The organism is Enhygromyxa salina (assembly GCF_000737335.2).
Classification (GTDB): Bacteria; Myxococcota_A; Polyangia; order Nannocystales; family Nannocystaceae; genus Plesiocystis; species Plesiocystis salina_C.
Genome location: NZ_JMCC02000044.1, coordinates 1 through 57671, shown reverse-complemented (window position 1 = coordinate 57671; position 57671 = coordinate 1). Strand labels below are relative to the sequence as shown.

51 protein-coding genes (1 of these 51 running past the window's edge) are annotated in these 57671 nt (G+C 68.9%); 16 read left to right on the top strand and 35 right to left on the bottom strand.

Features of this window, described 5'->3' with window-relative positions; translation table 11 throughout:
• Positions 1-2472: the 5' portion of a TIGR03960 family B12-binding radical SAM protein gene (locus tag DB30_RS18030; protein ID WP_052550574.1), read on the bottom strand. 510 nt of this gene lie to the left of the window's left edge; only the first 2472 of its 2982 coding nucleotides appear in the window; its start codon is at positions 2470-2472; its stop codon lies beyond the left edge, outside the window.
• 358 nt (positions 2473-2830) lie between these two features.
• Here DB30_RS18030 and DB30_RS18025 point away from each other — a divergent pair, with 358 nt between their 5' ends.
• Both DB30_RS18025 and lipA read left to right on the top strand, forming a co-directional pair.
• Positions 2831-3805 (top strand): DnaJ C-terminal domain-containing protein, encoded by a 975-nt coding sequence (locus DB30_RS18025; protein WP_052550572.1) that lies wholly within the window; start codon positions 2831-2833, stop codon positions 3803-3805.
• A gap of 43 nt (positions 3806-3848) precedes the next feature.
• Complete coding sequence (gene lipA, locus DB30_RS18020; RefSeq protein WP_240480264.1) at positions 3849-4814, top strand: lipoyl synthase; 966 nt, start codon at positions 3849-3851, stop codon at positions 4812-4814.
• Positions 4815-5693: 879 nt separating this feature from the next.
• Here the strand turns inward: lipA and DB30_RS18015 are convergent.
• Positions 5694-6701: a hypothetical protein gene (locus DB30_RS18015; RefSeq protein ID WP_052550570.1), complete on the bottom strand. Its 1008-nt coding sequence runs from the start codon at positions 6699-6701 to the stop codon at positions 5694-5696.
• A gap of 166 nt (positions 6702-6867) precedes the next feature.
• Here DB30_RS18015 and DB30_RS18010 point away from each other — a divergent pair, with 166 nt between their 5' ends.
• Positions 6868-9915: a tetratricopeptide repeat protein gene (locus DB30_RS18010; RefSeq protein ID WP_052550568.1), complete on the top strand. Its 3048-nt coding sequence runs from the start codon at positions 6868-6870 to the stop codon at positions 9913-9915.
• Positions 9916-10250: 335 nt separating this feature from the next.
• Here the strand turns inward: DB30_RS18010 and DB30_RS18005 are convergent, their stop codons facing one another.
• The 7 genes from DB30_RS18005 to DB30_RS17975 form a co-directional block, all read right to left on the bottom strand.
• Entirely contained in the window at positions 10251-11381 is a 1131-nt protein-coding gene (locus DB30_RS18005; protein ID WP_052550565.1) for an alpha/beta hydrolase, read from the bottom strand.
• 124 nt (positions 11382-11505) lie between these two features.
• Positions 11506-11778 (bottom strand): hypothetical protein, encoded by a 273-nt coding sequence (locus DB30_RS18000; RefSeq protein ID WP_052550563.1) that lies wholly within the window; start codon positions 11776-11778, stop codon positions 11506-11508.
• A gap of 100 nt (positions 11779-11878) precedes the next feature.
• Entirely contained in the window at positions 11879-12769 is an 891-nt protein-coding gene (locus tag DB30_RS17995) for a hypothetical protein (protein WP_052550561.1), read from the bottom strand.
• Positions 12766-13086, bottom strand: coding sequence for a tetratricopeptide repeat protein (locus tag DB30_RS17990; RefSeq protein WP_052550559.1), 321 nt, complete (start codon positions 13084-13086; stop codon positions 12766-12768). The genes DB30_RS17995 and DB30_RS17990 overlap by 4 nt, the downstream gene beginning before the upstream one ends.
• A gap of 32 nt (positions 13087-13118) precedes the next feature.
• On the bottom strand, positions 13119-13679 hold the full coding sequence (locus DB30_RS17985) for a hypothetical protein (RefSeq protein WP_052550556.1): 561 nt from the start codon (positions 13677-13679) through the stop codon (positions 13119-13121).
• Positions 13680-13761: 82 nt separating this feature from the next.
• Positions 13762-14634, bottom strand: coding sequence for an aminotransferase class IV (locus tag DB30_RS17980; protein ID WP_052550554.1), 873 nt, complete (start codon positions 14632-14634; stop codon positions 13762-13764).
• A gap of 29 nt (positions 14635-14663) precedes the next feature.
• A complete protein-coding gene (locus DB30_RS17975; RefSeq protein WP_052550553.1) occupies positions 14664-15392 on the bottom strand; it encodes a polyprenol monophosphomannose synthase in 729 nt (242 codons plus the stop codon).
• A gap of 198 nt (positions 15393-15590) precedes the next feature.
• Here DB30_RS17975 and DB30_RS17970 point away from each other — a divergent pair, with 198 nt between their 5' ends.
• Both DB30_RS17970 and DB30_RS17965 read left to right on the top strand, forming a co-directional pair.
• Positions 15591-16202, top strand: a complete 612-nt coding sequence (locus DB30_RS17970; protein ID WP_146659427.1) for a PilZ domain-containing protein — start codon at positions 15591-15593, stop codon at positions 16200-16202.
• Positions 16203-16215: 13 nt separating this feature from the next.
• Positions 16216-17727, top strand: coding sequence for a hypothetical protein (locus tag DB30_RS17965; RefSeq protein WP_052550548.1), 1512 nt, complete (start codon positions 16216-16218; stop codon positions 17725-17727).
• On the opposite strand, the gene DB30_RS17960 is transcribed toward DB30_RS17965, so the two are convergent.
• Positions 17696-18142, bottom strand: coding sequence for a hypothetical protein (locus DB30_RS17960; RefSeq protein WP_052550544.1), 447 nt, complete (start codon positions 18140-18142; stop codon positions 17696-17698). The genes DB30_RS17965 and DB30_RS17960 overlap by 32 nt on opposite strands.
• Positions 18143-18160: 18 nt before the next feature.
• Here DB30_RS17960 and DB30_RS17955 point away from each other — a divergent pair, with 18 nt between their 5' ends.
• The 5 genes from DB30_RS17955 to DB30_RS17935 all read left to right on the top strand — a co-directional run bounded on the left by DB30_RS17955 (position 18161) and on the right by DB30_RS17935 (position 21985).
• The gene (locus tag DB30_RS17955; protein ID WP_165703828.1) at positions 18161-18679 is read left to right on the top strand and encodes a DciA family protein; all 519 of its coding nucleotides are present in this window, start codon (positions 18161-18163) and stop codon (positions 18677-18679) included.
• Between the two features lie 196 nt (positions 18680-18875).
• Complete coding sequence (locus DB30_RS17950; RefSeq protein ID WP_146659423.1) at positions 18876-19349, top strand: FixH family protein; 474 nt, start codon at positions 18876-18878, stop codon at positions 19347-19349.
• Positions 19350-19598: 249 nt separating this feature from the next.
• Positions 19599-20063, top strand: coding sequence for a FixH family protein (locus DB30_RS17945; RefSeq protein ID WP_052550529.1), 465 nt, complete (start codon positions 19599-19601; stop codon positions 20061-20063).
• A gap of 108 nt (positions 20064-20171) precedes the next feature.
• Positions 20172-21017, top strand: coding sequence for a CDP-alcohol phosphatidyltransferase family protein (locus DB30_RS17940; RefSeq protein WP_052550526.1), 846 nt, complete (start codon positions 20172-20174; stop codon positions 21015-21017).
• The gene (locus DB30_RS17935) at positions 21014-21985 is read left to right on the top strand and encodes a hypothetical protein (protein ID WP_052550524.1); all 972 of its coding nucleotides are present in this window, start codon (positions 21014-21016) and stop codon (positions 21983-21985) included. The genes DB30_RS17940 and DB30_RS17935 overlap by 4 nt, the downstream gene beginning before the upstream one ends.
• 713 nt (positions 21986-22698) lie before the next feature.
• Here the strand turns inward: DB30_RS17935 and DB30_RS17930 are convergent.
• Positions 22699-23829: an NAD-dependent epimerase/dehydratase family protein gene (locus DB30_RS17930; protein ID WP_165703827.1), complete on the bottom strand. Its 1131-nt coding sequence runs from the start codon at positions 23827-23829 to the stop codon at positions 22699-22701.
• Here DB30_RS17930 and DB30_RS17925 point away from each other — a divergent pair.
• Positions 23828-25204 (top strand): NTP/NDP exchange transporter, encoded by a 1377-nt coding sequence (locus DB30_RS17925; RefSeq protein ID WP_052550521.1) that lies wholly within the window; start codon positions 23828-23830, stop codon positions 25202-25204. The two genes, DB30_RS17930 and DB30_RS17925, sit on opposite strands and share 2 nt — an antisense overlap.
• Here DB30_RS17925 and DB30_RS17920 read toward each other — a convergent pair.
• The 15 genes from DB30_RS17920 to DB30_RS17850 form a co-directional block, all read right to left on the bottom strand.
• A complete protein-coding gene (locus tag DB30_RS17920) occupies positions 25189-27606 on the bottom strand; it encodes a TonB-dependent receptor (protein ID WP_052550520.1) in 2418 nt (805 codons plus the stop codon). The two genes, DB30_RS17925 and DB30_RS17920, sit on opposite strands and share 16 nt — an antisense overlap.
• Positions 27603-28712, bottom strand: a complete 1110-nt coding sequence (locus DB30_RS17915; RefSeq protein ID WP_052550518.1) for a hypothetical protein — start codon at positions 28710-28712, stop codon at positions 27603-27605. Before DB30_RS17915 ends, DB30_RS17920 begins: the two co-directional genes overlap by 4 nt.
• Complete coding sequence (locus DB30_RS17910; RefSeq protein WP_052550516.1) at positions 28709-30289, bottom strand: TIM44-like domain-containing protein; 1581 nt, start codon at positions 30287-30289, stop codon at positions 28709-28711. The genes DB30_RS17915 and DB30_RS17910 overlap by 4 nt, the downstream gene beginning before the upstream one ends.
• A complete protein-coding gene (locus tag DB30_RS17905) occupies positions 30286-30906 on the bottom strand; it encodes a hypothetical protein (protein WP_052550514.1) in 621 nt (206 codons plus the stop codon). The genes DB30_RS17910 and DB30_RS17905 overlap by 4 nt, the downstream gene beginning before the upstream one ends.
• Before the next feature lie 154 nt (positions 30907-31060).
• The gene (gene trpA / locus DB30_RS17900) at positions 31061-31882 is read right to left on the bottom strand and encodes a tryptophan synthase subunit alpha (RefSeq protein WP_052550511.1); all 822 of its coding nucleotides are present in this window, start codon (positions 31880-31882) and stop codon (positions 31061-31063) included.
• Positions 31879-33150, bottom strand: a complete 1272-nt coding sequence (gene trpB, locus DB30_RS17895; RefSeq protein ID WP_052550624.1) for a tryptophan synthase subunit beta — start codon at positions 33148-33150, stop codon at positions 31879-31881. Before trpB ends, trpA begins: the two co-directional genes overlap by 4 nt.
• A gap of 119 nt (positions 33151-33269) precedes the next feature.
• Positions 33270-34016 carry a hypothetical protein gene (locus tag DB30_RS17890; protein WP_052550510.1) on the bottom strand — a complete coding sequence of 249 codons (747 nt, stop codon included), beginning with the start codon at positions 34014-34016 and terminating at the stop codon, positions 33270-33272.
• Positions 34013-34909 (bottom strand): HipA domain-containing protein, encoded by an 897-nt coding sequence (locus DB30_RS17885; RefSeq protein WP_052550507.1) that lies wholly within the window; start codon positions 34907-34909, stop codon positions 34013-34015. Before DB30_RS17885 ends, DB30_RS17890 begins: the two co-directional genes overlap by 4 nt.
• A 43-nt stretch (positions 34910-34952) precedes the next feature.
• Positions 34953-35606, bottom strand: a complete 654-nt coding sequence (locus DB30_RS17880) for a phosphoribosylanthranilate isomerase (RefSeq protein ID WP_052550505.1) — start codon at positions 35604-35606, stop codon at positions 34953-34955.
• An 11-nt stretch (positions 35607-35617) separates the two neighbouring features.
• Positions 35618-36409 carry an indole-3-glycerol phosphate synthase TrpC gene (trpC, locus tag DB30_RS17875; RefSeq protein WP_052550503.1) on the bottom strand — a complete coding sequence of 264 codons (792 nt, stop codon included), beginning with the start codon at positions 36407-36409 and terminating at the stop codon, positions 35618-35620.
• 301 nt (positions 36410-36710) lie between these two features.
• The gene (trpD, locus tag DB30_RS17870) at positions 36711-37766 is read right to left on the bottom strand and encodes an anthranilate phosphoribosyltransferase (RefSeq protein WP_052550499.1); all 1056 of its coding nucleotides are present in this window, start codon (positions 37764-37766) and stop codon (positions 36711-36713) included.
• Positions 37767-37785: 19 nt separating this feature from the next.
• On the bottom strand, positions 37786-38445 hold the full coding sequence (locus DB30_RS17865) for an anthranilate synthase component II (protein WP_146659417.1): 660 nt from the start codon (positions 38443-38445) through the stop codon (positions 37786-37788).
• Positions 38442-40031, bottom strand: coding sequence for an anthranilate synthase component I family protein (locus DB30_RS17860; RefSeq protein WP_052550496.1), 1590 nt, complete (start codon positions 40029-40031; stop codon positions 38442-38444). Before DB30_RS17860 ends, DB30_RS17865 begins: the two co-directional genes overlap by 4 nt.
• Positions 40031-40555, bottom strand: coding sequence for an SRPBCC family protein (locus DB30_RS17855; protein ID WP_165703826.1), 525 nt, complete (start codon positions 40553-40555; stop codon positions 40031-40033). The genes DB30_RS17860 and DB30_RS17855 overlap by 1 nt, the downstream gene beginning before the upstream one ends.
• 234 nt (positions 40556-40789) lie before the next feature.
• Entirely contained in the window at positions 40790-41650 is an 861-nt protein-coding gene (locus tag DB30_RS17850; protein ID WP_240480263.1) for a GGDEF domain-containing protein, read from the bottom strand.
• Positions 41651-41922: 272 nt separating this feature from the next.
• Between DB30_RS17850 and DB30_RS17845 the strand changes: the two genes are divergently transcribed.
• From DB30_RS17845 to DB30_RS17835, 3 genes are read left to right on the top strand one after another with little or no spacing between them, the layout of a single operon-like run.
• A complete protein-coding gene (locus DB30_RS17845; RefSeq protein ID WP_052550492.1) occupies positions 41923-43191 on the top strand; it encodes a serine hydroxymethyltransferase in 1269 nt (422 codons plus the stop codon).
• A 59-nt stretch (positions 43192-43250) separates the two neighbouring features.
• Positions 43251-44933 (top strand): hypothetical protein, encoded by a 1683-nt coding sequence (locus tag DB30_RS17840; RefSeq protein WP_146659412.1) that lies wholly within the window; start codon positions 43251-43253, stop codon positions 44931-44933.
• 9 nt (positions 44934-44942) lie between these two features.
• Entirely contained in the window at positions 44943-46913 is a 1971-nt protein-coding gene (locus tag DB30_RS17835) for a protein kinase family protein (RefSeq protein ID WP_052550488.1), read from the top strand.
• A gap of 29 nt (positions 46914-46942) precedes the next feature.
• Here DB30_RS17835 and DB30_RS17830 read toward each other — a convergent pair whose 3' ends face one another.
• The 3 genes from DB30_RS17830 to DB30_RS17820 form a co-directional block, all read right to left on the bottom strand.
• Positions 46943-47122, bottom strand: a complete 180-nt coding sequence (locus DB30_RS17830; RefSeq protein ID WP_052550487.1) for a hypothetical protein — start codon at positions 47120-47122, stop codon at positions 46943-46945.
• A gap of 94 nt (positions 47123-47216) precedes the next feature.
• On the bottom strand, positions 47217-47933 hold the full coding sequence (locus DB30_RS17825) for a hypothetical protein (protein WP_146659409.1): 717 nt from the start codon (positions 47931-47933) through the stop codon (positions 47217-47219).
• A 433-nt stretch (positions 47934-48366) separates the two neighbouring features.
• Positions 48367-48954 (bottom strand): TetR/AcrR family transcriptional regulator, encoded by a 588-nt coding sequence (locus DB30_RS17820; protein ID WP_052550483.1) that lies wholly within the window; start codon positions 48952-48954, stop codon positions 48367-48369.
• A 50-nt stretch (positions 48955-49004) separates the two neighbouring features.
• On the opposite strand from DB30_RS17820, the gene DB30_RS17815 reads away from it, so the two are divergent.
• Positions 49005-50936 carry a DUF2723 domain-containing protein gene (locus DB30_RS17815; protein WP_052550481.1) on the top strand — a complete coding sequence of 644 codons (1932 nt, stop codon included), beginning with the start codon at positions 49005-49007 and terminating at the stop codon, positions 50934-50936.
• Positions 50937-51031: 95 nt separating this feature from the next.
• Complete coding sequence (locus DB30_RS17810; RefSeq protein WP_052550479.1) at positions 51032-51886, top strand: 3'(2'),5'-bisphosphate nucleotidase CysQ family protein; 855 nt, start codon at positions 51032-51034, stop codon at positions 51884-51886.
• Between the two features lie 33 nt (positions 51887-51919).
• Here the strand turns inward: DB30_RS17810 and DB30_RS17805 are convergent, their stop codons facing one another.
• From DB30_RS17805 to DB30_RS17780, 6 genes are all read right to left on the bottom strand, one after another.
• Positions 51920-53623 carry a TldD/PmbA family protein gene (locus DB30_RS17805; RefSeq protein WP_240480261.1) on the bottom strand — a complete coding sequence of 568 codons (1704 nt, stop codon included), beginning with the start codon at positions 53621-53623 and terminating at the stop codon, positions 51920-51922.
• A gap of 42 nt (positions 53624-53665) precedes the next feature.
• The gene (locus tag DB30_RS17800) at positions 53666-55168 is read right to left on the bottom strand and encodes a TldD/PmbA family protein (protein ID WP_240480260.1); all 1503 of its coding nucleotides are present in this window, start codon (positions 55166-55168) and stop codon (positions 53666-53668) included.
• Between the two features lie 88 nt (positions 55169-55256).
• Complete coding sequence (locus DB30_RS17795; RefSeq protein ID WP_052550473.1) at positions 55257-55502, bottom strand: type B 50S ribosomal protein L31; 246 nt, start codon at positions 55500-55502, stop codon at positions 55257-55259.
• An 11-nt stretch (positions 55503-55513) separates the two neighbouring features.
• Entirely contained in the window at positions 55514-55819 is a 306-nt protein-coding gene (rpsN, locus tag DB30_RS17790) for a 30S ribosomal protein S14 (protein ID WP_052550471.1), read from the bottom strand.
• Positions 55820-56042: 223 nt separating this feature from the next.
• Positions 56043-57161 carry a pseudouridine synthase gene (locus DB30_RS17785; protein ID WP_052550469.1) on the bottom strand — a complete coding sequence of 373 codons (1119 nt, stop codon included), beginning with the start codon at positions 57159-57161 and terminating at the stop codon, positions 56043-56045.
• 90 nt (positions 57162-57251) lie between these two features.
• The coding region (locus DB30_RS17780) for a hypothetical protein (RefSeq protein WP_052550467.1) at positions 57252-57671 on the bottom strand (420 nt) is incomplete at its 5' end.

The window sequence follows — 57671 nt, the reverse complement described above, 5'->3', positions numbered from 1 at the left end:
GCGCAGGCGCTCGAGCAGGTCAGCCGCGATCGCGGCCCGCTCGGCCGCGTCGAGCAAGCCGAGCATGTCCTCGGCCGATCGCTCGAGCAGCAGGTCACAGTCGAGCACGTCTTCGTCGGCGCCCATGCCCAGCGCCAGCGCCGGGCCAAAGCTCATGCGTGGCAACGGCGAGAACCCGCGCGAGAACCCGATCTCGAGCCCGGCGCGCCGAAACATGCGGGGAATGATGCGAACCAAGTCGAGCTGGCTGAGGAAGCGAATGGTCCCGCGCTTGGCGAAGAACAGCCGGACCTTGCTGTAGGGCGCCTCGGCGTTGTGCTTGAAGGCGCTGTCGTCAGCGAGGTTGCTGGCGGCCATGCCCCGGCGCAGGCGATCGAGCGGGATCAGCTGTTCGCCGCCCGCTTGGGCCTGCTGTTGGGCCTGTTGCTGGGCGAGCTCGGCCGCCTCGGCCGCGGCCTCTTGCTTGGCGATCTCGACCTCGCGCTCGGTCGCCATGGTCGAGAGCCCACGCAGCGCGACGATCCGCTCCTCTCGCATCTCGCCCAGATCACAGGCCACGCCGCAGTCGTAGCAGACCAGTCGCTTTTGCTCGGCCTGGGCCGCGTCGAGCGTGGTGTGGTGAACCTTGGCGCCGGCCGGCTTGCCGCACGGCGGCGACACGCGGCTGGCCAAGGCCTTGCGGTACTCCCCTTCCAAGAAGCCGGGCTCGAGCTGCATGTCGAGGTGCGACCACGGCAGCGGCACGCCGACCGGCAGCGTGCGGGTGTAGATCTCGGGCCGGATCGCGTGGGTCTCGAGCGCGTCGAGCCAGGTCTCGAACGAGAAGTACTCCTTCCATCCGTCGAAGCGCGCGCCGTTTTGGTAGGCGGTCTCGAGCACGTCGCCAAGCCGCCGATCCCCGCGGGCGAACAGGCACTCGAGCCAGCTCTCGCGCACGTTGTGGGTCTTGATCGCCAGCTTGTTGCGGGTTGCCATGTCGCGCAGCAGCCGGACCTTGGTCTCGAGGTCCTCCATGCTGTCCATCGCGGCCCACTGAAACGGGGTGTGGGGCTTGGGCACGTGCTGCGAGACGCTGAGCGTGATCGCGGGGGGCCGGGCCAGCTCGAGCTCGCGGGCGACGTTGCGGACCATGCGACCGGTCTCGATGATCCCGGCGAGGTCCTCGTCGGTCTCGGTCGGCAAGCCCATGATGAAGTACATCTTCATGCGCTCGTAGCCGCGCTCGAACATCCGCTTGGCCGAAGCCAGGATGTCTTCGTCGCTGACGTTCTTGTTGATCACGTCGCGCATGCGCTGGGTGCCCGCCTCGGGCGCGAAGGTCAGGCCGTCGATCCCAACCTTCTTGATCTCGTCCATCATCGACTCGTTGAGGCCGTAGGCGCGCAGCGACGCGATGCCCAGCGAGACCCGGCGCTTGGCCAGCTCGGGGACCAGGGCCTTGATCAGCGGATCGATGCACGACACGTCGGCGGTGCTGAGGGCCGTGAGGCTGGCCTCGTTGAAGCCGGCGGCGTCGGTGCCCTCGAGCACGGCGGCGACGATATCCTCGGGCTTTCGCTCGCGGACCGGGCGGTAGATCATGCCGGCCTGGCAAAACCGGCAGCCCTCGGTGCAGCCCCGGGTGATCTCGACGCTGGCGCGGTCGAAGATCGCCTCGGCGTAGGGGATCGGGAAGCGCGTGGGGAATTTGAAGTCGTCGAGGTTGCGGACGAACACGCGCTGGATGTCGAGTGGCGCGTTGGCGGCCTCCCCCTCCGGCGAGCGGCCAACGACGACCTGCAGCTCGGTCCGCGGCTCGACGGCGACCTCGAAGAACATCGGCACGTACATGCCAGGCAGCTGCGCGGCGGCGGCGAGGATCTCGAGCCGCGGCCGGCCTTCGTGGCGCATCTGACCGATCAGGCGCAGCAGCTGGGGCAGCAACTCTTCGGCCTCACCGACCAAGAACAGATCGATGAAGTCGGCGAGCGGCTCGGGGTGCGTGGCCGTGGGGCCGCCAGCGATCACGATTGGATCCGCGTCGGATCGATCGCGCGAGCGCAGCGGGACCTGGCCAAGCTCGAGGTTGAGCAGCACGTTGGAGTAGCTCAGCTCGTACTGCAACGAGACGCCGACCACGTCGAACTCGCGCAGGGGGGTGTAGGTCTCGAGCGAGACCAGCGGCAGCTCGCGCTCGCGCAGCTCGGCCTCCATGTCGCGCCACGGTGAGAACGCCCGCTCACAGCACAGGTCGTCGGCCGCGTTGACGAGGTCGTAGATGATCCGGGTGCCGAGGTGACTCATGCCGATCTCGTAGAGATCGGGGAACGCGAGCACGAACCGACAAGCCAGCTCGGCGTGCGACTTGACGATCGCCTGCTCCTCGCCGCCAAGGTAGCGCCCCGGCTTCTTCATGCGCGCGAGGAAGGCTGCGTACGGATGCGCGGCAAGCGCGTCATCCCGAAGATCCTCGAGGTTCACCGAAGTCGCCATCGCGCGCTTGTTACCACCTTTTTTCATTACCCCCACATGGACCTACGACTTCGCCGACTGCAGCCGCTCGCGCGTCTGGTCGCTTCGCTCCTCGGGGCTGGCTGTTCGCATCCGCATGATTGGCCCCCTGGGAGGGGGCTCGGGTGGCTTCGGCGCACGCCTACGTCCGCTTCACCGACCGCAGCCGCTGGCTCGGTCCTCGGGCCTCCACGGCGCTTCGCTCCTCACGGGGGCTGCGCCGACCACGGCCGGTCGGCTCCGCGTGCGCACTGGAATTGCCTCGCTCGCTATGGGGGTTGCGTCTTTGGCGGTGCCCCTTAAGCTCGCTCGCGGCCTTGGCCGGAGCAGAGCAGCCACGATGAAGGACCTCTACCAATCGCTTGGCGTCGACCGGTCCGCGTCGCAAGACGAGATCAAGAAGACCTACCGGTCGCTGACCCGCCAGTTTCACCCCGACAAGAACCCGGGGGACAAGGCCGCCGAGGAGCGCTTCAAGGACGTCTCGCAGGCCTACGAGGTGCTGGGCGACGAGAACAAGCGCAAGCTGTACGACGAGTTTGGCGAGATGTCGCTGACGCAAGGCTTCGATCCCGAGCGGGCGCGGGCCTACCAGCGGGCCCGGTCGGGGGGCTTTGGCGGGCGTCCAGGTGGGTTCGGCGGGCAGCAGAGCCCCTTCTCGGACTTTGGCGACGCGCGCGAGACCAGCTTCGACGACCTGCTCTCGCGCCTGTTCGGCGGCGGGCGCATCGATGGCGGCGACATGTTTGGGCGCGGGGGTCGGCCCGGTCCCCAGGCGCGTCGCGGGGCCGACATCCAGGGCGAGATCAGCGTCACGATCATGGACTCGCTGCTGGGGGTCACGGTGCCGCTGCGGGTCGAAGAGCGCGGGGGCAACGTGCGGACCCTCGACGTCCGGGTGCCCGAGGGCGTGACCGACGGCGGCAAGCTGCGCCTGCGCGAACAGGGCGGTCCGGGAACTCCACCCGGCGACATCATCCTCACGGTCCGCGTGCTGCCGGGTCGCAACCTCGAGCGCGACGGCACCAACCTGCGCATGAAGCTGCCGGTGACCGCGCTCGAGGCCTACCGCGGCGGGCCGATCGACGTGCCGACGCCATGGGGATCGGTGACGATGCGGCTGCCGCCCGGCACTCAAAACGGCCAGACCCTGCGGCTGCGCGAGCGTGGCGTGCGGATCCGCGGTGAGGCGCGCGGCGACCTGCTGGTGACGATCGACATTCAAATGCCCGAGGGCGGCGACGAAGAGCTGCTCGCCGTGCTCGAGCGGCTGCAGGGCGAGACCACCCTGCGCCGCGAAGACGCGCTGGCGTGACCCCGCGCGCTGTCTTGGGCCCACACACCTGCTAAGTACGACCGTGGCCACCCACCTGCCGATCGTCCGTGATGCGCCCGAGGAGCCCGCCGCCCCCGCGTCGCCGCGGCGTCGGCACCCGCCCTGGCTCAAGGTCCCGATGCCCGCGGGCGAGGCCTACACGCAGCTGCGGCGGCGCGTGGGCGAGCTCGAATTGCACACGGTCTGCCAGAGCGCCGGCTGCCCAAACATTGGCGAGTGCTGGAACAACAAGGCGCTGACGATCATGATCCTCGGCGACATCTGCACGCGATCGTGCCGGTTTTGTGATGTCGCCACCGGCCGCCCGCTGGCCGTCGACGAGGGCGAGCCCGAGCGCGTGGCCACGATCCTCGCCGAGCTCGATCTCAACCACACGGTGATCACCTCGGTCGACCGCGATGACCTGCGAGACGGCGGCGCGAGGATCTGGGCGGCGACGCTCGAGGCCTGCCACCGCCGCGCGCCGGACATGACGATCGAGGTGCTGGTCCCCGACTTCAAGGGCGCCCTCGCCGACGTCGACACCGTGCTCGACGCGGCGCCCGACGTGTTCGCCCACAACCTCGAGACCGTGCCCCGGCTCAGCCGCGAGGTCCGGGTCCAGGCCCGCTACGATCGCAGCTACGCGGTGCTCCGCCACGCCCGCGGGCGCGGGGCCCTGACCAAGACCGGCTTGATGCTGGGGCTAGGCGAGACGCTGGATGAAGTTCGCGAGGTCATCACCGAGCTCGGCGAGCTGGGCCTGACGATCCTGACGCTCGGGCAGTACCTGCAGCCCAGCAAGAAGCACCTGCAGATCAGCCGCTACGTGCACCCAGACGAATTCGCCGAGCTCGCCACGTTTGCGCGGGCGCGGGGCATCGCGCACGTGGAGTCGGGGCCACTGGTCCGCAGCTCGTACCACGCAGAAGGTCAGGCGGAGCTGATCCAGCGGATGCAGGCGCTGGCGGACTACGGGCGGATCGGCTTCGCCAGCTTGCGGGGCTGAGCGCTCACAGCTGGCGAAGGGCGAACATCACACGGGTTTCGCATGAGCGCGTGATCCGTGTTGCTGAGTCTGCGCCGCCGAGGGCCTGGTGTGCGTGTCCTGCAGCCCCAAGCCCTGCGACATGGCGACCCAAGTGTTCGCCATCGGGGGGCCCCATGATGACAAACGCGAGACGACCTGGGTCGAAACGGGACACGCGCAGCTCGATCGCTTGGCGATCAGCGTGCTCGGAGCGTGCGGGGCAGATGTCGGCATTGTCGACTCGCTCGCCGGCCGGAGCGTGGGCGAGTTTCGCGGTGGTCGCTCGACACAGAGGGCGGGTGCGGGGCAAAAAACGGCATGGTCGAGTCACTCGTCGGGCGGCTGGCGAGCGCGAGTCAGCCGGGTCGGGTGCGGTCGACGACGGGCGGGGGGCGGAATTCGACGTGGTCGACCTGCTCGATCACCGCAGCGAGGGCAGTCTTGCCGGTGGTCGAGCGGCTTTAGCGCTGGGCTAGGGGCGCTCTCGGGGGGGGTCGCGTTGGTCCCGCGTTGGGTTGGGGGTGATCTTCGGGGGGTCGCGTCGCTCCCGCGTTGGGTTGGGGGTGATCTTCGGGGGGTCGCGTCGCTCCCGCGTCGGGTCCTGGGGGGCTGGAGGGGTGGTCGACCTGCTCGCTGCGAGGCTCTAGGGGTCCGCGCGTGCTGGTCGAGTGGCCCGCCACGAGGCTCGAGGGCGGCTCGGGGACTGGTCGACCGGCTCCGATCGAGGACCCATGCATTGGCACGATCCGTCCCTACGTCTCCACTGCCACGCGCTGCGCTTCAACCGGAGAACCAAACGAGTCGCCCAGGCTGACCCGCGCGCGCGGGCCCACCTGGGCGATCGGGCCGAGCACCTGCCTATTCGGTCTCGGGGACCTCGACGGTCACGTCCCACTTGTTGGAGATCGTGTCTTCCTCGACCTCGATCCGGGGATCCTCGGAGAACACGAAGATCTTGTCGCCGTACTCCTCGATCTCCTTGGGCTCGCCCCACTTCTTCTTGAACAGCGCGAAGATCTCGTCCTTGGCGGCCGGATGCGGCTCGAAGTCGATGCCAAACCAGAACCGCTCGAGCTTGCCCTCGTCGGTCCAGCTCAGGTGCACGCTCGTCCAATACTTGCCCCACTCGGTCGGGGGGTACTCGAGATCGATGCTGGCGGTTGGCTTGCCCATCAGCGCCTTGGCGTCTTCGCCCGCGAGCTTGGCGATGTCTTCTTGGCTCTTGGCGGCGTCCTCGGCCGACTCCTTCTTGACCCACTTGGGGTACTTGGCGTCGAGATCGGCGGGCGTCAGGCCAAGCAGCGGCGCGTCCTTCTCGAACGCGAGCTCCTTGCCTTCACCGATCAGCTGGGTGACCGGCCAGTAGTAGGTGAACTCGACGTGGGCCTCGCCCTCGGTGAACGAGTCGGAGATCGACACGCGCAGGTTGTCGGCGGGGTTGAACCACCACTGGACCTTGGCGTCGAGATCGGTGCCCTCTTGCGGCGCGCCCCACTTCTCGGTGGCGAACTTGATCGCGTCGGCCTTGGCCAGGTTGAAGTAGACGCGGCTGAGCTTGGTGGTCTCGTCGTCGAAGTCGGTGTTGAACCAGATGTCGGGGTAGGACTCGGTCTTGATCGTGCCGTCCTCGGGCAGATCGGCCATCGCGGCCTTGGCCTCGGCCTGGGTCATGCCGAGCTTCAGCGCGCCGAAGGGGGCCGGCAGCGTGACCTTGTCGCCGGTGAACAGCGTGGCCGGCTCGAGCTTCTCGATCTTGGGCTTGACCTCTTCGGCCGGCTTGTCGGGCTCGGTCTTTCCACAGGCAGAGATCGAGAGGAGCAGCGGCAGGGCCAGGGCGACGGAGAGGGATCGCTTGATTGCGTACATGATGGTGTTCCGGGGGGTGGTGTGGTGATCGGGGGGCGTGCACGGTGCTGGCACTCGAATGCCCGATCAGGCAGACGCCGCATGTTGGTGTGATTCCCGCGCCTGCGCAACCGGCTCCTTCGGCGTCGCGGGACAGGCAGCCACAGACGACCTACCATCGCCATGAGTGTCCGAATTTCGCCGGCGAAAGGCTCACGAGCGGCTCCGGGACGCACGATCTCGACTCGCGCGGCGCGACTATGCTGCCGCGAGCGAGGCCTTCGCCGCGGGGCTGCGCCTCGACCCCAGCGATCGCGCGAGCTGGGAGCAGTGGGCAGAGTGCCTCGAGCAGCGCGGCAAGTTGATCGAGGCCGGGCGCGTGCTCGTCGAGGCGCTTGGGCATCACCCTGACGATCCTGGCTTGCAGCTGGCCCTGGTCCACGCGCAGATCGAGACCGGGCAGTTCGCCGCCGCCGAGCGCCTGCTCGCGCCGCTGCGATCGCGGTGGCCGGATCAACGACTGCCGCTGGCCTACCTCGCGCGGGTGCTGCGTGACATCCGGGCCTATCCGCGGTTGCAGGCGCTGCTCGAGCAGGCGTTGAGCGGAGGCTTCGCGGGCGACGCCGAGCTCGACACGCTGCACGACGCCTGCGTGAGCTGGCAGCAGGCGCGAGCTGAGCCACGGCCGGCGCTCGCGAGCATGCGCGAGCTGCTGCTCACGAACTACCAGGTGGTGCTGCTGGGGACCGGGCACGACGACGGGCTGACGATCCCTTGGTACTCGACCTACCTGTGCTCGAACTACGACGTGGTCGCCACCTGTGCCCGGCTGTTGGGGTTTGCGCGGACCTTTGACTGGTGCTGGTCGGCGGTCGCGGCCGTCGATCCGGCGGCGCGCGTGCTCGCGCTGCTGCTGGCTGAAGCCCTGGAGATCGACGCGATCGAGCTGCCAGACCCAACGCTCAACACCCCCAGCGCGAGCGCCTACCCGGATCCCGCCCAGACCCTGGCGGTCGCGTCGTTCGTCGAGCCGGGCTGGGGCCAGGCCGCGCACGGGGGCTGGGCGCTGCGCTGCGCGGAGCGGGGCAACATGTTCGCGTTCGGGGCGCTGAACTACAGCGCCCACACCGATCCCCTGCCTCCGATCTTGGGCCTGGCCGCAGGCGAGCGCGTGTGCCTGCCGTGGTGGCGCTTGGGTGAGGCGCGGATCGGTTTTGGCCGGCTGGGGTTGATCGACGATCTGCCGCCCGAGATCGACAGCCGCGCGCCCGCGCGCGTCGCCGATGACTACCGCCGACCGCTCGCCGAGTTCGACCTGGGCCCTAATTTTGGGATTCAGCTGCGCTACGTCCACGAGCAGCGGGCGCTGCTGCACCCCGGGCTGCGCCAGCGCAGCGAGCTCGCCCGGATCTTGCCCAACACGGCCCCTCGAGCCGGGCCCAAGCACGAGATCCCCGACGCGCTCGCGCGTGACACCGCCGAGTTTCTGCGCGCGCTCGGAGCTCTCGAGCGCGCGCCCGAGCGGATCGGCGAGGCCGAATTTCTCACGCTCGAGCGCCGCTTCGTCAGCGCACCCGAGATCCGCTCGCGGCTGTCGGACCTGCTCTACCGCGTGGCCCCTGCCCGGTTCTCGAAGCTGCTGCACCAGCTGGTGGCCCGGCCCGCGGCGCAGGTGCCCTGGCGCGAGCGCGACGGCCTGCTGCACCTGTACGGCTGCAACCCGTGGACGAAGGTGGGCGCGGGCAGCGATGCCGATGCCGCTTTGGCGTCGGACCCCTCGCCCGCGACCACGCAGCTCGAGCGCTGGCTCGAGCTCGGCGCGATGACCAACCGCAGCGAGATCGTGCAGTCGAAGTACGGGCTGCACCACCTCGCCGAGGCCACGAACTTCGCCGAGATCCTCGCCCGGCTGCTCGCCGACGAGCCGGCGATCGTGCTGGGCACCGTTCGCTGGCTGCACGACAACCCGCACCTGCACGCCCACGTGCCCGCCCTGTTGCCGCTGCTCGACCACCCCCACGCCGACGTGGTGTTCGAGGCGCTGCAGTGCACCCGCGTCGCCAAGCTGGCCCTGCCCGCGACCGCCCTCGAGCCGATCTTGGCAGGCCACCGCCACCCGCACCCACGCATGCGCAGCGCGGCGGTCGAACACTTGGAGCTGTGGCCGATCACGGCGGCGCATCCACGCCTGCGCGAACACCTGCTCGATGACGATCCAAGCGTGGTCTGGGCGGCGGCGCGGGCGTTGCTTCGTGGGGGAGAGTCGCTCGCCGAGCGGGTCGCGGGCGCCCAGATCGTCGCCGCGCGGATCCTCGAGCTCGGGACCCCCGACACGTCCGAGCCCACCAAGCAGAGCACCAAGCAGATCCGCCAGCTGCTTCGGACCCTGGCCAGCGCCAACGACTACGCGCTGATCGAGCCGCTGTTGCAGGCCAGCGAGTCACCCTCGCTCATGAAGATCATCGCGGCCGCGCTGACGCCCACGTTGATCGAGCTCGACGATCCTCGCCTGCTGCCCCACCTGCGATCTTTTCATGACGCGTTTGGCTTGGACCCCCCGCTTGGCTTCGCCAGCTTGTTGCTGCGCCACGGGGATCCCAAGCTCGATCGGGACGCCGTGCACGGAGCCCAAGGCGCGACCGATCCACGGGCCTGCTACGAGGCCAAGGCCGGCCTGGCCCGCTGGGGTGACGCCCTCGCCCGCGCCGAGCTCGAGGCCGCGCTGGGCTACGCCTCGCCCACGCGGGAGGCCGCGTTCGAGGCGTGGTTTTGCGTGCTGCACGAAGCCGACTTCGCCCTGCTCGACGCCGCCCTGCGCGAGCGCAGCCCGGAGCTGTCGGACCGACTGTGGACCGTGCTGTGTGCCAACGTCGCTGGCGCGCACCCGGCCCCACGCGCGTGGATCGACGGCCTGGCCGCGTACCTGCGCGATGTATGGACGCGCGAACAAGCGTGGGCCGCGTTCATCGAGCAGCAGCTGCGCGATCAGATCCCCAGCAAGTTCGTCGTGGGTGCCCAGTCCGCCACGTTCACGGTGCTCGCCAAGCTGCTGCCCAAGCACCTCGCCGAGCTGTTGGATCGCTGCCTCGACCCTGCCGGCATCCCGGATCGGCTGAGCGTCGACGCGCTCGAGTGGCTGGGCGTGCACGAACCCGAGCAGGCCCGCGCGTGGGCCAACAAGCTGCTCGGCTCCCCCCACTGGGGTGTGCGCCAGTGCGCGCGACGACTGCTGTGAGCGAGCCGCGAGCCAAGCCCGCGCTCGCGCTTATACTCCGGTGATGTTCAGCGACGACGATCTCCTCGAAGCCTGGCGGGCGGGTGATCGGCGGTCTGGCCAAGAGCTGTTCGAGCGCCACTACGACGCCGTGGATCGGTTCTTTCGCAACAAGGTCAGCGACGGCGCGGCCGACCTGGCCCAGCGGACCTTCCTCGGCTGCCTCGAGAGCGTCGAAGCCGACCGCTACGACAACCGCGGCAACTTTCGGGGGGTCTTGTCGAACTCCATGCGCAGAGCGGTGGCGGGCAGAGGCATCATCGGACATCCATGGCCCGCGTCGCTTGCCTTCGCGGCTAAATACTCGCGCCCGCAGAGGCGACGAAGTTCACGATGCAGCTCGCCAGCGCCGGGTCGCCGAGCACGTCGTTGTGTTGACCGGTTCCGCAGGTCCCGTCGACCGAGGTGATCACGCTCAACTCGGGGACCGCCGCCGCGAGCTCGGCTCCAAAATTTGTCGCCTCGGCCACGTCGACCCAGTCGTCGCCCGGCGAGTGGATGATCAACGCTGCGCCGACGGGCGCGAGGCCGAGATCGGCCAGGTGGGCCGCCAAGTAGCGTGGTGAACCAACGTCCCAGCACGGCAGCGCGTAGTCTGGATCGGTGCACGCGTCGGGTGAGCTCGGCGGGGCGCCGAAGGCCTTGCGGGTGGCACACGAGAACTGGCCAGCCCAGTAATTCGCGTCGTAGCTGTCCCACGCGGCGATGTCGTAGATGCCCTCGAAGCCGATCGCAGCGATCGCCGGCGGGCAGCCCCCAGGACGCGCGCAGCCGTCCTCGAAGTCGGCCCAGCGCAGGTTGAGCTCGTGGGCCATGTGGCCGCCCGCGCTGTGGCCCCCAACGACGATCTGCGCCGCGTCGAGGCCCAGCTGATCGGCTTGATTTTGCAGCGCGGTGACAGCCGCGGCCAGATCACGAACCTGCTCGGTGTACGCGTCGACGCCGGTGCCCGAGCACGCACCGCCAAGCGCCTGGCTCAGACGGTAGTTGATGCTGGCGCAGGCCTGGGTCCCGGCCGAGTGGGTCACGATCGCCGTGCACAAGCCGGTCAGCGCGCTCTTGTCCCCCGACTGCCAGAGCCCACCGTGAGCGAGCACGATCGTGGGTAGCGAGGTCCGGGCCGATCGCTTGGGGGTGTAGAGGTCCAGTGTTTGGCTGGCGTCGTCGCCATACGACAACGTCTCGACCGTGACGACGACGCCGTCGCCATCTCCGTCGCCATCTCCATCGCCATCACCGTCACCGGTCGTCGCCTCGCCGGTCTGCGACTCGGACTCGGTCTCGGTCCCGGTCTCGCCTGCGTGGGTCGTCGTTCCCGTGTCCGCGTTGGATTCGGACGCGTCGCCGCCGTGCATCGTGGTGCTTCGATCCGGCTTGGCACAAGCCAGCGCCGCCACCATCGAGACCAAGATCCACAGCCGTCGCATCCTCGCAGTGTCCCACACACACCCATCGCTCGGCGCGAGCGACAACAAGACGGGCGCACGAGAGCGATAATGGGCACTCGCGAGGACGCGCGCCGCCAACCTGCAAAACCCGAATGTCCTGGTGTCACGTGCAGGTCACCGTGCCGTCCTGCTTGGTAAAGCCATCCGCGCAGGCCAGCACAGTGCTGCACGAGTCGATCTGGTTCTCACCGATCGTGACGCAGCCATCGCCAGACTTGGTCTGGGTGTCGACGCTCTGGCAGCAAAAGATGTAGTCCTTCTCGATGTCATCGGGCGGCTTCTTCTCGGGCTGCTCATGCGGCGGCCCGGCGGGCGCGCCGCTGGAGTTGACGCCGCACGCAGCGAGGAGGGCGAGTAGCAGGGGCCTCGTCAGCATGTCTTGGCCCTAGCACCGCGTGGGGGCGCCGCGAGAGCGGCGAACCGGCAAATCGCGCGCGCCAGGGTGCGGCTGGGGCCGTTCCTGCCAGGTTCGACGCTCAGCCCGCGCGCTCGCCCAGCGCAGCCTGAATCAGCCGCAGCGCCTCGTCGACGCGCTTGGCCGGGATGCTGACGCGGGTTGGCATCCCGCCGCCAAGCTCGAGCAGCTCGACGAAATTCAGCCCGCTGTCGAAGGGCGCGGCGATGCTCGCGTTGCCGCCATCGACGACGACGGCGACGGTGGCCCGCTGCTGACCGATCAACAGCAGCTCGGTCTTGTCGAACTCGCCTGCGCCACCCGGCAGCTTCACCAGCGCGATGTCTTGGTCGACCACATAGAGATCAGCGAGCTCGGCGGCGCGATCGGCCATGCGATCGTAGTCGGCGGCCGCGGACTCGATCGAGTCGCGCTCGATCCCCGACTTGCGACCTTCCACGAGGTAGCGAAGGATCCGCTGCTTGAGCACCTCGTCGCGGTAGTGCGCGCGCAGGGCCTTGTCGATCCGCGCGCCCTCGGGGCTGACCGGACCGATCCGGGTGTCGACAGCCCGCGCGTCGTCGTCGGCGCCCGGGTACGGCTCACGGCCCCCCAGCAGCCACTTGGCGGCCGAGTAGAGCCCGTCGAGATCGAAGTGGGCGACGATCGTGTCGACCGGCCCGGTGTCGCGGACCAGCTCTTCGTCGATCATCTCTGGGCACGCGCCGTGCTCCGCCTTGGTGGCGAGCACGAAGCGCGGGTCACCAGCGAAGCGGGCGTGGGCCGGGTGATCGTGGTGATCGACCCAGCGCGCGAGCCGAGGGCCCAGGGCATCGATGAACTTCCCGGTGGTCTTGCCGAAGCCCTTGCCGATCCCCTCCGAGGCGAACGCGATGTCCAGCACGACCACGCGCCCGTCGAGCTCGCGCGGCTTGGGCAACCGGCGCGGGCTCGCGAACACGACCGTGGTCATGACGACGCGTCCTGGATCGCCGCCAGCGCGCCAGACAGCTCCGAGGCCGCGTGGTCGTCACCGGCTGCAGACGCGACCTCGAGGCCCCGCTGGTACACGGCGGCCGCGTCTGCGCTCCGACCCAGGGTCTCGAGCAGGTTGCCGTGCATGAGGTAGCCCGGCACGTAGTCGGGGTGCTGTTGCGCGAGCGCAGCGAAGGCCTGAGTGGCGTCTTCGTTGCGCCCGAGCTTCTTGTACTCCATCGCCAGGCCGTAGCGAGGAAACGGCTCGCCAGGCTTGGCGGCGACCATCTTCTCGAGCATGCCGAGGCGATCCATGAGCTTGCCTGAGCTGCCGGAGCCCAACGAGCTCAGGCGGCGCCCTTGTCCTTGGTGGGCCGGGCGGCCCAGCGCGTCTTGAACTGCGCGATGTAGCCCTCGATCTCGGCCTTGGGCATGCCGACCGCCTCGAGCACCTTGGGGGTCTCGTCGAACACCGGCGTCTCTTGCAGGTGGCCGACCAGCAGCAAGTAGGTGCCGACCTCGTGGGCGGGATACTTGGCGAGCAGCAAGTCCACGCCCTCGCGCAGCTCTTCCGGGGTCTTGGTCTCGCAGAAGTCCTCGTCGGTCTCACCCTGGGTGTGCTTGACCTCCAGGTGATTGAGGAAGTCGACCAGCATGGTCCGGTGGTGACGCATCAGCCACTCGATCAACAGCGCGAGCGCCAGCTGCTCGTTGTCCTTGCCGAACTCGTTGTCGAAGCGCTTGCGCCAGACCTTGCGGCGGGCGGCCTGCGAGAACGCGGTGCTGGGCGTGTTCGAGTGCGAACCGCCGGCCTTGAGCACGGCGCGGATCTCCTTGCCGGAGAGCTCACCATAATAGGCGTCGACCTTTTCGGGTCCGAGGTGCTTGCAGATTTCGATGGGCTTCACGTTGGCTCGTCTCCGCTCTCGCGTGGGGCGGTACCCTAGTCGCCGCGGACCCGCAGAGCAAGAGCGACAAGCCAGCCGCCCGCTACTCGAGATCGGTCTGGGGATCGGTCAGGAATTCTTCGTAGATGGCCTGGACCCGGCGGGTCACCGGGCCCGCGGTGCCGTTGCCCACGGTCTTGCCGCCGAGCGTGGTCACCGGCATCACGCCCCGCACCGAGCTGGTCAAGAACACCTCGTCGGCCACGTTCAGCTCTTCGGCGGTGATCGAGCGCTCGCAGGTGGCGATCCCGAGCCGCTGCGCGAGCTGGCGGATCACGACGCCGCGGGTGATCCCGGCGAGCAAGCCGGTCGCCAGCGAAGGGGTGTGCACCGAGCCATCCACGACCATGAACAGGTTCGAGGTCGCGCCCTCGGCCACCTCGCCGCGATCGTTGCACATGATGGCGTCTTCGGCCCCGAGCTCGTGAGCGTGGCGCAGGGCCAAGATGTTGCCTAGATAGTTGCCGGTCTTGAGCCCGGGTCGGATCGCGCCCTCACGGCCCACGATCACGGCCGAGATCCCGCGCGCGTACTCCTGCGCGGTCGGGATCACGATCGGCGAGACCATGACCACCAAGACCGGGGACTCGGCCTCGCGGGTGTCGAGCGCGATCGGCCCGCTGCCGCGGGTCACGACCACGCGAATTCGACTGTCTGGGTTGGCGGCCGCGGCCACGGTCTCGTTGACGGCCGCGGTCAGCTCGGCGTCCGTGAACGGCAGATCGAAGGCGATGCCCTGCGCGCTGCGACGGAGCCGATCGAGGTGCGGACCCAGCTCGACGACCCGACCGCCCGCGGTCCGCAAGGTCTCGTACACGCTGTCCCCATAGAGGAACCCCCGATCGAACACGCTGATGTTCGCGTCTCGCGGGTCGAGTACCCGCGCGTGGGTCGACAGCCAGACCTTGGTGCTCACCGCTGGGCTTATAGCCGGCCGCGTCAACTTCATCCACGCAGGCGCAGCTCGAGCACCTTGACCAGGGCCTCTGCAGCGATCTTGCCGTCCATCTTCGACTGCCCCCGCTCGCGCTCGACGAACACGATCGGGACCTCGAGCACGCGCATGCCGGCGCGCACCGCCCGATACTTGAGCTCGATCTGAAACCCATAGCCGCGGGTCGCCAGCGCGTGCAGGTCGAGGGTCTCGAGCACGTGGCGCGCGAAGCAGATGAAGCCCGCGGTTGGATCCCGCAGCTCCAGGCCAAGCAGGGTGCGCGCGTACAACCCACCGCCGCGCGACAACAGCTGGCGGTGCCACGGCCACCCGCGGGTGCCGCCGCCGGGCACATAGCGGCTGCCGATCGACAGGTCGGCGCCGCCCTCGGTGCAGGCCCGCAGCAGCGCGGCGAGGTAGCGCGGATCGTGCGAGAAGTCGGCGTCCATCTCGAACAGGTGGGTGTAGCCGCGGGCGTGGGCGAGACCCCACTCGAACCCGGCCACGTAGGCCTTGCCAAGGCCCTGCTTGCCGCTGCGGTGCAGCACGGCGACGCGCTCGTCGGCCTCGGCCCGGCGGTCGGCGAGATCGCCCGTGCCGTCGGGGCTCGCGTCGTCGATCACGAGCACGTGGAAATTTGGCTGGGCAGCAAAGATCGCGTCGAGGATGCCCTCGAGGTTTTCTCGCTCATTGTAAGTTGGCAACAGCACGAGCGGTCGCGCACCGGTGTCCTCGGGCATGGTGGGAACATAGGCGAGGTCGGGCTCGAATCCTCGCCCTCCGCGACCCCGAGTGCAGTGGGCGTACGCCAGTACGCGTGTTTCCACACGTTGCAAACCACGGCTCGGCCTAACAAACATGATCCGTGGGTGGCAAAACGAGCGCACGTTCTCCCTGACTGTGGTAGTGTGCGCACACTCGGACGGACGTACGTTTCCTTGCGAAAAATACGCTCGCATTACGGCACCCCAGAGGACTTCGTTGCGGCGATCCGGCAGGATAACGCGCTCGAGGTGTTCACCACAGACGGCTTCGAGCCCGGCGAAGAGGTCCTCTTGGAGCTGTCCTTCACCGGCCTGCCAGGCAAAATGATGGTCCGCGCGATCGGCCAGGAATGGCACGCCGCCCGGCCCCGCCTGCGCGTGCGCGCCGGCGGCACGGTCATGTGCGCAGGCACGGAGTGGCGCAAGGTCCAGTTCCTCCAGCGGGTCGGGACCGGCGACATCAAGCTGACCGCCCGTCGGCGCCATGTTCGGCTCCCGGTGCTCGTCGAGGTCCGGTGGCGTCGGCGCAGCGAGCGGGACTTCAAGACCGCGGCGCTCTCGGAGATCTCGGAAGGTGGCTCGCTGCTGCTCACCCAAGATCGCCCCGACGTCGAGGACGAGGTGATCATAGAGATCACGCCGCCCGGCAGCGCCCGGCCCCTCGAGATCTTGGCGATCGTGCGCAACTCGCAGAACGACGAGGGCGTCGGGCTCGAGTTCATGGCCCGCGACATGGGCGGGGTGCACCGTCTGCGCGAGGTCATCCGCCGCCTCGTCGAGCAATAGCTCGGGCACGGTCATGATCCCTGTCTCGCGCGGTGCTGGGCTCGTGATCGTGTGGCTGGCGTGCTCGCTCGGCTGCGGTGACAAAGTCGACGCTGGCTCGACTTCGGCCGCAGCGCCGATCGAAGCGCCCGCGCAGCCAGACCCCGCGCAGCCAGGCGACGACGCCAGCGACCCCGACCCCGTCGCGCCCGTCCCCGACTGCGCGGCGCTTCAACAACGGGCCGCCCGCAGCAACCCAGACGTTGGCTTGCTGCCGGTCCTGTGCCCCGGGCTGCGGCTGGATCACAGCCAGCTGCGGCGGGTGCTGCTGGAGGTCGGCAGCGCGGCCGAAGCCGCGGCGATGGTCGCCGCGCTCGACCATGACGCGGAGCTGCAGGGCTTGGCCCGGCTTGCGATGTTGGATCACTCGAGCCAGCCGCTGCCGTCCGAGCTGCCCGATCCCGCCACCGCGCTGCTGACTCCGATCGACGATCGCATCCTCGCGGCCGTCGAGCTGGCCCACGCGCTGCTGCGCGAGCCCGAGCTCGACGAGCTGCGCCGCACGATGGCCCACGCGCTGTTGGCCCGGGTCTACCTGCAGGCGCTCGCGTCCCTGGGCCTCCGCGCGGGCCGTCCCCTGCCCCCGTTCGCGCGGCTGCTCGCAGGTCCAGCGCTGCTCCACGGTCGCAGCTTCTGTCGGTTCTATTGGCAACGCCGCGTCGCCGGGCTCGAGCGCACCTTCGCAGATACAGAGGTCGAGCTGCTCGCGCTGCTGATCGACCTCGAGAACACGCCCCACGCGGGCGATCCGGCGCTGTTGGCCATCGAGCGGCAGCGAACCCGCGCGTACCTGGAGTCGAGCGGGCCGACGGGGCGGATCGCTGCGCGCGCCCGCCAGCGCAGCGACGCGCCCGCGCTGGGCACCGATCTACTGCTGCCCTTGGTCCACGAGCTCGATCGCCTGTTCGACCATGGCTTCATCGAGCTCGCCCTCGATCGCGCGATGCAGCGCGGCTCCGCGACCGGCGGCTACGGGCTCGACCCGCTCGCGGCCGTCGTCACGGAAGATCTGCGCGCGCGGGATCTTCGAGAGTACGAGCGACGCCTCGCGCGGCGGCTCGAGCGAGCGCGTCGCACGACCCCGAGCTCCCGCCACGGCGCCAGCAGCCGCGCGCTCGAGCCCGAGCTCCCGGTCGAGTGGCCCAACGCCGCCCGGGTCGCCGAAGAAGCCCACGCGTGGCTGAAGATCGCCCACGGCCGCGGGCCTGACTTCGCGCGTAGCCACGCGCGGGCTCGGGCCGTCAAAGCGCTGCGTTGGCGACCCGACGCGATCCACGAGCTGCTTGGCGCGAACGATGACGTGGTCCGTAGCCACCACGACCTGCTGTTCGCCCTGCTGGACGCGGTCGATGACGGGGCGCTGGCGCGGCTGCGTCCGCGCGTCGCGGCGCCGTGGCCCGAAGGATCGAGCCAGACCGCGCAAGACACCCGGACCCGGCGACGCTTCGCGCTGGCTACTCGGGACGCTCTGTTGCACCCGCGCTGAGGCGATCCCCGGTCCGGGCTTCTACGGTGATCGGGGTGCCGTCGCAGGCCAGGCGGCCGATCCGCTTTGCCTGTCCGTCCGCGCCGATCTGCACGATCGTGGCCCGGCCGCGTGGCACCCGAAGCCGGCTCGTCTGGCGCTCGCGTCGCGGGCTTCGGGTCTCGAGCCGGACCCAGCCGCCGCGCCCCTCGCTGGCCGCGACGGCGCACTCGCCGGGCAGCAACTGTACCCCCCCAAACTCGACGACGTGGCCATGGTCGGGCTCGGCGCTCACACACACCCGCGGCGCGGCCTTGGGGGCGCACGTCCGAGCTTCGCTGACGGACCACGCGTCGTTGTTGGCGCATCCAAGCGTCCCGATCGAGCCCAGCACACAACCCAGCAGCGCGGCGATCATGACCCGCGTGCCCGGCATGTGGCATCGTGCTCGCTGATGTCGACCCCCGCCAACAAGCCGCGAGCCAAGCGGCGCCGCCCCAAGCGGCGCGGCCGGATCGACCTTGGCGCCGTGGTCAAAGAGGTGATCGAGCGTCACGTGCCGACCGAGGTCCAGCGGCTGTCGCGACTGCGCAACCTGTGGATCGAGCTGTTTCCTGTCGGCTTCGCCGACAACGTGTGGCCGATGCTCGTCCAGGGCGGGCGCTTGATCGTCCACGTACACGACAGCCAGTGGCTACACGAGATGACCTACTGGCGCCAGGACGTGATGGCCAAGCTTCGCGTGGCCTGGCCCGACAGCGAGATCGAATTGATCGATGGCTACGTGGGTGAGCTCCCGCCGCTGAGCGAGCGCCGACCGCCGCCGCCTCCAGAACCCGTCCCCGTGGATCGCACACCCGTGCTCGAGGCCGAGGTTCCGAACGAGACAGTCGATGCCCTCAACGCGATCGATGATCCGCAGCTGCGCGAGATCCTGGCCCAAGCCCGAATGATGCTCGGCAAGCCGTGCTGATCCGTGCCAACGTGGATTCAAGCCGCAGCATGACGCGCTCGCCATGGCCAGCGCACCACCGCTGGGCGCCGCTCGATCAACGTTTCTAGCCAGGGGTGCGCCCACGCACATGACATCCCATTCGGAAAAACCCGAGTAATTATTTGCCCGAGGGAACTTCTCCAGAACTGGAATAGGGCTTGCGTTATCGGGGGGCATGTCTGTCGCTCGACTGCCTCGATTCACCGGTCTGGCCCTCTCGCTCTGCTTGGCGCTCACGCTTGGCGCCTGCGACTCCGACAGCCAGGACCTCGAGGCAAGCCGCGCAGAAGTGTTTGAAGACGGCGTCGCCAAGGATACAGAAGGCGGCGCTTTTCGCGTGATGTTGTTTAGCCGCGAGGGCCTCGAGGTTGGAGACAACAGCCTGATCGCGCACGTTGGGTTTCATGACCCCCACGACCCCACGGACCCCGGCGTGGGCATTCCCGACGCCGACGTCCTGCTCGACGCGTACATGCCCTCGGGCGCTGGTTTCGTCGGGGACCTCGAGGGTCGCTACCTCGGCGACGGGCGCTACGAGATCACGGGGCTCGAGCTGAGTGAGCCGGGGATCTGGCGGCTCGAGCTGAGCATCGCGGTTGGCGCGACGATCGATGAGTCCGTGCACTTTGTGTTCTCGGTTCCCGAATAATCAGCGCGAATCGCGGCATCTGTCGGGCCATTTGTCGGATTGATCCCTGGTACAGTACCCAACCAGCGGGGGAGGCCTTCGATACTGCTACCCAAGAACAACGTTTATTCGGCAGTAGCACAGTGTCCTACATCGACGAGCTCACATCAAAAAAAATGCTTGACGGCGTGGGAGCACATGAGGCTTCCTATGAATGTCCTTTGGGGACACGCACCTACACCACCTACACCGCACACATCGGTCACCCTCATGTCGCACATCAAGTCCACGCTCCTCGCCCTCGCCCTGCTCTGCCCCCTCACGGCTTGTGACAGCGAAGCCGGCGACGACGTCCAGACCCGCGCCGTGGCCAACTTCGAGGACGGCATGGCCTGGGACAGCGACCAAGGCGCGTTCCGCGTGATGTTGTGGAGTGACTCCGGGAACATCCAAGTCGGCCGCAACGACCTGGTCCTGCGGCTTGGCTTCCATGATCCGGTCCACGCCGACGCCCCCGGCCAGGGCATCCCCGGCGCCCGCGTCAACATCGACGCGTGGATGCCGACCAGTGACGAGGCCATGCAGACCGAGCCCGTCGTGACCTACATCGGCGATGGCCAGTACCGCATCGAGAACGTGGTGCTCACCGACGACGGCGTGTGGAACTTCGACTTCGACGTCGCGATCGGCGACAGCATGCGCGAGTCGATCAGCCTCGCCTTCGAGATCGACTGAGCCCCGCCGCTCCCGCCTCCTCTTCCTGCGCCTCCCCTCTCCCCTCCTCCCCCCGCATCCCCCGTCGAGCTTGCCTCGGTCGGGGGATGTGGTGTTAATGCCCCGCTGATGGCTGCCAAACAATCCTCCGGCTCGGCCTCCGACCCGGCTTCCGGCTCGGCCAGCGCCGGGGTTGCGACCTGGCGCTACGTCATCCCGAACGCCGTGACGTCGCTGAGCCTCGTGTTCGGGCTGGTGGTGCTGGTCGTCGCCAGCGAGGGTGAGTTCGAGCTCGCGGGGTGGTTCACGATCTGGAGCGTGCTGCTCGACAAGCTCGACGGCACCGTGGCCCGGCTGCTGGGCGCGAGCAGCAAGTTCGGCGCGCAGCTCGACAGCCTGGCCGACCTCGTGGTGTTTGGGGTCGCGCCCGCCGGCACGATCTTGCTGCTGATGCGCGCCCGCCCGCAGCTGTACACGGGTTGGCTCGGCGACGGCGCGCTCGACCAGGTCAGCATGCACGTCATGTTTGGCATGTTGGCGCTGTTCGTCGTCTGCGCCGCCCTGCGCTTGGCCAAGTTCAACGTGCTCGACGACGAGGGCGGCCCCCCGGTGTTCTTTGGCACCGCGTCAACCTTCGCGGGCGGCGTGCTGGCGCTGTCGTTGTTGATCGGCCTGAAACACCAGCTCGACTGGCTGCTCGGGCTCTTGCCCGTATTCGCGCTGGTGCTCGCGCTGCTGATGGTCTCGAACCTGGTGATCCCCAAGCTTGGCCACGACACCGGGCGCGCGTTCAAGCTGTTCACCGCGGTCAACCTGGCGCTGTGCTACGTGTTTGGCTTCATGCGGGTATTCCCGGAGTACATGCTGGCGGTCGCGTTGTCGTTCATGGGCGCGGGGATCGTGTATGGGGCGATTCACCGCGAGGCGCTGCTGGCTGGCGAGGCGGCCGACGGATCGGAGCTGGAGTCCACATGAGCGCGTCAAGCCAGCAAGTCCTGGCCCGCCTGCGCGAGGAGCCGCAGCGCGTCGACGCCCTGATCGAGCTGGGCCTCGACCACGTGCTCGCCCGGCCAATCGCGGAGCTGATCGACCACCAGTGGCTGGCCAAGGCGATCAGCGATGGGATCCGCGCCTCCGCTCGCTCGCAGGAGTTCGAGCGCTGGGTCGAGACCCGCGTCGAGCAGGCCCTGGCCCGGGTCGACGGGCTCGAGGGTGCGCTTGGCGACAAGCTGCCAGTGACCTTGCTGGGCCCGCTCGAGCAGGCGTTGGGGCGGCCTTACCAGCCCGATCGCGAGCTGGCCCGCACGCTGCTCGACCACCCCTCGATGCGCATGATCATGCGCGAGATCCTGCAGGCCAACCTGCTGGAGTTTGGCAACCGGATGCGCTCGATCATGCCGGACACGTCGGCGGTGTCGAAGCTCCCCGGTGGCGGGTTGGCGTCGCGGCTGGCAGGGGTTGCGAAGGGCGTGGCCTCGGCGGTTGGCGGCGAGCTCGAGCGGCAGCTCGAGCCCAAGGTCCAGAGCTTCGTCGATGACATCCTTGGGGTGACGATCGACATGATGGTCGAGCGGGTCAGCTCCGAGGCGTTCGTGCCCGAGTTTGTCAGCTGGCGGATCGACGTGCTGCATGCGCTGCTCGGGCTGCCGATCGACAAGCTGATCGCAGAGCGCCACAAGTATCCGCCCAAGGCGTTCGCGGCCGACGTCGCGGCGATCTTGCAAGCGCTGGCGGCGTGGCGGGGGCTTGGGGATCAGGTCGCGGAGATCTTGACGGAGCTGATCCGCGAGCACGGGCACGTCAGCGCGCGGGAATTTCTGGATGGCTCGGGGCTCGAGGCGGCTTGGCGGCCCACGCTGCAGCGGGCCTTGAGCGAGCAGGCCCAGGAGTTTGTCGCGACAGAGGCCTTCGCGGGCTGGCTCGATCAACTCCTCGAGCCCTAGCCCTATGGTGAGCGACAGAGGCCGCACGAGTCGGGGGCCGAGTGTGCTTTTGGGGTCTGCGGGGTTCGACGTGCTGATCGGGCAGCGCGCACGACCCGTGAGGGTCCCTCCGGGCACGGAGGGCTCAAGACGCTAATTTGCGTTGTCATGGATCGCTGTTGGCGAGGTCGGGCTGTGGCTTCGGTGGCGCACTCGCAACGCCCTCTTATTGTGCCCGGAGAGACCCTCACGGGTCTCTTGTGCGCTTCTCGTTGCTCGAAACGGCGGCTACGCGCTCGGGATCGAGGGACGTCTTGGGGTCCAACAATGTTGGTTGCGTTGGTTCCACTCGATGCTTGCGGTGGCCGATCGAACGCTCTCGAGTGGTCGAGCAGGTGCAGCGACAGCGCGCGTCCGAGCGCCGATGGGATTTCCGAATGCCGGCAGGCGTGGAAACTCGCCCGCTCGAGTGGAGCGGTGGTTGACCAAGAACTGCCCGATCCCGAGCGCGTAGCTGCCGTCTCGAACGACGAGAAGCGCACAGAAGACCCGTGAGGGTCTCTCCGGGCACAATAAGAGGGCGTTGCGAGTGCATCACCGAAGCCACAGCCCAACCTCCTCGACAGCGATCCATGACAACGCAAATTAGCGTCTTGAGCCCTCCGTGCCCGGAGGGACCCTCACGGGTCGTGCGCGCTGCCCATCATCACATCGACCCCCGCACCCAAGCCTCACTAGCCACTCAGCCTTTCGTGCCAGGCGGCGAGGACCTCGGCTTCGCGCTCGGCCGCGAGGCCGGCATAGGGCTCCGCGCGGCGGTCTGCGGGGAGCTCGTTCCAGTAAACCAGGGTGTCGGTCATCGTCTGTTCGAGCGGGCGAAAGCTCAGGCCGTCGGCCACGGCGGCGGAGCCGTTGACGCTGCCGAGGCCGCCGAATTCAGGGTCGGTTGGGGGGACCCACACGGGCATGTCCGTCCACGGGCGCACCTCGTGGGTGGCAAGGAAGTCAGCGGGGATCCACGTCAAGCTGGCGGTGGCGGCGAGCGCCGTGATCCCGGCGCTGAGCATGGCCTGGACGCTGAGTCGCTTGGCTGGGCCAACCGCGTTGTAGGTGTTGAACAGGCGACGCTCGACACACGCGAGCATGAACGCGGCCAGGTCGCGGGCGTCGATCAGCTGGACCGGGTCGTCTGGATCCCCAGGGGCGATCATCTCGCCACCGCGGGCGAGCCGGACGGGCCAGTAGGTGAAGCGATCCGTCGGATCGCCCGGGCCGACGATCAACCCTGGCCGAATGACGGTGGTCTTGCCGGGCATCGCGGCTTCGGCCGCCTGCTCGCACAGGGCCTTGAGGGGGCCGTAGAAGTCCGGGAGCTTGTCGTTGCCGGGCTCGGGGTGGGGTGCGAGCGGGTCGGTCTCGGCGAGGTTGGCCCGGTGCTGATCGCGGTAGACCGAGACGCTGGAGATGAACAGGTAGTGGCCGCTGCTCGCTAGCAGCGAAGCAGTGGCGGTGACCTCGGCGGGCAGGTAGCCGGAGGTGTCGATCACGGCGTCGAAGCGGCGGCCCTCGAGCGCGCTCAGATCCCCCTCGCGGCGATCACCTCGCAGCTGCTCGAGCTCCGGGTACAGGTGCGGGTTGGTCTTGCCCCGGTTGAACAGCGTCACGCTGTGGCCCCGCGCGAGCGCCCGGTCGACGAAGTGCGGACCCAGGAAGCCGGTGCCGCCAAGGACCAAGATCGACAGCGGGGTGGCCTTGCTGGCTTGCTTGGGATCTGGGGGCTTGGGATCTGTGGGCTGGGCGCTGGGGCCAGGCTGCTCGCACCCACCCACCCCCACCAGCCCGAGCGAGGCCAGCGACACCAACATGCTTCGGCGAGACCAGGTCACAACCCGGTGGACCCACTCCGCCCGAAGCAAGTTTCGTGGGCAGCGCCGAAGCTCGCGGGGCCTTGGCTGGGTCCGAGCGATCGTGCTGCTGCAACGGATCGCTGACCTCCGACCCGGCGAGGGCGCCAAGGTGCTGGCCGCGGGAGCCTGGTTTTGCGCGCTGATGACGGCCAACGGGGCCCTGCGTCCGCTGCGAGACTCGATGGCGGTGGCCGGCGGCGTCAATGATCTGCACTGGCTGTTCACGGCGACCTTCTTGGTCATGCTCGCCGCCGTCCCGATCTACGGGCTGGCCGTGGCCCGCTGCGGTCGCGCGCGGCTGGTCCCGGTGGTGCACCGCTTCTTCGCCCTCAACCTGCTCGGGTTCTTCGTGGTCATGCACGGACTCGTGGGTGGCGAGAGCGATGCGGTGGCGACCTGGACCGCGCGGGTGTTCTTCGTGTGGACCAGCGTGTTCAACCTGTTCGTGATCTCGCTGTTCTGGTCGGTGCTCGCGGATCTGTTCTCGGGCCAGGACGCCCGGCGGCTGTTCGGGCTGATCGGCGTGGGCGGATCGATCGGGGCGATCGCCGGGCCAGCGATCGGCGGCGCGGTGGCGCTGTGGGTCAGCCCCAGCTGGCTCCCGTTGATCGCCGCGTTGTTGCTGGAGCTGTCGCTGGTCGCGATGCGGCGCATGGGCCGGGAGCCAAGCGAAGCTCCGGCCAGCCCGGTGCCCGATGACCCGGTGCCCGATGACCCGATCGGCGGCCGGGCGTTCGCGGCGATCCCCGAGCTCTTGCGATCGCCCTTGCTGCTGGGGATCTGCGCGTACGTGCTGCTGCTGACGATGAGCTCGACGGTGCTGTACTTCATGCAGGCGCAGATCGTCGCGGTGAGCTTCACCGACGAGGGCACCCGCACCGCCGTGTTCGCGGGCGTGGATCTGAGCGTCAACGCGCTGACCCTGGCGATCCAAGCCCTGCTCACCGGGCGACTGATCCAGCGCATCGGGCTGAGCTGGTCGCTGGCCACGCTGCCGCTGCTGTGCGCGCTCGGGTTTGCGTGCCTGGCGATCGCCCCGGTCTTGCTGGTGCTGCTGGGGCTTCAGATCCTGCGGCGGGTGGCCAGCTACGCGGTGTCTCGACCGGCCCGCGAGGTGCTGTACACCATGGTCGATCGATCGCAGCGCTACAAAGCCAAGAGCCTGATCGACACGGTCGTGTACCGAGGCGGCGACGCGCTGACCGGCTGGGCGTTCACCGGGATCAAGGCGCTGGGCTTGGGCCTGGGTGGCATCGCGCTGGTGATGGCGCCGGTCGCTGGGTTGTGGGCGGGCGTCGGCGCGCTGCTGGGCCGGGATCAAAAATCAACTTGAACGCCAAGGCTGGGATAGATCGGCAGACCGATCAGCGAGGCTCGCTGCGACCAATCGCGGGTGTAGAGCGACACCTCGGGGTACTGGCGGTTGTAGACGTTTTGCACGTCGAGGTAGGCGGTGACCGAGGTCCGGCGCAGCACCCAGCGCTTGTCGATGCGCAGATCCAGCTGGTGAAACGCGGGCTGGTAGGTCGTGCCACGGACGCCGCGGATCGGTCGGTAGAACCAGCCCACGATCGAGTTGGACGCCTCGCCGCCGAGCACGGTGTTCTCGGGGTTGCCCGAGACCAGCCGGAACCGACCGCCAAACCGAAAGTTGCGGGGCAGCGCGGCGCTGAGCAACAGCACCAGGCTGTGGCGCTGGTCGAACTGCGCGGGGATCCAGTCTTGGCCGTCGCGCTGGACCCTGGCCCACAGCAAGGTGTAGCCAATCCAGCCGTCGAGCTTGGGCCCCAGCGCGCGGCGCAGCATCAGCTCGAGGCCCATCGAGCGCTGACGGGCGGTCCGCTGCTCGAAGGTCGTGGTCGGGAACACGATGTTGATCGTGGTCGGGACGACCTCGCGCCAGAACAGGGTGCCGCGCAGATCCAGATCCCAGCCCAGCTGCGCGACGACGCCGGTCGAGGCCTGAACTGCAGAGGTCGCCGCGGCCGAGCGATCGCGTGGCTCGCCCTCGATCTGCGGATCGAAGTACGCGAGCAGGTACGGCGGAATGTCGGCGACCCCGCCCTGAAAGCTGCCGTTGGGGGTGACCAAGTTGGCACTGGCGCCCCCCGTGGACGCGACGACCGGGATCGAGAACATCCCGATCTTGGCGAACCACTCGAGCTTGGGGTGGACCTGGGCGTGGACTTCAAAGCGGGGATCAAAGCGGACCAGCTGCCGACCCGCGTAGGCGAACAGGTTCAGCCGCAGCGAGGGCACGAACGACCAGTTGCGGTAGCGGGCCGTGGTTGCGATCCACATCCCAAACCGGGCCTGCTGGCCCGTGCGCGACTCGTCAACGGTGACCTGATCGGCGTCCGAGATATCGGCGCCGATCTCGGCCGCGACCCGCTCGCGCCGACGCCAGCGATCGTAGACCAGGTCGGTGCCAAGGTGCAGCGTCAGCCACTCTTGCAGATCGTTCTCGACCTCGACCCGACCCGAGAGCACCGTGGCGTCACGCCGGATCACGAAGTCCTGCTGGAAGCGGGCGCTGTCGAGCCGGATCGAGGGGCTCACGAGCACCCGCCAGTCTCCGTCGTCGACCCTGTAGTCGAGATCGAAGCGGTGAAACGACGCGCCGTAGTCGAACAGGTTGGGGGTCTGTCCGGGGACGGGATCGGGGCCGCGCGCGCGCAGGCGATCGCCGGCCCCGAGCGCGCGCAAGGTCAGCTCGTGATTGGGGCGAACCGGGATGTCGAGCCGGCCCAGGTAGTCCCAGTAGGTCGGCAGCAGGATCCCGGTCTGCCCGATCACCCCCTCCGCGCCGCGCACGACCGCGTCAATGTGACTGCGGCGAAACCCAAAGTGCATCGCGCCCGGTCCAACCGGGGCTTCAGTCGTCAGGCCAAGATCGAAGAGATCGACGTGAGCCTGACCGTGGACGCCCTCACGGCGGCCCGCTCTGCTGAACACGTGGACCATGCCGCCGCTGAAGCTGCCGTAGCCAGGCCCATAGTTGCCGGCGCTGAGCTCGACCCGATCGGTCATCGGCGGCGAGATCACGCTGGCGATCGGGACCACGTGAAACGCCCGCGGGATCGGGTGCCCGTCCAAGTAAAAGCCGGTGTCGGTCGGGTTGCCGCCGCGCAGCGACAGCAGCCCAAACCCGCCGGGGGTCCGCGCGACGCCAGGTAAGTTCAAGGTCGCCAGCAGCGGATCGTCGCCGCTGCCCGCGTAGTGGCGGGCCTGCTCGCCGCTGAGGTTGTGGTCCGGGGGGGCGAGCCGCTCACGGGTGACGGCGACCTCGGTCCGGTACGCGCCGTCTTGCTCGGGCTCCACGAACAGCTCGAGGCTGGGCTTGGACGGCGCCTGGGCCCAGACCTCGAGGCGCTCGTAGCCGCCCGCGACGATCACCACCCGCAGCGATCCAGACGGGACCTCGGCGATCGAAAACAGGCCGTCCGCGTCGGTCTCGGCCCGCAGCATCCACGTGACGGCCTCGGGGTCGAGCGGGTCGCGGGCGGGCTTGCCGGGGCGGACGCCAGCGGGCGCATCCACGAGCATCACGACGGCGCCCGACACTGGCGCGCGGGCCCCCCCGGCCTCGAGCACGCGACCTTCGACGGTGACCCGCTCTGGCGCCGCCCGCTGGGCGTCCGGACTTGGCGGCGCGGGCGGAGCTGGCCACGCCACCCCCGACACGAGCACGGTCAGCAAGCCACAGCACGCGCCGACCCACCGCGCGCGCCTCAAGGCTGCACCTCGAAGTCGAGCCGGACCACCCCCTCGCCATAGCGATCATCGTTGTGGACCAAGAAGATCGTCGAGCGCCCAGGCTTGGCGAGCTCGTCGACCACGAAGTCGAGCGGCACCAGCAGATCCGCGTCGATGTCCGCGGTCGAGTGGATCGCGTTGGTCGTGTGCGGAACCGCGACCAGCAGCTCCACGGCGGGCTCGAACCAAAATTTTTGGTTCTCCGCGTCGAGGTTGGCGCGAAAGTAGGTCTGGCCGAACTGCTCGTACTCGTCGTAGCTGACCTCGAGCGCGATCGTCGAGCCCGGCGCGACGCTGAAGCTGGCCACGTCCGGGTAGCTGCCCGCGATCGCGCCGTCGATCCGCACCTCGACGGTCGGCGAGGGCGTGCGGTTGGCGGCCTGGCCGTAGACCGCAAACGGGATCTGCCAGACCGGGATCTGCGTCTCGATGCCCAAGACCTCGCTGGCGTAGGCCAACATCCACCAGCTCGGGCCAACCTTGACGCTGCGGATGATGAAGCCGCAGTTGTCGAACAACCCATCGAGGGCGACCCGGGCGTCCCAGCAGTCTTCGGCGCTGCGCCCGTTCCACGCGATCACGCCGTAGTAGTTGGCCACGCGGTTGTCGGCCATCATGGGGCCGAGCTCGGGGACCACGAACTCGAAGCGCCCGTCGCCTTCGCCGATCCGGCAGCGATCATCCATGCTCAGCGGGCCCTGCTCGATCGACTCGTCGGGCTCGATCTCATCGCAGCGGCGCTGGTACTGGGGCAGCGGGGCGCCGTCGAGGTTGCCGTTGATCTCGCAGCCGAACACGCCGCACTGAAACCAGATGCTCTCGATCTCGCTGGCGGGCAGCTGGTTGCCGTCTGGATCGACGACGACCGCCTCGAAGCTGAAGCGATCGTGGGGCATCGGCTCGGCGATCGGCGCGTCGCTTGGCAGCCCGACCCGCGCGGGGTTGAGCGGGCCAAGCTCGACGACCTCGGCCTGAACCGAGATCAGGGCGGTCTGGTGGATGTACGTCGCCGCGGGGATCTGAAACTCGCAGCCCAGCGCGACGCAGAAGATCGCCAGGGCCGCAGCGACGCGCGCGCTCGTCATCCGCCGTAGACCTCGTCTTGCTCGATCTTGCTGAGCACCCAGTCGAACTCGCCGGAGCTGACGTGGGCGCTGCAGTGCTCGCAGGTGCCCCCCATCGAGATCGCCAGCGGGGCGCCGCAGTTGGGGCAGCCTCGATCATCGCGGGGCGCCCCTTGAACGCCAGTTCCGCGGATCAAGGTCCAGTACTCGCTGTAGGCCCGGTCGCGGCGGGGGTTGCCGCTGACGTGCTGGCCGTCGGTGTCGCGCACGGTGTAGTCGCGGCCGGTCGCAAACACGCGGAAGGTCGCGGCGTCGTACCAACGGTCGCGGGTGATCTTGACCAGCTGGATGCCTGTCACGCGCATCTGCTCGAGCTTGTTGATCAGCCCCTCGCGCTTGTAGGCCTCGACCCAGTAGCGCAGGTAGTCGGCCATGCCGTCGGACAAGAAGCCCCGCGCCGAGCGAAGGTCACGGGCGGTCCAGGCGGTGTTGAGCTCGCGGTAGATCAGCTGAACGCGCTGCTCGATCGCGCCGGGGACCAGCGCAGGATCGGCGGTGGCGAGCGAGGTCCAGGCCTGATGCAGGTGCGGATCGTAGATCGTGGGCAGGTTGGTGCCGGCCTCGCCGATCTCGCTGGTTAGCGCGGGCGGCTTGGGCTGGGCGCGGAGCTCTTGGATCGCGATGACCCGCCAGTCGAACCGGCCGTCGGTCACGACCTCTTGGCAGTACTCGCAGCGCTGCATGTCGGCGGTGCGAAACGGGGCGCCGCAGTTGGGGCACGCGAGGCTGCGGGCCCGCTGAGGATCGGGGGTGGTGACAGAGATCGGGCGCCGCAGCACCCACCGCTCCCACAGGTAGAAGCCTTGGGCGGGCGAGCCCGCGCCGCCAGCCGTCACGTTGGCCTCGAACTCGAGCTCGACCTCGGACTCGGGCTCGTCGGTTGCAGGGTTGCGGCGCTGGCCGTGCGGAGATCCGTCGTCCGCCGCCTGGTCCCAGCTCGGCAGCTGGACCCGGAGCACGCGCATCGCCCCCACGACCACGTTGCTGATCGGCACGCCGCTGGGCTGGCGCTGGACGAGGCCGTCACGCACGCGCTGCTCGAGGTAGGGCGCGAGCTCAGCCAGCTTGGCTGGCGCGCCGCGTGCTTCGTGGGCGCTGGCGTAGAGCCGATACACGAAGTCTTCGAACAAGATCGTGGAGAAGTCGGGATCGACCTGGCGCAGATCCGCGAGCTTGGCCTGGGGTGCGCGCTGGCGAGGGCCGGGATCGAAGCCGAGGCCACCGCCGCTGTCCCAGTCCTGGCCGGCGCCGCGCTTGGACACGACGTAGACGACCCCGGCGATCAGCAGCAGTGGGACCCCGATCGCGGGGTGCTCGAGGGCGATCCACAGCAGCAGGCCAAACAGCTCGCCATCGCCGCTGCCACCACCGCCCCCTCCGCTGCTGCCGCCCCCGCCCCCGCCGTAGGTCTGGCCGCCGCCGGGGCGGGCGTCGGCGAGGACCGGGATCAGCACGAGCGCCGCCACGACGAGCATTGGCGCGAGCGCGAAGATCCACTGACGCGACCTCGCCAAGTCGTTGGTTGCGCGTCCGCTCATTCGTGAACCTCGTCGGACAGCTCGTTGACGTCGTCTTCGCTGCGCGGCAAGCAGGGTTCCAGCACGTCCGCGAGCGCCACGATCGCCTTGCACACAACGCGGGTCTCGGCGCCGGTCCGGACCAAGCCCTGAATCACCTCGACGGCCGCGCGCCAGTCCGACGCGGGGACCGCCCGCGCGACGCCGTCATCGATGATGACCTCGGCGCGACCCTCGAGCCGAGAGATGTAGAGCAGGATGCCGATCGCCTCGGTGGTCCGGCGGATACCCTTCGCGAAGAACGTGGCGTGGGCGGCCTGGCTCACGTTGTGGCTGCGCACGGATCCGCGGGTCAGCCAGCGGCGCAGCGTGAGCGCGCGCGAGCTCAGCAGACCCACCGCGAGGCCAATCACGACCGGGTCGATCAAGAAGGTGTGCAGCCCAAAGTTGACCGGGAGATACAGCAGACACGCGAGCGTGGCGGTGGCGGCGACGATGCCGGCGAGCAAGTCCGCGTGAAGGTACGACGCCGACTGACGGCGCACGCAGATCACGAGCTCGGCGCTGGTCCGCGCCTCGACTGCTTTGATCGCGGCGACGAGGGCCGACTTGTCCTCCTCGCTCGAGAACGCGGGCATGCACCGCGAGGATAACGTGATCCGTCGCAGCGTGGAGCGCGGTCGGGTCGCGCGGTTCGCGAGCGTCGGTGCGTGCCGCAAGCACCCAGCTGCACACACAGCTTGCCCAACAGCACCGTGGTCTGTTTGGGCGACAACATGCTCGCGCCCGGGCTCAGCCCTTGCTGGTGGCCGCGCGCAAGTCCGCGACCAGGGACGCGAGCGGATCGGGGCCGGAGCGGCCCGCCTTGACCAAGGCGCTGCCGACCACGACCCCATCCACTTGCGGGGCGAGGGCCCGAACTTGGGATGGCTCGCGGACCCCAAACCCAACGGCGATCGGCAGCTGCGTGCGACCACGAAGGTCTTCGAGCTGCGAGCGCAGCGAGTGGCTGTTGGCGTCGAGCGCCGAGCCGGTCACGCCTGTCAGGCTCACGGCGTAGACGAACCCGCTGGCCGCCTCGACGATCTTGTCGAGCCGCGCTGGCGGGCTGGTCGGCGCGCACAGACCGATCCAGTCGAGGTTGGCGGCCCGGGCTGGGGCGCGCAGGATCGAGGCTTGCTCGGGCGGCAGATCCACGACCAGCAGCGCGTCGACGCCGAGATCGCGCAGGCGCTGACAAAAGCCGCGCGCCCCCGCGGCGTCGCGACTGCACGCACGCAGCAGCGGGTTGGCGTACGAAAACAGCACGATCGGGAGCTCGGCGAAGCGCGAGCGCACGGCGCTGGCGAGGGCGAGCACCCCCTCGAGGGTGGCTCCAGCCGCGAGCGCCCGGACCATCGCGGACTGGATCTCGGGCCCGTCAGCGGTCGGATCGGAGAACGGTACGCCAAGCTCGAGGACATCGACGCCGGCCTCACACGCGGCGATCAAGCTGGCGAGGCCGCGCTCGTGATCGGGGTCGAAGCCAGTCAAATAACCAACCAGCGCCGCGCGCCCCTGTCCGCGACAGCGCTCGAACGCGGCGGCGATCCTGCCGGGCTGCACCGCGCTCATCGTGTCCCCTCCCCCAGCTTGGTCTGGCTGCTGTGCGCGCGGGCGCGCTCGACCAGCGCGAGCGACTCGGCGTCGAGCCGGCCCATGACCGTGTGCATGTCCTTGTCCCCGCGGCCCGACAGGTTGACGAGGATCTTCGCCTTGGGCCCGAGCTCGGCGACGAGCGACTCGAGGGCCGCGAGCGCGTGGGCGGTCTCGAGCGCGGGGATGATCCCTTCTGTGCGCGACAGCAGGCTCAACGCCGCGAGCGCCTGTTCGTCATCGATGGCGAGGTAGCGGGCCCGGCCGCGCTCGCGCAGGTACGCGTGCTCGGGGCCGATCCCCGGGTAGTCGAGCCCGGCCGAGATCGAGTGGGCTTCTTGCAGCTGCCCGTCGTCGTCTTGCAGCACCAGGCTGCGCATGCCGTGATAGACGCCGACCTCACCGCGGCTCATCGTCGCCGCGTGGCGGCCGTCGAGGCCCTCGCCCGCCGCTTCAACGCCGATCAGCTGCACGCCGGGATCATCGATGAAGGCCGCGAAGATCCCGATCGCGTTGGAGCCCCCGCCGACGCAGGCCACGACCGCGTCGGGCAGTGACCCGATCCGATCGAGGCACTGCGCCCGCGCTTCGTCGCCGATCACCCGCTGCAGATCGCGGACCATGCTGGGATAGGGATCGGGTCCCATCACCGATCCAATCACGTAGTGCGTGTCCGCGACGTTGGCGACCCAGTCGCGCAGCGCCTCGTTGATCGCGTCTTTGAGCGTCGCGGACCCGGCCTGCACGGGGCGGACCTCGGCGCCGAGCAAGCGCATGCGGAACACGTTCAAGGCCTGGCGCGCGACGTCCTCGGCGCCCATGTAGACCACGCAAGGCAGGCCGAAGTAGGCGCACACGGTGGCCGTGGCGACGCCGTGCTGGCCGGCCCCGGTCTCGGCGATGATCCGGGTCTTGCCGAGCCGCCGGGCGAGCAGCACCTGGCCGACGCAGTTGTTGATCTTGTGCGCGCCCGTGTGGTTGAGATCTTCGCGCTTGAGCCAGATCTGTCCGCCGCCGATCGCCGCGGCCAGGCGCGGCGCCGGGGTCAGCGGCGAAGGCCGGCCCACGTACTCCGAGAGGATCCGCGAATAGTCGGCCCGAAACGCCTCGTCCGCCCACGCGAGCGGCCACTCGCGGGCGAGCTGCTCGACGGCCGGCATCAGAGTCTCGGCCACATAGCGCCCGCCGAACTGGCCAAAGTCGCCGAGCGCGGCTGGGCTGTCGCTGTCTGGGGGGATGTCGGCCATCGCGGGCAGCTTTGCGGACCCGCGGCGGCTCGGCAAGCGCTGCGATTGAAGGCGCCAGGAGGCTTCGATGTCGGCCGCTTGCGGACGCCTTCGTCGACTGGCTCACCGCCGGCAGCGAACTATCCCAACGGAGCGAAGCGTTCGGACATGAAGGGCTTGCGTCCGTCGGGCCAGCGCAACTGGACGTGGCACAGGACTCGATGGCCGATCGGCGACGGCCGGGGATTTACCTGGGAGACCGTGACCTTGAAGTTCTCGGGCGAGAGATCGAGGCTCGCCAGGTCATCAACCAGCAGATCGGGGACGTAGCCAAGATTGACGTTGTCATCCGAGCGCAGCAGGAGTGCCCGGTGGTTGTACGAATTCTGCACGTCTCGCATGACGTACAAGGAGTCGCCCGGTTTGAGACTAGAGCTCCGTGCTTCCGCAGAGGGCGGAAGGTGGCGAATTCCTCGCAACAGAAAATACCAGACGCTCGCGCTCGCGTCGTCACTTGCGGCCGCATAGATCTCCAGACGGTCAGTCGCTCGCACCCCGCCGCTGCGAGCCAAAAGCGACAGAGGGTTTGCCGTCTCGACCGAGAGACCGAGCTCTGCGACATATCCGGCGTAGTCTGGCCGGTTCGGTGGCATCACCCGGTTCTTGAAGAACGGAAACAGCTCGTGACCCCGGTAGGTCTGAGACAGCTGCGGGAAGCTCTCGAACGCGACAAAACCGCGCGTTTTCGCCTCTAACGCGCCTTGGATGTAGCGAAACTCGTAGATCGGCTGATCTGCGTCCTCTACCCGCAGCCGCGCGACAGGATAGATGCCCCGTTCGACGGTGTCCTGCCAAGCGACGAAGAGGTCTGGATGACGAGTGCTCATGACGCTGCCGGTTCTTTGCAAAGCATGCTCTGATTTTCGAGCATGAGTCGCCGGGCGAACTGCCGTCCCTCTTGGCTTATACGCCCGGAAGGAATCCGCTGGATGATCTGATCCAGCGCATGCGGCGTGATGCCTGCAACGCGCGCCACCCACGCCGCGCGAGACCCTTCCACTCTCGCTGACGCCTGCCAAAATGCCGCGTGCGTTGAGAGCGGCCGACTGTCAGATGAGGACCCGTACAGCGCGGAACGAGCCCTCTGCGCGTACGACGTAACCCGGTGCCCCACCAATGAGGCACGTCGCTTCTCATCACGGAGCTCGCGCCCAAGGCTCGAGGCGTGGTCGTAGGTTGGGGCGAGGGCGACGCGGTCTCCAAACCGGAGCAATCCCCAGTTCTCGTGATGTCGATCGCCATTCCCAATCAGCGCATCTAGGGCGAGATAGCCGACGAACACCTGTGCCGCGGTCATGCCAAGTTGCTGAACCGTGGAGGCGGGCGCTTCGAGGCTTGGGCTCGAGAGCACATGCACCACATTTTCGACCGTGTGTGCCGAGACTCGCCAAATCTTCTCCCGGGGGTAGCCGCTGTCCATCTGCCACAGCAGCTCGTTGCCGTGGATCAAGTCCCCCCCGCCCGCAAAGTCCAAACAAACACTGCCGCGACCGCCTTCGTCTTCGGCGAGTTCGACGCGTGCATGCGGCAGCCCAAGCAGGGCAGCGACCTCTGCGGCGAGCTTCTCCGCCCAGTCCTCGCCGGTACCCGGCCGACAGCGCTTGAACAGCCACATTTTACCATCGACTCGAAACCAGTATTTGGGCTTTGACCCCATCTGCTCGTGCTCGCGCTCGGCTGAGGGGTCGACGCTGACGATGTCAAACGGCGGCAGTTTCACGGGCCGGGCAGAACCTATCACATGGCCCAGTTGGGTTGACGCTTCACCGCCGGCAGGCGGCGACCAGCGCCGCGATCGCGTCGCGTTGCTTGTGCCCCGCTGCCCCCGGTAGCTCGGCTCCGCTGGCGACGTCGATCCCCGCCGGCTGCACCCGCGGGATCGCCTGGGCGGCGTTGTCTGGCGTGATCCCGCCAGCGAGCCACACGGGCAAGGGCGCGAGCGCGGCCACGGCCTCGGCCGCCCACCCCCAGTCGGTTTGCCGCCCTGCCCCACCAAAGCCTGGCACCGCCGCGTCGAGGAGCACCCAGGCTGGCGCCAGCGCGGGCACCCGCAGGCGCTCGAGCGCAGGCGTGCCGCGTATCACCCAGATCCACCCGATCTCGTAGCGCAGCGCGAGCTCGGCGTAGGGCTGGACCGGGGCGTCGCCGTGCGGCTGCAACAGATCGAGATCCAGCGAGGCGATCGCACGCTCGGTGTCGGCCAGCCCGGCGTCAACGAACACGCCCACCCGGGTCGGGGCCGGGTGTTGGTCGAGGTCGCGCTCGCCCGCAGCGAGCAATTCGGCTGCGGCCGTCGGATCCACGAAGCGCTTGGACGAGGGCCACAGGTTGAGCCCGATCGCGTCAACGCCCAGCTCGACGCACGCTCGCAGATCCTCGGCGCGGGTCAGGCCGCAGATCTTCAGGCCAACCGCCATCCCGACTGGCCTCAGACCGAGAACAGCTCGGCGAGCTTGGCCCCGGGATCTTCGGCCTTCATCAGCACCGAGCCAACCAGCACCGCGTCGACCCCGGCGGCGCGCAGCCGCGAGACGTCTTGGCGCGTGGCGATGCCGCTCTCGCCAACGTACAAGAAGCCCTTGGGCACGTCGGGTCGGTGACGGATCACGCGATCGAGATCGACCTCGAAGGTCTGCAGATCCCGCGAATTGAGCCCGATGATCTTGGCACCAGCGGCCATCGCCCGCTCGACCTCGTGGTCACCGTGGGCCTCGGCCAGGACCTGCAACCCAATATCGTGGGCAAAATTGAGCAGATCTCGCAGATGCGGGGGCTCGAGCGCCGCGACGATCAGCAAGATCGCGTCGGCGCCCTCGCGCCGGGCCTGCACGATCTGCTGGCGGCTGAGGATGAAGTCCTTGCACAAGATCGGGACCGAGACCGCGGACCGAACCGCGCGAAGATCCTCGAAGCTGCCGTCGAAGTGACGATCCGTGAGCACGCTGATCGCGGCCGCGCCAGCGTCGACATAGAGCGTCGCAATGTGGCGTGGATCGGCGTTCTCGCGCAGCAGGCCCTCGCTGGGAGAGCGGCGCTTGAACTCGGCGATCGCCCGCGGCTTCGGCCCGGCTGAGAGCGCGGCCAACAGGTCGAGCGGCTCGGGAGCGCCAGCGAGCTCGGCCTCGATCTGCCGCAGGCTGGCGTTCTCGGACCGCCCCAACGACAGCTCGGACCGCTTGGCCGCCAGGATCTCGTCGAGGTAGGTCGGTTGGTCGCTCATCGCTCGCCCCGCGCAGCGTAGCCGATTTCCTTTGACCCCCACAGAGGGCGAGTCACTTCGCCGACCGCAGTCGCTTCGCTCGTCGGGGGCGTTTGTTCGCTGGCGCATGTGTGGCCCCCTACGAGGGGGCTCGGGTGGCTTCGGCGGACGTCCACGGGCACTTCGCCGACTGCAGCCGCTTCGCGTTTGGTCTTCCATGGGACCCCACAGAAACCCAAGTCTTCGCCGACTGCAGCCCCTTCGCGGCCAGCGAACTGCGGAGATCTGGGGGGCTTCGCTGGAGGCACGACGTGCGGAAAATCTAGCTCGCCGGGGACCTGGAGGCTTCGATCAGCGCGTCGAGCCGGGCGGCTGCGAGGCCGTGGTCGAGGGCGTCTGCGATGCGCCGGGCTTGCTCGGGCAAGGTGGAGATCGGCTCGTCACCGGCCACCACCAACGCCAGGGCGCCGGCGTGAATCACGGCATCCCGATAGGCCCCAGCCTCGCCAGCGAACAGCCGGCGCAGCGCTGCGGCGTTGCTCGCCGGGTCTCCGCCCGCGAGATCGCTGAGGGGCTGCTCGGCCAGGCCCGCGTCGCGGCGCCGCAAAACATGCTCGTGCAGCTCCCCGTCGCGCCACTCGACGACCAGCGACTCCCCCTCGGGGCTGAGATCGTCGATCCCCGCCGGGGCGCCTGGGCCCGCCGTGACGCCGGCCCGGAACCCGTGGACCACGAACACGCGCTCGCTCCCGAGGGTGCCCAGCGCCCGCGCCAGATCATGGCAGCGAGACGGGTCGAACACCCCCAGCAGCTGCCGACGGACCCGCGCGGGGTTGGTGAGCGGGCCCAACAGGTTGAACACCGTGGGCACGCCGAGCGCGGCGCGGACCGATCCGGCGTGCTTCATGGCCGGGTGCAAGGTCCGCGCGAACAAGAAGCCCACCCCGATCTCGTCGACGCAGCGACCCACCACTTCGGGCGCCGCGGCCACGTTGACGCCGAGCGCCTCGAGCACGTCGGCGCTGCCGCTGCGGCTGGATGCGGCCCGGTTGCCATGCTTGGCGACCGCGACCTCGCAGGCCGCGACCGCCAACGCGACCGCAGTCGAGACGTTGCGCCGTGGGACCCCGCTCCCGCCCGTGCCGCACACGTCGATCACCCGCTCGCGCGTGGTCGGGACCCGCGTCGACGCCTCGCGCATGGCCTCGGCCGCGCCGCTGATCTCCCCCATGGTCTCGCCCTTGAGCGCGAGCGCCATCAACAGGCCGCCGATCTGCGCGGGCTCGCACGCGCCCGCCATGATCTCGCGAAAGATCGCCGCCGCGGAAGAAGTGCTGAGGTGATGCCCACGCGCGAGGCTGCGCAAGCCCGCGCGCATGGCCGATCCCGGCGCTTGGCTAGCTGGGGTCACCGGCAACCACGTTCAAGAAGTTCTCGAGCAGGCGGTGGCCGTGCTCGGTCAGGATCGACTCGGGGTGATACTGCACGCCGAACACGGGGCGGTCGCGGTGGTGCACGCCCATCAGCTCACCCTCGGGGGTGTGGGCGTCGGCGATCAGCTGATCCGGGAGCGTGGCCTGATCGACGATCAGGCTGTGGTAGCGGGTCGCCTCGAACGGCGAGGGCAGCCCGGCGTACACGCCCGCGCCCGCGTGGATCATGGGCGAGCGCTTGCCATGCATGATCCTCGCGGCCCGCTCGACGGTCGCGCCGTGGACCTCGCACAGGGTCTGGTGGCCCAGACACACGCCCAGCGTTGGCAGCGGCGGGCGCTTGGGGTCGCACACCGCCGCGCACAGATCCTGGCACACACCGCTGTCTTGCGGCCGACCGGGTCCCGGCGACAACAACAGGTGACTCGCCCGATCCGCCAGCACCTGCGCGGCCGTGACCGCGTCGTTGCGGTACACGTCGACGACGGCCCCAAGCTCGAGCAGATACTGGACCAGGTTGAAGGTGAACGAGTCGTAGTTGTCGATCACCACCACCCGCGTGGCTTCGCGGACCCGACCCGACGGCGGCCGGTAGCGGCGGCCCCCCGGCAAGCTGGCGCTCATGTCGGCTCCCCGGTCTGCGCGCGGGCCCGGGCCAGCTCGATCGCCCGGAGCACCGCGGCGGCCTTGCGGGCGCACTCGTCATCCTCGGCGTGGGGATCGGAGTCGTAGACGATCCCAGCGCCGGCCTGGACCCGCACGCTGTCGTCTGTGAGCACGACCGTGCGGATGCAGATCGCAAAGTCGGCGCCACCGTCGAACCCAAAGTAGCCGACCGCGCCGCCGTACCAGCCGCGCGGTGCCGGCTCGAGCTCGTCGATGATCTGCAGCGCGCGGACCTTGGGCGCGCCGCTGAGCGTGCCGGCTGGGAACGTAGAACGCAGCGCGTCGACGACCGTCAACCCATCCGCGAGGGTGCCGGACACCTCCGAGACGATGTGCATGACCTTGCTGTAGCGCTCGATCTCGAACGAAGCCTCGACCTCGACCGTACCGGCGGCGGCTATCCGGCCGATGTCGTTGCGGCCCAGATCGATCAGCATCAAGTGCTCGGCCCGCTCCTTGGGATCCGCGAGCAGCTCGCGCTCGAGCGCCTGGTCCTCCGCTTTGTCGCGGCCACGTCCGCGCGTGCCCGCCAGCGGCCGCACGGTGACGCGTTGGTGCTGGGTGCCGGGTGTAGTGCCGGGCGGGGTGCCGGGGTCGACGCGCACCAACACCTCCGGCGAGGCCCCCGCCAAGCTCGCCGACGGCAGCTCGAGCAAGTACATGTACGGCGCCGGGTTGGTCACGCGCAGCATTCGATAGACATCCAGCGGGTCGATCTTCAGCCCGTCCCGCGCGCGCGGCTGGTCGAAGCGCTGGCTGAGCACGACCTGAAACACGTCGCCCGACTCGACATGCTGCTTCGCCTGCTCGACCCGCTGGGGGAACCCTGCGCCGATCCAATCGGGCGCCAGCTGGGGCGGCGGAGCGACGCGCTGCTCATCGAGGCCGCGCGGCTGAAGCGTGGGACCTTGGCGCAGCGCCCGGATCACGGCGTCGACCCGGCTGCGCGCAGCGTCGCGCGCTCGATCCACGCCCCCGTCCTCGGCCGGGCACGCCGTCGCGAACACACGGACCTTTTGCGAGAGGTTGTCGAACACGACCAGCGTGTCGGTCACGAGCAGCTCGAACGCTGGCAGCTGCTCCGGGCTGGCCCACGCGGGCATGGGGATCCGCTCGAGATCGCGGACCATGTCGTGGCCCCAGACCCCGACGAGCCCGCCCCAAAACCGCGGCAGCTCGTCCTCGCTCGCGGGCTCGTCTGGATCGACGCCGCCGCGGTAGCGGGCGAGCAAGGCCTCGATCAGCGCCGCCCCGCTGCCCTCACCAAAGCCGCCTTGCGGCCCGCTCAGCGCGTCGAGCGTGGGCTCGAAGCCCGGTCCCGCCTCGCACTCGACGACCAACCGCCCCTCGCGCCACCAGCCCCGAACCAGCGCCCGGTGTCCCACGCCGATGAAGCTCCAGCGGGCCCAGCGTTCGCCGCCGACGACGGACTCGAGCAGAAAGCTGTGCTGCGAGCGGCTGCCCAAGCACCCGCGCAGGCGCGCGAACACCCCAACGGGGGTCTCGCCGTCACACAGCAGCTCGCGCCAGACCGGGAACAGCATCAGGGAGCCTTGGCCGCGACCGCGAGCCGCCCGAGCGCGGCCTCGAAGTGCTGCGACAGCGCCGAGTTCATGACCGGCGCGAAGTACCCGCCGAACACGGGCGGCAGCGTGCCTTCGTCGATCAGCGTCACCCGCACGCGCCCGTTGCCGAGCGGCTCGTAGCGGATCGAGCCATGGTTGTTGATCTCATCGGTCTCGATCCGCCCATCCCAGCGCACCCCCTGCTCCGGGTTGACCTCGACCAAGGTCATCGCCCCATTGCTGCCCTTGCCGGACCACGTGACCGTCGACCCGACGCCGCCCGGATCGCCTTGGGTCTCCACCTCCATCCCGGCCTCGGCCTGGGCAGGATCGAACATCCAGGCTTCCCAGCGCTCGACGTCCGCCACCAACGCGTGGATCTGCGCGACCTCGGCCTCGATCTCGACGCTGCGCTCGACGTGCCACTGCCGCGGCAAAAACAGCCCGACCACGACCACGGACACGGCCGCCAACACCAACACGATGCCGACCCACTTGAGCATCAGCTTCAAGCTGGGTGGCTCGGTTCCCGCTAAGCTGTTCTCAGCTCGGGCGAGGGCTTCTCGCCCGCTTGCGGACGCCTTCGTGGACTGCTTCACCCCGGGCAGCGAAGTCTCTGGTTTCGTCGCGCTCATGCTTCCCGGCGCAACGATTCAGGAAATGGCGAGAAAGCACAACCGGTCGGCGCGACGACGACCCAGTCAGTCAGCCAGTCAGCCAGTCAGCCAGTCGGCTAGTCAGTCAGCCGCGACGACCCGGTTGCGGCCGCCCGCCTTGGCCCCGTACAAGCAGCGGTCCGCCGCCTCGATCATCTGCCCCGAGTTCTCGTACGCGGCGCTCCACACGACCAACCCGATCGAGATCGTAATGGATATCTCGTGGCCCTCGAACTCGAACTTGTGCCCCTCGACGAGGGCCCGAATCTCTTCGGCGAACAGCGGCGGCCCGGGCTCTTCGAACTCGTGCAACATCACGGCGAACTCCTCGCCGCCGTAGCGAGCCACGAAGTCGTGCTTGCGCGCGCGCCCCTGGACCAGCTGCGCGACCTCGCGGAGCACGTAGTCGCCAGTGCGATGGCCGTAGGTGTCGTTGCAGCGCTTGAAGTGATCGATGTCGAACAACAACAGCGCGAGCGGCCGCTCGTAGCGATGCGCCCGCCCGACCTCGTCTTCGATCTTTTCGTCGAAGCTGCGCCGGTTGTAGACGCCGGTCAGCGCGTCGTAGCGGGTCATTGTGTAGACCCGCTCGTGGTAGGCGGCCTCGACCGCGCTGCCGTTGAGAAACTTGAGGATCGTGCGGCCAACCTTGATGCGATCGCCGTCGCGGAGGTACGCGTTGCCGACCTGCGATTCGTTGACAAAGGTGCCGTTGGTAGACCGAAGATCCCGCAGCTGCGCGCCGCGATCGTCGACGTGGATCTCTGCGTGGTTGCGCGACACGGACCGATGGTTGACGCAGATGTGGTTGTCGCGACCGCGCCCGATCGTGAGCACCTTGTTGGCGTCGAGATCGTAGGTGTGACCGATGTTGTCGCCCTGCAGCACGACCAGACAGGCTGGCCCGCGCACCATGTCCTCGAGCGCTCGTAGCGTGGTCACGACCGTCGGCTCACGCACGACCGTCGAATCACTAGGCGGCACCGAGGTCATCCAACCGAGCGTACCAGGTTGCTGAGCCATTGGCCGGCTCTGAACGTTTTTTCCTGTGTGTGTGGCGTCGCCCAACGTACGGAAAAATCCTGCGCGGGATCGGCGATGAGCTGACGACACGGGCGACTGTGCTTTGGACCAATTCGCGCCGCTTCGATCGGACGATCACTGGCTACCGCGGGCTTTGACTTTGGACCAGGCTCAGTCGACAACCCATCCCAATGACCGAGCGCGATCCGTCCCTTGCCGTGGCCGATACCGAGGTGAACGAGCTGATCTTGCAAGAAGATCGGCGTCAACGCGAGAGCCTTCGCTTGATCGCTAGCGAGAACTACACCTCCAAGGCAGTGCTCGAAGCCTGCGCGAGCAGCCTGACCAACAAGTACGCCGAAGGCTATCCGGGCAAGCGCTACTACGAAGGCATGGAGGTGATCGATCCGCTCGAGCGCCTGGCGATCGAGCGGGCCAAGTCGCTGTTTGGGGCCGAGCACGCCAACGTCCAGCCCTACAGCGGATCCCCAGCCAACCTCGCCGTGCTGCTCGCGCTGTGCGAGCCGGGCGACACGATCATGGGGCTGTCACTCCCGGCTGGCGGCCACCTCACCCATGGCTGGAAGGTCAGCGCGACGGGCATCTACTACAACGCCGTACAGTATGGCGTGCGCGAGAATGACCACCTGATCGACATGGATCAGGTCCGCGATCTCGCCAAGCAGCACCGTCCCAAATTGATCTGGGTTGGACACTCGGCCTACCCGCGCGTGCTCGATTTCCCCGCGTTCGCCGAGATCGCGGCCGAAGTCGACGCCTACCTCGCCGCCGACATCGCACACGTCGCCGGGCTCGTGGCAGGCGGCGCCCACCCCAGCCCGATCCCCCACTGTGACGCCGTCACCAGCACGACGCACAAGACGCTCCGGGGGCCGCGCGGTGGGCTGATCATGTGTCGCAAGGCCCACGCCAAGGCGATCGACAAGGCGGTGTTCCCCGGCCTGCAGGGCGGGCCGCACAACCACACCACGGCGGCGATGGCGGTCGCGTTCAAAGAGGCCGCGCAGCCAAGCTTTCGCGCGTACGCGACGACCGTGGTCGCCAACGCACAGGCGCTCGCCGAGGCCCTCGTCGGCGCGGGGCTCGACCTGATCACGGGCGGGACCGACAACCACCTGATGCTCGTGGATCTCACCCGCTCGGGCATCTCGGGCCGGGTGGGCGCCAAGGCGCTGGACCGCTGCGGGATCGAGCTCAACTGCAACTCGATCCCCTTCGATCGGCGCAAGCCCTTCGATCCCTCGGGCCTGCGGATCGGCGCGGCGGCCGTGACCTCGCGCGGGCTCCGGCCCGAGCACATGCCGATGATCGCCGGCTTCATCAGCAAGGGCGTGAGCGAGGCGGCGAGCAACGACGGGCAAGTGTCCGACGCGTTCGCCGAGCGCATGCGAGCCGAGATCGCCGAGTTCCTGACCGAGTTCCCCGCCCCGGGTCTGTGATTGGGGCGGTTGGTAGGGCGGCTCAACGGCCGCGGCTCATAACAGCTATGCTCGGACTCGTGCCCCGCCGAGTCCTCACCGCGCTCACATGTGCGCTCGCGCTGCTTGGCTGCAAGGATCCGCCCGAGCCCGATCAGCGGGTCGAGCCGCCCGCGATCAACACGGGCGAGGCCGACGAGCTCAAGCGCGAGGCCTACCGCGAGGCGGTCGAGCGCGCGCTGCCCTCGGCTCGCGCGGCGTTGATCGCCGCAGACCCCGTCAGCGCGTGGCAGGCTGGGCTGGCGCCGGCCGGCAGTCCTCCGCTGCGGCCAACCCAGCGGCGCGCGCTCGAGCCGATCGCCGACGCCGCGCGGCAGACGGTCGACGAGATCGACGAGTCCTACCTGCCCGCGGCCGAGGTCGTGATCCTTCGAACGATGCGCTTCGCGTTCGCGCGGCTCAACGACGATCTCTACCGCCGGCCGCGCCTCCGTCAAGATCCGATGGTCGGGCTGCACGCGGTCGCCACTGCGCTCGACGAGCTGCGCTACCAATTGATCCACGACACCTGCGACGGGCCCTGCGAGGCACTGCCGGCCGCGCTCGCGCTCGACGTCGAGAGCCTGCAGACCCAGCTGAGCGCGGCCTCGGTCGCAGGGGTCACGCGCGCGGCGATCGTCAGCGACGCGCTCGCGCACCAGGCCAGGACGCTCGCCGCCGCGCCGCTGCTCGCCGAGGGCCACGACCCGATCAGGCTCGGGCTCGAGCAGCTCGCCGCGGCCTGCGACGAACACCGCGCCTGGCTCGAGCAGCTCGCGGCTGCCCTGCCCGAGGCGAGCCAGACCCACGAATGGACCGCCAAGCCCGCGCCGCTCGGGCTCGGTGAAGCCAGCGTCGAGCGACTGCCCGCGATCGTCGGGGCGGCCGCCCTGACGCGGCGGCTGTCCGTGGAAGAGCGGATCGATCTGGTGCCGGGGCCCGCGTTCGCCGAGATCGAGCGTCACGTCGCGCGCTGGCAAGCGCTGCGCGAGGCCTTGCTCGCTGGCCAAGACGCCGACTTGCTCGACCAGGATCAACCCCGCCCCGTCGACACCGCTCGCTGCGAGGCCAGCCTGTCGCGCCTGCGCACCGAGCTCGAGGCGATCCCCGAGGTCGACGCGCCCACGCTCGACTGCGCCCGCTACGTCGCGATGCTCGGCGACACCACGCTGAGCGAGGGCCAACTGGTGCTCGAGCTGCTCGACCTTGGCGTGATCGAGCCGCAGCGTCGCGCGCTGCGGGCCCTCGAGCTGCCCGAGGTCGCGCTGGTGAGCGGGCAGTGGTCAACGGGCGTCCACCTGCACCTGCGGCGGATCATGCTGCTCGCGCGCCTGCCCGAGCCGGCCGCGAGCGCGCTGGCGGTCGACGCTGGACGCGAAGCGCTGTGTTGGGCCAGGGCCGCGCTGTGGATCCACGCGCAGATCGGTCCGCCCGACGATGTCATGCTGACGATCGGCCAGGCCTGCGCGGACCTTGGCGACGTCGCCACGATCACCGCGCGCGTGACCGGTGACCCCCGCGGCGCGCTCGCGGGCTTCGGCCTGTCGCTGATCGGCGACGAGCCGGCGCGCATGGTCGGCTTCGATCGCTTCTACTGGGCCCCGCTCGGCCTGATGAAGCTGCTTGCTACGCCCAAGGGCATGCACCCCGACGAATACTCGCTCCCGGACGACCCGATCGTCGGCCCCGACCCCGAGGTCGAGGTCAAGATCGAGAAGTTGTAGACCTTCGTGATGGCGCGTCCCGAAGATCTTGGTCGCTCGCTCGACGCGGCCGCCCGCGCGCGGCTCGACGCGGGCGAGCACGAGAGCCTGGCCGCCGAGCTCGCCCGCGCCAACCGCCACGCGCAGGCCGGCTGGGTGCTCGAGCAGATCTGGGACTTCGCGGGCGCGACCTCGCACTATCTCAGCGGCGGTCGAGTCCTCGACGCGCTGCGGACCGCGATCGAGTCCGGGATCCCTGGTGTGTGGCAGTTGGTGTTTCAGGTGCTCGCCGACGCGCGCGATCAACCAGAGCTGCTGCACGACGCCGCCAAGCAGCTCGAGCGACGCGGTCGCCACGAGGACGCCGCGCAGGTGCTCGAGCTCGCCGAGGCCCGCCCCGAGCTGCGCGCGGCGGCGCTGATGAACGCGGGTGATCGGCTGGCGGCGGCGCAGACCCTGGCCGACGCTGGCCTGCCCAGGCGCGCGCTCGAGACCCTTGGCCCGCTCGATTCCCTTGCCAACCACGACTTCGCCCTGCACGCCCACCCGCAGCTGGGCAACCCTGCCTCGGCCTCGTCGGCGCGCGAGCACGCGTTGGCGGCCGCGCTGAGCTGGGATCTTGGCGACGCCGAAGCCACGGCCCGCCACGCGCAGCGGGCCCGCCGGCTCGGCGCGCTCGAGGGCGAGCTGGGTCGCCAAGTTCGGACCCTGCTGGCTCGGGCGCTGTCGAGCCTGGGTCACGATCTCGCCGGCCAGTTGGTGCTCGCCGAGGCCGACGATGACGAGCCCGAGCGCAGCCCCAGCGAGCTCGCGCCGCAAGGTCGCTATCGGGTCACCGCCACGCTGCCGGCCGCCTACGCCGGGGCCGCCTACGTCGGCGTTGATCGGGTCAGCCTGCAGGAGGTCGAGCTCCACCTGTTGGTCGCCGAGTACGGTGAGATCGAGCGGCCGGGCCCCGCGGTCCACCAGGCGCTCGAGCGCTTCGCCGCCGCGGCGCTTCGCGCCAACTCCTTGGGCCACCCCGCGATCCGCCCCGTGCTGCGGCTCGACACCGACATTGGCCTGCTGGCGATGCCCCGCCGCGAGGGGCCGGTGCTGCGCAGCTTGATCCGTCCGCCCGGCCTCGAGGGTGCCACGTCACGGGCCCGGTCCATGGTCGCCTTCATGCTCGATGGCCTCGCGGCGGGGCACGCCGCCGGGCTCGTGCACGGATCGCTGCTGCCAAGTCAGATCGTCTGCGACGCGCTTGGGCGTCCGCTGCTCGGGCCCTTCGGCGCCCATCACCTCGCGGGTCTGGTCGCTACGCGCACAGGCGGGCTCGAGGAGTTGCTGTCAATGACCCCGCCCGAGCAGCGCGGCGGCGCCGAGCCGTCACAAGCTGGCGACGTCTACATGATCGGCTCGCTGTGGGCCGCCCTGTTGGCCGGTCGCTTCTCCCCTGCCCTCGACGAGATCCCGGCCGGCGAGCGCGACGAGATCGCCGCCTTGATCGACGAGGACCCGCGCGCGCGTCCGGGCGCCCGCGAGATACTCACGCGCCTGCGCGCGCCCGTTGAAGATCTGAGCACCCTCGCGGGCGGCGGCCCGAGCCCCGAAGACTCCATGCGTGGGCCCGCGCGGATCGACCCCCGGCTCGGTCGAGCGGTCGACGTGATCGCGGCCGACAGCTGGACGGACACCGAGCTCGACCTGCTGTGCACCGCTCGCAACCCGTGGCTGCAGAACATCCTCGACCGCGAAGGCCGGGTGTTTCGCCTGGCGGCGTGGCCCGACGGCTGCCGCACCCTCGACGCCGCGACCAGCTGGGCGTCGTTGCTGGATCCCCTCGCGCTCGAGCTGCTCGACCCAGGCGGCGAGCCCAACGCGCCGGAGCCAGAGGATCTGCGCCTCGCCAACGTCACGCTGCGCGAAGCGGTGACCTCTCGCATGGATGGCGCGGCGATCGTCGTGACCGCGGCCGGCGAGCTGATGCTGGCGCTCGACCGCCTGCTCACCCGCTAGTGTGCCGCACACCCTGAGTTCGTTCCGGGTTAGGTGCGGAGCTGAGGCCCAAGGGCGAGGAGCGGCGACGACGCTGTACCGGGCGTACTGCACGAGAGCGGCGGCATCGGCTGATCCGCGTCATCGAGCACGCGCTCGAACACCACGCGCGGGAGCACGATCGCCCCGCTCGGATCAATGGGGCCGGTCAGGTGCCGCAGCCCCAACAACCCGCGCCCCGTCCACTCGAGCGCGACTCATCGCCTACGCCAAGCCAGCGTACGCCCGGCGGCGGGCCCCCAGCTCGTGCACGGCGCTCCAGGATCAAAACCGACCGACGAGCGACACCCCAAACCCCGCCGTAGGCCCGCCGCCGATCCCAAGCTCGGTCCGCTTCGCCGCACCCTGGACCAGCATGCCGGTCCCGGCGAAGGTCAGCCCGCGGCCAAGCCACAGGCTGGTTTGATCGAAGCCGTGGACGCACATCGGATCCTGACAGACACCCGAGCTCACGAACGCGGCCCGCATCACCCTCGAGCCGACGAGCACGCCGATCCCCGCCCCGAACAGCGACCACGCCAACCGTCGCTTGGTCGCGTGCGACCACGTCGACGCGCGGACCCTGGACGACGCGACGCCGACCATCGTCAGCGTGAACCCCCCGATCAGCAGCGGCGCCGCGGCGACGCGGCCCATGACGTAGGTGCTCGAAGTGCCCGTCGAGATCAGGGTGTAGCGATTGGGCCCATTCGGTTCCCCGGCCGACGCGGCGAAGCCTGCCGCACACCACGAGCCCACCGTGCAGCGGGTCGAGATGATCGCACCGCTGAGCTCGAGGGCGAAGCCAAGCCCGATCAAGGCGCCGCCCGCCGCGAGCTGTCGGGTGGCCCGCTTCGCCTTGGGGGCGACGACGGGCCTGGTCGCGGGCGGCGACGACACGGTCGGGGCCGGCGGCGCCGCGAGCAGATCCCCGGGCCACAGCGCGAGCGCGGCGAAGCAGGTGGACGCGAGCACTGCCGAGCGGATCGATGGGCGTCTCATGACATCGGCCGGTCGAGATCGTCCGGGTTGGTGGATCACCCAGCGCCCCCAGACCCGCGCAGCCGCAACCGCTGACACGGATGGCCGCGCGGCATGACCGAGTAGCCAACCTACGAGCACGATCGGCTTCGGACAAGCCGCGCGTCAGTCGACTCGCGCGCAGTTTGTGCCCAACGCAAGATCAGCGCAGGGTCGCGCTATGAGAGCTAAAGGGCGAGGAGCGGCGACGACGCTGTACCGGGCGTACTGCTAGGAGCTGCGACACTGCCATTGGGCCTCAGTGCCGCACCTAACCCGGAACGAACTCAGGGTGTGCGGCACTAGATTCTTCCGCACATCGTGTCTCCCTGTGGACACGGGAAATGCGTTCAGAGCCCTTCTAGGGGGCCACACATGTGGAAGCGAACAAACGGGTCATGCACGGCACGGAGGCTCACTTCGCCAGCGCGCGGACGCTTCCCTCGATGAACACATCGATCAGCGAGCGCTCGTCGGTGATCGGAAACGCCGGGTGCTTCTCGTTGAAGCGGCCGTTGTTGAGCAGCGAGCACAGCCCGTGCACGCTGGCCCACAGCTGAAACGCCGCGAGCTCGTCGTTGAGATCGTCGCGCCAGACCCCAGCTTGCCGGCCGTGGGCCATGGCTTCGCGGACGGCGTTGAGCGGTCGCAGCGATCGGCTGATGTCTTCCGGCGTGAGCTCGGCCCACTCGAGCTGGTCGTGCTCCATCAACACCGAGTACAGCCACTTATTCTCGCGGGCGAAGTTGATGTAGCGCCGCGTGATCTGCCGCATTTTGTCGACCGGACCGACCTGGTCTTCGAGCGCGGGGCTGATCGCGTCGTACATGAGATCGATGCCGTAGACCCGAATTTCGCGGAGGATCGACGCCTTGCTCTCGAAGTGTTGGTAGAGCGCCGTGGCGCTGACACCCAGACGTGAGGCGATTCCGCGCATCGTCAAGCCCTCTTCACCGAGCTGACTGCCAAGCTCGAGGCTGGTCTGAATGATCGCTTCCCTCAAACCTGCATTACATCGGCGCGACACCATCGTAGGATAACATCGATCCGACCATGGGTGGCGACAAAGCGCAGCAGATCAGTACACCCAATCACGACGACGCGGATGTCGACGCGGGCCCCGAGTGGTCGGTCGTCATACTCGCGCCGCTATTGGTCGCACTCGCACTGTGGTCAGTTCCGACCGCGATTCAGGGCGGCGACGCGGCCGAGTTCGCCACGGTGATGCTCGATGGCGGCGTCCCACACCCATCCGGCTACCCGTGGATGCGGGTGCTTGGACTGCTCGCGCGGGGCCTGTGGGCGATCGGTCTCCCGCCGGCTACCGCCGCCGCGCTGCCGCCCGCGTTGTGTGGCGTTGCAGGCTGGCTGTTGATCCACCGCGGCTGCGTGTTGCTGGGTCGGGCGTGGATTGGGGCGTTTGTGGTCCTGCTCGCCGCCAGCTCGTCGCTCGTGGTGCTGCACGTCAACGACAGCGAAGTGTGGGGCCCATTGCTATTCTTTGCGGGGCTGTTTGTTCATACGGTGATTCGTACGCAGTCCCGGCCACGCCCTTTTCCATTGGGGATCATGCTGGGCCTGACGGTCAGTCACCATCTCACCGGCGTACTGTTGATCCCGTTGGCAATTGGGGCCGCGTGGCCCCGGGGCCGCGACCGCGGCTGGCTCTCGACCTTGCGAGCGGGGGGGCTGGGGCTCGCCGGTAGCCTCGTTGGCTTGCTGGCATATGCGACCCTTGCGATCGGCCGCGGAGGCAGCTGGCGGTGGGGTCGTGTCGAGACCCTCGCCGGCTTTTGGCACCACGTCGTGCGAGGCGACTACGGGACCTTCAGCCTGAGCCTGCACGAGGAGCAGGTGGCAGCGGGCGACTCGGTCGCGCGATCTCTGGCCAGCGTCGGCGAGGTCCTGTCAGCCGGGCTGACGAGCTCTGCCTGGGTCGGCGGGCTGGGGATCCTGGTGATCCTGACACTCGCCGGGCTGTGGACGCGCGCCCACGCAGACCAGCTGCATCCAACGATCGCCGTGGGTGCGGCCGCGAGCGCGATATTGAGCGCAGTCGCGTTTCCAAGCATCCAGAACATCGACCCCTCGAGCCCCGCTGGCGCGTGGATCCTCGAGCGCTTCGACCTGCTGACCGTGCTGTTGCTGGCGACCCCGGCGAGCTTGGGGATCGCCTGGGTCGCCGAGAAGATCGCCGACAAGATCGCCGAGAAGCCGCAAGTCCGCCCATGGCTCCCGACCGCGGGCGGCGTGGCGATCGGAGCCGTGATGCTGTTCGCCCAGGTTGGTGGCGTGCTCGAGCGCGGCCGCCCAAGCAGCGAGCGCGCCGTCGAGCTCGCGGCGATCGACTTGGTCACCAGCCCCGATCCGAACGGGCCCGCGATCCCCAGCGCCTCGACCGAGCCGATCCGCGCGATCGTGATTGGCACCGAAGACCACCGCACCTTCCCGGTCCTGTACGTGCAAGAGGTGCTTGGCGCTGGCTCGCACACGCTCTATATCGACGCGTCGCTCCTGACCCACGCTTGGTATCGCGAGCGGCTGCGGGCCCGCGTTCCGGGTCTGCCCGACGTCGACAAGCCGCTGCAGCTGATCGGCGAGATCTGGTCGGACCCCGAGCTTGGACAGGTGCCGATCTACCTGGCCAACGTGTTCTCGCGGCCGGCTGCAGAGCTGCCGAAGGTGCCAGAGGGCATGCTGTGGCGGGTGCCACCGCCTACCTGGCACTCGAGCTTCATCGAGTCGCAGTGGACCCACCAGCAGATCCTCGCGCGACACCTGGCCGCGAGCGCGCGCATGCGGATCCGCCCTGGTGACTTCAGCGGTCTCACGCACCCGCGCGGGCACCCGTGGTCGGCGGATCTGTGGTTCGTCTATGTGGACACGGCCAAGCGCCTGGCCTCGACGCTGGCCCGCGCTGGACACGAAGACGAGCTGCCCGCGATCCGTGCGGCGCTCGAGCTGCGGGTGGGGCCCGGGTTCTAGCTCTAGTACCCTGCTAGCGGCGCCCCGTACGGGGCGAAGGTTCGCTCACGCGGCGGGCCGGCGCAGACGCGAGAACTGCCGTCATACTCCCGCCCATGACCCTGCTCGAGCACGAACTCGAACTCGCGATCGACGTGGTCCGACGCTGCGGAACGATCGCGCTGGAGATCCAGGCGGGTGGCGAAGACACGCTTCAGACCAGCGACAAGGCCAACGATCAAGGCCCCGTCACGCGGGCCGATCTCGCGGTCGAGAAGGCGATCGTCACAGCGTTGCGCGCCGCGTTTCCCGATGACGCGATCCTGGCCGAAGAGAGCGCGGGCGCCTCGAGGTGGCAAGAGCACTCTCGGGTGTGGATGATTGATCCAGTCGACGGCACCAAGGACTTCGCCGGCGGCGACGCGAGCTGGGCGATCCACGTTGGGCTCGTGATCGACGGCGCCCCCGCGCTGGGGATCGTGCACGAGCCCGGCCACGAGCGCCTGAGCTGGGCGGTCGACTACCTCGACCGCCACCACGCGTTTTGCCGTCACGACACCGAGGGCGGCGTCGAGGCCCTACACGGGATCGGCCACAGCGAACGCCAGTGGCGGCTGGTGACCAGCAAGAGCCACCGCAGCGAGCGCCTCGATGCGCTGATGCAGCTGCTCGGCATCACGCCTGCGCAGACGCTGCGAACCGCGAGCACCGGGGTGAAGATCTCCATGGTCGCGCGCGGCGTGGCGGACTTCTACGCCCACCCAACGGTCGGCACCAAGCTGTGGGACAGCGCCGCCCCGCAAGCGATCCTCCACGCCGCGGGCGGCCGCCTGACCGACATGCGCGGCGACCCGCTGGTCTACACCGGGCCCGTGCTCGGCAACGACCTTGGCCTGCTCGCGAGTGGTCCGGGCGTCGACCACGACGCGCTCGTCGAGCGCCTGCGCCCGCTCGTCGAGCAATGGTTCTGAGTGTTCTGAGAGTGTTCTGAGTGAACCCAGGGCTCACCGGCCGCTGACGGTCATGTGATCGACGCGGAAGCTCGGGGCCGAGACCGACGCGCGGTGCTCGAGATCGTTGGCGACCGCGTCGATGCCCCCAAGCAGCTCGTCGAGGTTGCGCGAGATCGTGATCTCGCTGACCGGGACCGTCAGCTCGCCGTGCTCGATCAAGAAACCAGAGGCCCCGCGGCTGAAGTTGCCGGTCACCGGGTCGAAGCCGAAGCCCATCATGGACGTCACGAACAGCCCGCGATCGATGCCGCGCAGCAGCGACTCGGGCTTGGCGCGCCCCGGCTTCATGTAGAAGTTGCTGGTTGTCGCGTGCGGGATCCCGCCGCCTCCGCCCGCCGAGCCCGTTGGCTTCAGCTTGAGCTTGCGAGCGCTGTAGGTGTCGAGCAAGAAGCTGCGCAGCTCGCCGTTGCGGATCACGGTGTTGCGACGGACCGCCCTGCCCTCTGCGTCATACATCCGCGAGCCTGGGGCGCGCGGCAGCAGCGGGTCGTCGACGATCGTCACCTTGGTACTTGCGACAGCGGTCCCCAAGCGATCCGCGAGGTAGCTCTGCGAGCGATAGATCGAGTCGCCAAGGACGCACGAGGCGATCAAGCCCACGATCGCACGAGCCGCCTCGCGCTCGAACACGACCGGGTACACGCCGGTCTCGAGCTTGATCGATCCGAGCGAGCGAACCGCCCGGGACGCGGCCTCGCGACCGACCTGCGCCGGGCTCAGCAACATCTCGAAGTGTCGACCCGCGGTCCACTCGAACCCGTTGCGCTTCTTGCCGCCTTCGTCGTCGGCGACCACGTGTACGACCAGGCTCGCGTGGGTCCCCGCGCTGCGACCCACGAACCCGCCAGAGCTGGCCAGCACGGCGTGGCTGGCCCCGCGCGAGCAGCTCGCGCCCTCGGAAGACGTGATGCGTCGATCGGCAGCGAAGGCGGCCTTCTCACCCGCAAGCGCCAAGCGTAGGGCCCGGTCGGCCTTGATCTTGGCGATCTTGGGATCCCACAGATCCAAGGCCGGGAACTTGGCCTTGGCGCCAACGAGGAGTTGCTTGGGATCGGGCGGGACCGCGAGCGGATCGGCCTCGGACAGCTCGGCCATCTCGATCACGCGGTCCAAGAACCGCTCGAGCGCGTCGGGCGACAGATCCGTGGTCGACGAGGTCGCCACCCGCTCGTTGTGGACGACCCGGACCCCGAGCCCGCTCGACTTGGCCTCTTTGATCAGCTCGATCTCGCCTTGTCGGACCCCGGTCTCGAGCTGCTCGCCCTGGCTGACGGAGACCTCGGCGTGCTCGACCCCGCGCCCACGCAGGTGCTCGAGGGCTCGCAGCGCGGTCGCTTCGAGATCGTCGAGCAGCCGTCGCGAGCTGCGAGGCAGCGCGTCACCGACGCTGGAGATCACCGCCGGCGCCCGCTTGGCTGTGGACGCGGGTGGCTTGGCCTTGGCGGCGCGCGTGGCCGCACCCTTGCGGGCCGCGGCGACCGGCGGGGTCTTGGCGATCCGCTTGGTCCGGCTGGCCTTCTTGGTCGTCGGCTTGGCCGTCTTCTTGGCCGACTTCTTCTTGGCCGTCTTCTTGGCCGACTTCTTCTTCGTGGCCTTCTTCGCGACTTTCTTCTTCGCGACTTTCTTCTTCGCGGCCTTCTTCTTCGCGGTGATCTTGCGACCTGGCTTGCCGCTGCGCTGCTTGGCTGAATTCACGCTGCTGTTCCTCGCTGAGTGGGTGAGTGAGGGGGCCGACGCCTAGCCGACGCTGGAGCCGCCGACGGTGAGCGAGTCGAGCTTGACGGTTGGCATGCCGACGCCGACCGGCACGCTCTGGCCGTCCTTGCCGCAGGTCCACATGCCATCGGAGAGCTCGAAGTCGTGGCCGACCATGCTCACCGTCGCCAGCGCCTCGGGGCCGTTGCCGATCAGGTTGACGCCCTTGAGCGGCGCGGTCAGCTTGCCGTCTTCGATCAGGTAGCCCTCGGTCAGCGAGAACACGAAGTCGCCGTTCGAGATGTTGACCTGGCCGCCAGAGAATTTTTTGGCGTAGACGCCCCGCTTGACCGACCTGATGATGTCTTCTGGGGCGTCCTGGCCCTCTTCCATGAAGGTGTTGGTCATCCGCGGCATCGGCTCGTGGCGAAAGCTCTGACGCCGGCCGCTGCCCGTTGGCTTGGTCTTGAACCAATCGGCGCTGATCCGATCTTGCAGGTAGCCGCGCAGCTTGCCGGCTTCGATCAGCCGATGCGACTTGGGCAGCACGCCCTCGTCGTCGACGTTGATGCTGCCGCGCGAGCTGGCGATCGCCGGGTCATCAACGACGGTGACCAGCTCCGACGCGACCGACTGGCCAACCCGTCCGCAGTAGTTCGAGGTCTGCTTGCGGTTGAAGTCGGCCTCGAGCCCGTGGCCCACGGCCTCGTGCAGCAAGATGCCGGAGTCGCCCGGCGCGAGCACGATCGGGAAGGTGCCGGCTGGGGCCTCGCGGCTGTCGAGGTTGAGCAGGGCCACGCGGCTGGCTTCCACGCCGTGATCTTCGGGGCTGACCAGCTCGAAGTACTCTGGGCCCATGCGGCCACCGCCGGAGCTGCTGCCGCTCTCGCTGCGCTTGCCCTCGCGCGCGACCGCGGACACCGAGATCCTGCACATCGGCTGAAAGTCGTAGACCATGTCGATCTGCTCACCGTGGCTCGAGACCACCAAGATCTCTTTGTGAACGGCGACCAAGCTGGCGTCGACGCGGACGATCTTGGGGCTCGCGGCGCGGGCGGCCTTGTCGGCCCGACGCAGCAGCTCGACGCGTGCGCGGCCCTCGATGTCGACGACCTCCGACTCGACCGAATACACGTCCGCGGTCCGACGCTTGCGGACCTTGATCGGCCGCGTCTTGGCGCCTGCGCGGGCGATCTGGCTAGCGGTCTGCGCCGCCTCGAGCATCGCCACAGGATCCAGCGTCTCGGCGTAGGCGTAGCCAACTCCCTGCCCCTCGACGACGCGGATCCCCACGCCCATGTCGACGGAGCCGCCGACGCTGCGGACCCGGCCGTCCTCCATCGAGATCGAGGCCGAGCGCCGATACTCGAAGTAGAGATCGGCGAAGTCGCCCCCGCGGGCCAGCGCGCGCTCGAGCACTTGCTGCGCCAGGTCCCGCGAGATTGCCTGCGGTCCGGTCATGAACGGCGCTTCTGGCTTGCGTACGAGCGCGGGCGAGGCGGCAGACGCAGTGGACTTGGCTTTGGCCGTCGCTGACTTCGGCATCCAAACTACTGTGGCACAAAAGCAGACGCCCGACTCCTCCCTGAAGGGGGGAATCGGGCGCGAGTGCGGTCGCGGGTGGATCGGTGGATCAGCTCTTGCGGCTGTAGCGACGCTTGAAGCGATCGATACGACCCTCGGCGTCGACGGTGCGCGCCTGGCCGGTCCAAAACGGGTGCGACTTGGCCGAGATGTCCAGACGCACGACCGGCAGCTCCTCGCCTTCGAACAGCTTGCGCTCGTCGCTGGCGATCGTGGAGTAGCCGATCCACTCGTCGCTGGTCGACGTGTCGAGGTAGATGACCTTGTGATACTCGGGATGAATTCCGCTACGCATGGTCGGATTCCTCACCAACTCGACTTGGTCACGCCTGGCAGATCACCGCGGAGCGCGAGGTCGCGCAGCGCGATGCGGCTGAGCCCAAACTTGCGATAGACGGCCTTGCTGCGACCTGTGAGGAAGCAGCGCCGGGTCAGACGCGTGGGGCAAGAATTTCGCGGGAGGCTATCGAGCTTCGCCATGACCTCGGCCTTGACGTCGGGGTCGAGGTCCGGGTCCTTCATTTGGGCGCGCAGCTCGGCGCGCTTGTCCGCGTATTTTACGATCAGCTTCTCGCGCTTTTTGTCGCGGAGAACTTGGGAGAGCTTGGCCATCTGTCGATTTTCCTTCGGCGGCTCCACCGGCTACTGCCGACGGGGGCGGCAACCTACCCGGTAGCGCCTGGACTGGCAAGGGGTCTGGGGCTGGCGAGCAACCGAGCAGGTTCGGCTGCCTGCGGCCGGCGCGATCCGAACCGCGGAGGGGGGGCCGATCCGTGCGCATTGGGCCGTGAGCGGGTTCATGGCGAGGCTGCGCGGCCATCCAGCCATTCAGCGCTCACTTCTTTTGGGCGCGTCGGCCCGGGTTGGCGCCCCTGCTCGAGCTGCCCCCGCGCGCGCCGGACCTGTTGGCTGGGCCCGATTTTTGGCCGGATCCCGGGCCGCGGGCGGATCGCTGCCCAGCGCCGGGCGCCCCGCCGGAAGCTGACTTGCGGGGCGACTTGCGCGAGTCTTTGGGCGGGGCTGCGGGCGGATCGAGCTTGACGCTGGCGAGCAGCCGGCCGACCTCGGTCGCTGTGAGCGGGCGGAATTCGCCCTCGGGCAGGCCGTCCGCGTTGATGTCGCCGATTGCGACGCGGATCAGCTTGAGCACGGGGCGGCCGATCGCCTCGCCCATGCGCCGCAGCTGCCGGTTGAGCCCCTGGGCCAGCCCGACCTGGTACCAGACGTTGGCCTCTGTCTCGCGGAACGCGAACAGCTCGACGAGCGGCCGCGTGATCGCGCCATCGTCGAGCTCGACGCCGTCGCGCAGGAGCTGCTCTTGGTCAGGGCTGAGCTTGCCCTGAAACTTCACGTGGTAGGTCTTCACGACCCCGTGGCGGGGGTGACTGAGGGCCGCCGCGAGCTCGCCGTCGTTGGTCAGCAGCAAGATCCCGCGCGAGTGGTAGTCGAGGCGCCCGACCGGATACAGGCGCTCGGGGATGCCGTGCATCAGCGACAACACGGTGGCCCGCCCCCGCTCGTCGACGCTGCCTGACGCATCGCAGACGATCTGATCGGGCTTGTTGAGCAGGTAGTAGACCTTGGCCTCGGCGACGACGGGCTCGCCGCGCACGGTCACCCGATCGCGGCCCGGAAACACGCGCGAGCCGAGCTCTTTGACGCGCTGACCGTTGACCTGCACGACCCCCGAGGCGATCAAGTCCTCGGCTTTTCGGCGCGAGCAGATCCCCGCGCTGGCGATGAACTTTTGGAGCCGGACGCCCTCCCGCAGCTCACGTTCGTTGGGGGTGAACGGCTGCTCGCGCGTCTTCTTGGGGCCGCGGGAGCTCGGACCGCGGGTGGGTGACTTGTCGGGCCCGGCGTCGCGCGACCCTGCGCGCCGCCGACCGGAGCTCGAGCCCGAATCGACTCGCGGCTGCTGGGATCGGGACTTGGGTGCGCGGGAGTTGGCCATGGGGATCCGCGAGCTTGCGACCTTTGGGTCGCGACCGCAAGTCCGCTTGGCAGCGCGTTTGCGTCGGGGAAGTGCGCCTGCAGCGATCGCTCAGTCGGCGTCGTCTGCGTCCTCTTCCTCTTCCTCGTCGCCCTCTTCCTCGTCGCCCTCTTCCTCGTCGCCCTCTTCCTCGTCTTCCTCGTCTTCCTCTTCCTCGTCTTCCTCGTCTTCCTCTTCCTCGTCGCCCTCTTCCTCTTCTTCCTCTTCCTCGTCGCCCTCTTCCTCTTCCTCTTCCTCTTCCTCTTCCTCTTCCTCTTCCTCGTCGCCCTCTTCCTCTTCCTCGTCGCCCTCTTCCTCTTCCTCGTCTTCCTCGTCTTCCTCGTCGCCCTCGTCTTCCTCGTCTTCCTCGTCTTCCTCGTCTTCCTCTTCCTCTTCCTCGTCTTCCTCGTCGCCCTCGTCTTCCTCTTCCTCGTCGCCCTCTTCCTCTTCCTCTTCCTCGTCGCCCTCTTCCTCGTCGCCCTCTTCCTCTTC

Excerpts from the sequence above, each read along its gene's own strand:
- DB30_RS18025 (WP_052550572.1), top strand. The coding sequence starts at position 2,831 with ATGAAGGACCTCTACCAATCGCTTGGCGTCGACCGGTCCGCGTCGCAA.
- DB30_RS18015 (WP_052550570.1), bottom strand. The coding sequence starts at position 6,701 with ATGTACGCAATCAAGCGATCCCTCTCCGTCGCCCTGGCCCTGCCGCTG.
- DB30_RS18005 (WP_052550565.1), bottom strand. The coding sequence starts at position 11,381 with ATGCGACGGCTGTGGATCTTGGTCTCGATGGTGGCGGCGCTGGCTTGT.
- DB30_RS18000 (WP_052550563.1), bottom strand. The coding sequence starts at position 11,778 with ATGCTGACGAGGCCCCTGCTACTCGCCCTCCTCGCTGCGTGCGGCGTC.
- DB30_RS17995 (WP_052550561.1), bottom strand. The coding sequence starts at position 12,769 with ATGACCACGGTCGTGTTCGCGAGCCCGCGCCGGTTGCCCAAGCCGCGC.
- DB30_RS17990 (WP_052550559.1), bottom strand. The coding sequence starts at position 13,086 with ATGGATCGCCTCGGCATGCTCGAGAAGATGGTCGCCGCCAAGCCTGGC.
- DB30_RS17975 (WP_052550553.1), bottom strand. The coding sequence starts at position 15,392 with ATGCCCGAGGACACCGGTGCGCGACCGCTCGTGCTGTTGCCAACTTAC.
- DB30_RS17965 (WP_052550548.1), top strand. The coding sequence starts at position 16,216 with ATGATCCCTGTCTCGCGCGGTGCTGGGCTCGTGATCGTGTGGCTGGCG.
- DB30_RS17960 (WP_052550544.1), bottom strand. The coding sequence starts at position 18,142 with ATGCCGGGCACGCGGGTCATGATCGCCGCGCTGCTGGGTTGTGTGCTG.
- DB30_RS17955 (WP_165703828.1), top strand. The coding sequence starts at position 18,161 with ATGTCGACCCCCGCCAACAAGCCGCGAGCCAAGCGGCGCCGCCCCAAG.
- DB30_RS17950 (WP_146659423.1), top strand. The coding sequence starts at position 18,876 with ATGTCTGTCGCTCGACTGCCTCGATTCACCGGTCTGGCCCTCTCGCTC.
- DB30_RS17945 (WP_052550529.1), top strand. The coding sequence starts at position 19,599 with ATGTCGCACATCAAGTCCACGCTCCTCGCCCTCGCCCTGCTCTGCCCC.
- DB30_RS17940 (WP_052550526.1), top strand. The coding sequence starts at position 20,172 with ATGGCTGCCAAACAATCCTCCGGCTCGGCCTCCGACCCGGCTTCCGGC.
- DB30_RS17935 (WP_052550524.1), top strand. The coding sequence starts at position 21,014 with ATGAGCGCGTCAAGCCAGCAAGTCCTGGCCCGCCTGCGCGAGGAGCCG.
- DB30_RS17925 (WP_052550521.1), top strand. The coding sequence starts at position 23,828 with ATGCTTCGGCGAGACCAGGTCACAACCCGGTGGACCCACTCCGCCCGA.
- DB30_RS17930 (WP_165703827.1), bottom strand. The coding sequence starts at position 23,829 with ATGTTGGTGTCGCTGGCCTCGCTCGGGCTGGTGGGGGTGGGTGGGTGC.
- DB30_RS17915 (WP_052550518.1), bottom strand. The coding sequence starts at position 28,712 with ATGACGAGCGCGCGCGTCGCTGCGGCCCTGGCGATCTTCTGCGTCGCG.
- DB30_RS17910 (WP_052550516.1), bottom strand. The coding sequence starts at position 30,289 with ATGAGCGGACGCGCAACCAACGACTTGGCGAGGTCGCGTCAGTGGATC.
- DB30_RS17905 (WP_052550514.1), bottom strand. The coding sequence starts at position 30,906 with ATGCCCGCGTTCTCGAGCGAGGAGGACAAGTCGGCCCTCGTCGCCGCG.
- trpA (WP_052550511.1), bottom strand. The coding sequence starts at position 31,882 with ATGAGCGCGGTGCAGCCCGGCAGGATCGCCGCCGCGTTCGAGCGCTGT.
- trpB (WP_052550624.1), bottom strand. The coding sequence starts at position 33,150 with ATGGCCGACATCCCCCCAGACAGCGACAGCCCAGCCGCGCTCGGCGAC.
- DB30_RS17890 (WP_052550510.1), bottom strand. The coding sequence starts at position 34,016 with ATGAGCACTCGTCATCCAGACCTCTTCGTCGCTTGGCAGGACACCGTC.
- DB30_RS17880 (WP_052550505.1), bottom strand. The coding sequence starts at position 35,606 with ATGGCGGTTGGCCTGAAGATCTGCGGCCTGACCCGCGCCGAGGATCTG.
- trpC (WP_052550503.1), bottom strand. The coding sequence starts at position 36,409 with ATGAGCGACCAACCGACCTACCTCGACGAGATCCTGGCGGCCAAGCGG.
- trpD (WP_052550499.1), bottom strand. The coding sequence starts at position 37,766 with ATGCGCGCGGGCTTGCGCAGCCTCGCGCGTGGGCATCACCTCAGCACT.
- DB30_RS17865 (WP_146659417.1), bottom strand. The coding sequence starts at position 38,445 with ATGAGCGCCAGCTTGCCGGGGGGCCGCCGCTACCGGCCGCCGTCGGGT.
- DB30_RS17860 (WP_052550496.1), bottom strand. The coding sequence starts at position 40,031 with ATGCTGTTCCCGGTCTGGCGCGAGCTGCTGTGTGACGGCGAGACCCCC.
- DB30_RS17855 (WP_165703826.1), bottom strand. The coding sequence starts at position 40,555 with ATGCTCAAGTGGGTCGGCATCGTGTTGGTGTTGGCGGCCGTGTCCGTG.
- DB30_RS17845 (WP_052550492.1), top strand. The coding sequence starts at position 41,923 with ATGACCGAGCGCGATCCGTCCCTTGCCGTGGCCGATACCGAGGTGAAC.
- DB30_RS17835 (WP_052550488.1), top strand. The coding sequence starts at position 44,943 with ATGGCGCGTCCCGAAGATCTTGGTCGCTCGCTCGACGCGGCCGCCCGC.
- DB30_RS17825 (WP_146659409.1), bottom strand. The coding sequence starts at position 47,933 with ATGAGACGCCCATCGATCCGCTCGGCAGTGCTCGCGTCCACCTGCTTC.
- DB30_RS17815 (WP_052550481.1), top strand. The coding sequence starts at position 49,005 with ATGGGTGGCGACAAAGCGCAGCAGATCAGTACACCCAATCACGACGAC.
- DB30_RS17810 (WP_052550479.1), top strand. The coding sequence starts at position 51,032 with ATGACCCTGCTCGAGCACGAACTCGAACTCGCGATCGACGTGGTCCGA.
- DB30_RS17800 (WP_240480260.1), bottom strand. The coding sequence starts at position 55,168 with ATGCCGAAGTCAGCGACGGCCAAAGCCAAGTCCACTGCGTCTGCCGCC.
- DB30_RS17795 (WP_052550473.1), bottom strand. The coding sequence starts at position 55,502 with ATGCGTAGCGGAATTCATCCCGAGTATCACAAGGTCATCTACCTCGAC.
- rpsN (WP_052550471.1), bottom strand. The coding sequence starts at position 55,819 with ATGGCCAAGCTCTCCCAAGTTCTCCGCGACAAAAAGCGCGAGAAGCTG.
- DB30_RS17785 (WP_052550469.1), bottom strand. The coding sequence starts at position 57,161 with ATGGCCAACTCCCGCGCACCCAAGTCCCGATCCCAGCAGCCGCGAGTC.